Genomic DNA, 56,518 nt, shown 5'->3' with positions numbered 1-56,518 from the left:
ATCTTTTCTCCGCAAACCATTGGGCAATCCAAAATGCGACCATGCAATAAAAGGCTGGTCCAATCATCGCATGACCGCTCGGAAACGAAAAGGACTCCGGCAGCTCAATCAGATTGACGCCACTCGGTCTAGGTCTGGCAAAGAACAGCTTTAAGATCTCATTTGCAACTTCACTGACACCGAGGGAAATGAAAACAAACAATGCCTCCACACGATATTTCTTTATGTATAGGACAGCGATTATCATCACCGCTACTGGTACAAGGAACATGCCTCCGCCCAGATTGGTTACCCATCGAAAAAAAGCAGTCCCCATATCCGAGCGAATCGACTCCGCAAATGCAATGGCAGCTTGATCCATACCGGCCACTTTCCCCGCTGCATAGAGGGCAAACATGATCGTAGCAAGTACCGCAAATATAAGTGCTCCGCCTACATATCTATTTTTTCTCGTTGTCGGATTCATTTTTGATCTCCTCTTTCCATCAAAAAGCGCAAGGACTCCGCAAATCGCTGATCGTCTTCACGCGTGCGAGCGGCAGGCCCCTTCGTACGACCTCCTCCGCGCCGATATCTCGCTTTTTCATTTCGTTCTTCCAAATGAAACGCAATCCTTTCTGGGTCAAAAACCATCCCGTGTGGTGTCAGGGCATGGGCCCTCTTCCCGAGAATGAGCGCTGCTAGACCAATATCTTGTGTCACCACGACATCCCCTGAACTCGTTTCATTCGCGAGCTTCATATCTACCGCTTGTGGGCCGGCATCTACCGTCACATGATTTGCGTTGCCAATTTGATGATTATAACTGGCAAAGGTCAGACAGATCCAGTCGAGCTCCTTGCACAATGCTTGGGCAGTTAAGAGTGCCTGGCGCGGACAAGCATCCGCATCGATAAGAACACGTCCTTTTGACATGGTTGCTCCTTTCGTGTGTATTTCTCTCCCCGTACGGATTCATTTTTGGTATGATGGAGGTGGAGAGGAGTGAGTTCACCTTTGCGCTATCAATTTATCCATGATGAACGGCTAGGTATACGGCTTCCCGTGCTACATCTGGAATGGGAAGATTATTCGACTGTAGAAAGAGCGGACATGTTGCTAGAATGGGAAGAAATCCGCGCGTCCATTCCAGATCAAATACACCGGGTAGAGAAGGTTATCGTTGAGAAAACCAACCAAATGTCCGAAGAAGAAAATTTCGTCAGATCTTGCGAATTAAACAGCGAGATCCACGAATTGGCCAGTGTTATTAACGATCTTAATATATGGTTCCGTGTCCAGCAAGACCATGACACCAAAATCCATCAATAATTCGTTTGTAAAAAGCAACAGCTCCTTGGCTTCATTTCTAGCCTCGGAGCTGTTTTTTTCGTAGGATCGCTATGCTTTTTTTCGCTTGCGACCAATTTCTAGCGCCTTCAGCCCTGCTACATGTGGCGCAGCCATCGAAGTACCATTTAGCTTTTTAAACTGATTTCCCGGCCACGTAGACAGAATATCAACTCCAGGTGCCTTCATATTTACGCCCTTGCCTCTCGCACTGAACGATGCCAATTTTCCCGTTTGATCAATCGCACTAACCCCTAAGACACCATCGTACCGGGCGGGATACTCCGCTTCTCCCCCTCCGTTGCCTGCAGAAGCTACCAGTACGATTCCTTGTTGATGGGCCCGACCAACTGCTCTTGCCATTGCTTCGCTATATTGGGGCATACCAAAGCTCATGTTGATCACATCCATCTTATTGGCAATCGACCATTGCAGGGCCTGCAAAATGGTCGACAAGGATGATTGGCCATCATAATCAAAAGCACGAACGTCATACAAATGGGCCTCTGGAGACACTCCGACAATTCCTCTTTGGTTCATCTCAGCTACGATGATCCCTGCGACATGCGTACCATGTCCATTTTGTTTGCCGCGGACAAGCTGGATGCCGCCCTTTATTTGATCCTTCAAATCAAAATGATCGCGGGAGATTCCCGTATCGATGACAGCGACCTTGACGCCTGCTCCACGCCCCTTTCGCCACAATCTCTGTGCCCCCACATATCTTACGCCCCACGGGATTTCATCCTCCCCTTCTGCATGGACGCTTACGGTAATGTTCTCCTCCACCATCGCTTTATACCTTCGAAAAAGCTCCTCATGCTGCTCAAAAATCTTTTGTTTGACACACAAGCAAGAAAGGTCATCATAGCATCGCCATGGAAGTCTCTCGGTTTTCGTCAGAACCTTGGTTTTCAAATCTGACAGTATCTCGGTAAACGGCGTATCCCGATGAAAGCTGACAATTTTCAACCCACTAGCCTCCTGTCATGCATCGTTCTGACTCATCCTATGTCACGGCTCCCCCTATGGGTTTGGGCCATTGCACAACGTTAAGCAAAATAGGCGAATAACGACGTGAATCTGTCCAAGCGAACCCCCTTGCTTTTCCATATAACTGCATAGGGCAGACGTATTCTTGTGAAAGGAGCGTTGCATCATGGCAAAAGCAAAAGGAAAAGCAAGGGCAAAAGTCAAGCTCAAAGCGAAGGGCAATCCACGTGATTTATTGAAATCCATCAACAAGAAAAGCAAGAAAAAGTGGACGATGGGCGATGTCCGATCGCTGGCAAAAGACTTCTCCATGAAAGACTTGAGGGACGACAAGAAATTAAGCGAGCTGATTAAAAAAGTCAGCAAGGCGGTCGGTGTCAAATTATCCGACCAGCAAATGTCCAGTGTAAAAAAACAAGTTCACGATCGCCTCGGATAAGATAGGTCTCCCCTTTGCTTCGCCTCTATGGCGAAGCTTTTTTTTGCAAAACAAAAGAGAGAGCGAAAAATCGCTCTCCCTCTTGGCGAAGCTACCTAGTGTTTTCGTTAGTCGCAAGAGCAAGCAACGATAACCAGCAAAACGAACAACACCAGTATTAAAGCAAAGTCGTCAAATCCTCCGTTGAACAGACTCATTCGCTTTCCCTCCTTTGCCAGCAACTAGTCATACTGTATGTGCGAATGCTCAAAGATGATTGGACCTTCGCCTATACAAGACCGTTTTTCCCGTATTTTTACACAGGTACTGGCAAGTGGAGTGGAGATTAGCTCGCTTGTCTTTCAACTGGCTCTGGCAGACCGTACGGCTTTTTCATCATTTGACGCCAAAACGGAATCGTCCGTTGAATCATGGGTCCCGTTAACAGCGCTATTAGGATTGTGCCGATTGACACAGGTCCGCCCAAAGCAGCGCCTGCAAGCAGGACGGTTACTTCTATGATGAGGCGGACTCGCTGAATACTCCAGCCAAGACGCTCGTTCATCGCCAGCATGAAGCTGTCGCGCGGACCCGCTCCTAGAGAAGGAGACAAATACATCCCGATTCCGACAGCCAAAACAACAACACCCGCGAGAAACATCAAGACTCTCGCCCAGATTGATTGCACCTCAGGAATAAAATCCGACCATAAGATAAGATCGAGAAAAACGCCAAAGCAAGCCATATTTAAGAACATTCCAAAATTGGGTTTGATTTTTGCCACCAAATACGTGGCGAAAATGACAACGACTCCTACGATCTGAGACCATAGACCAATCGTTAATCCAAATGTCTTTTGCAGGCCGATGTGAAAGGTTTCCCAAGGGGCTACGCCTAGATTTGCTTTAATGGCCAGTACTGTACCGAATGCACCAACAAACAAGCCAAGAACAAACATCATGTAGCGAACTGCGATCGACCAGTTAAACCCTCTGCCAGACACGACTACTCATCTCCTGACGATGTGTGTGTTTTACTTCCAGCCTGCAATGACTTCGTAAAAAAGTCCGTCCTTCCGGTAATACGCTTCGGATTTGGAGAAGTTCAGGTAGGTCTGTGCCTCTGCAAGCTGCTCTCCCGTCAAAATGACCTGGCGCTGCTTGTTCACATCGTCTCGATATTCGACGACGAGGCTGACTTCTTCCGACTGACAATGTTGAATGAGTTCTTCTGGTGTAGTAAAAGTAATCCGCTTCATGCTCCCCCACCTCCTCCATCGTGATCATTCATTATAGCAGGGATTATTGCTTTCTCCCATCGTTCCTCTCTCGCTTTACAGAAATGCTTCCAAGATCATCAGCCAATTGGGTAGCTGGGAAAATTTGCCGTGCCTCTGCCAACAGATCCTCCATCGAAAAATCTCCGTCTTCATCTTCATAACGTGGGCTAAAGTGAGTCAGACACAGTTCTTTCACGCCCGCCTCTTTGGCAATTTGAGCCGCCTCGCGTGCTGTGGAATGTCCGCTTCTGGTCGCCAGCTCCTTGTCGTGATGGGCGTAGGTCGCTTCATGGACGAGCAAATCCGCCCCTTTCGCCAGCTCCAAAACCGCTTGGCTCGGCTCTGTATCTCCACTGAAGACGATTTTGCGTCCTGGCTGCGGCTCTCCAACGAAGTCCTTTCCGTCCAGAACACGACCATCCTCGAGTGTGACCTGTTCTCCTCTCTTCAAGGCTCCAAATAACGGCCCTGACGGCACACCAGCCTGCTTTGCCCGCTCTACTTGAAATGCTCCTGTCTTTTCCTTTTCCATCACGGCATAAGCAAACGAAGGCACACGATGTTTCGCCATTCGGCAGCTTACCACGATCTCTTCGTCCTCGTAGATTACGCCCTCACTGACGATCTTTATTTCTAATGGATATTGCAAATGAACCGGACTTGCCTCCATGATACCTCGAAAATATCGGTCGAGCCCCGGTGGTCCGTACAGCTCTAACGGAGTCGGTTCGGTATTGCGCAAAGATCGACTTGCAAGCAGTCCGATCAGTCCGTACAGATGGTCCCCATGCAGATGAGTGATAAAGATTTTATCCAATTGACTAATTTTCATCGGGGCACGCAGTAGCTGGTGCTGAGTCCCCTCTCCGCAGTCAAACAACCACCACTTTCCTGCCTGTAAAAATCGCAAGCCGATCCCACTCACGTTTCTTCGCGTAGTGGGTGCACCTGATCCGGTGCCTAAAAATGTAACGATCATGCTATATCCATCTCCTTTGTGGCCTTCCCTCATTATGTGCCTGTCTCTATCTCTAGGCATTCACCCTTTTTTGTCTGGGCGCATAGCCTACAACATACAAAGCCTAGCAAGGAGGGACTCCTAATCATGAAACGATTTTTGGCGCTGGGGCTGGCCGCTTTTTTCACAATGATGGCCGTCTTGACTGGCTGCTCCAGCACTCCCGAAAAAATAAGAATTGGTGAAGTGACTCGTTCTTTGTTTTACGCCCCGCAATATGTCGCACTTGAAAAAGGATTTTTCAAGGAAGAAGGGCTTGAAGTGGAGCTCTCCACCATACCCGGCGGAGATAAAGTAATGTCAGCTCTGTTATCTGGCGGCATCGAGGTCGCGCTTGTCGGCTCCGAGACCAGCATCTACGTCTCTCAGCAAGGAGCTGCCGATCCCGTTGTCAATTTTGCGCAGCTTACTCAGACAGACGGTACCTTCCTCGTCTCCCGCACCAAAATGGATGATTTTACTTTCGACAAGCTAAAGGGCAATGTCTTCTTGGGGCAACGGAAAGGCGGCATGCCGCAAATGGTTGGAGAGTATGTACTCAAAAAGCACAATATCAATCCGCAAGGCGACCTGGAACTCATTCAGAATATCGAATTCAAAAATATCGCGTCTTCCTTCGCATCTGGTACCGGAGCGTATGTACAGCTGTTTGAGCCGGAAGCCTCCCGCTTTGAACAGGAAGGAATCGGCCATGTCGTCGCCTCTTTTGGCAAAGAGAGCGGAACGGTTCCTTACACGGTCTTCATGACAAAACAAAGCTATATCGACAGCAACGCAGCAGCTATCCAAAAGTTTACCAATGCGGTCTACAAAGGGCAACAGTGGGTTGCCAGCCACAGTGCAAAAGAAACGGCTGATGTGATTGGCAAGTACTTCGAGCAAATCGATCCAAAGATTCTGGAAACCGCTGTACAGCGTTACTTGGAACAGGGCTCCTACGCCACAGATCCCATTTTGGACGAAAAGGAATGGAACCAGCTACAGGATATCATGGATTCCGCTGGTGAATTAAAGCAACGCGCTGAATACAACAAGCTGGTAAACACCACTTTTGCTATCCAATCCAAAGAAGGGAAATAGGCCCTCATGAAGCAGATTTCTTCTACGCCAGCAAAAATAGAACTCGGCCACGTGACCCATCTTTATTTATCCACGACCAGGGCGTTCATGGCGGTCCAAGACATTAACCTGCGCGTGGAGGAAGGCGAATTCATTTGTCTGGTTGGTCCCAGCGGTTGCGGAAAGACGACGCTGCTCTCCCTCATTGCAGGGCTTGAGAAGCCGACAGCAGGCAAGGTGTGGATCGACGGAAGAAAAGTCAACGGAACATCCAGGCAAGTTGGCTACATGCTACAGCAAGATTATTTGTTCAACTGGCGCTCCATCGAAGACAACGTGTTTCTCGGACTCGATATCCAAGGCATCCGTACCAAGGAAACAGAAGAGTACGCCCTGCATCTGCTGGATGAAATGGAGCTGTCCGATGTGCGCAAATCCTCTCCCTTGCAGCTGTCAGGTGGCATGCGGCAACGGGTTGCCCTGGTCCGAACACTCGCCTGTCAACCTGATGTGCTGTTGCTTGACGAACCATTTTCGGCATTGGACTACCAGACGAAACTCAAGCTCGAAGACTTGATCTTTTCAACACTGCGTCGACATAAAAAAACGGCAGTCCTGGTGACACATGATCTCTCCGAATCGATCGCGATGGGCGATCGCGTCTATATCTTTTCACGCAACCCAGGACGCATCAACAGCGAAATTGTCGTACCCAGTCCCATCCGGGATGCTCTGCCATTCGACGCCAGAAATCATGATGGATTCCAAGACTTGTTCCATCGCGTGTGGAAAGAGATGGAGGTAGTGTCTGATGCAGCCAAAGGAAATTGAATCCGTCCACCGCCGCTACTTGCAGCTAGAAAAGCGAATGAGCTTTTCCGTCTTTGCCACACAACTGTTCCTCTTTCTCGTTTTTCTCGGCTTATGGGAGCTATTGGCTCGAACCAATACCATTAATGCGCTCATCTTCAGCTATCCCACCAAAATTTGGGCTCAATTTTGGTTGCAGCTGCAAGATGGCAGTCTTCTCCCGCATGTCGGCTTGACCGTATGGGAAACGATTATCGGCTTTCTCTTAGGAACCATTCTAGGAACCGTCATGGCTACGATCATATGGTGGTCCCCTTTTCTCTCCCGCGTACTAGAGCCTTACCTGGTCATAGCCAATAGTATGCCAAAGGTAGCGCTCGGTCCGGTTTTCATCGTCGGCTTTGGTCCAGGTTTGCTCTCCGTCATAGCCATGGGATGCGCGATCTCGGTTATCATCACCACGATCAACGTTTACACCAGCTTCAAGGAAGTCAATCAAAATTACGTCAAAGTCGTGCAAACACTCGGAGGGAGCAAACGGCAAATCTTCACGCTCGTCATTTTGCCCGCTACTATCCCAACCCTCCTCGCAACACTGAAGGTGAATGTCGGACTTTCGTGGGTAGGTGTTATCGTCGGAGAGTTTCTCGTATCCCAGCAAGGCTTGGGGTATTTGATCATATACGGCTTCCAAGTGTTTAATTTCACTCTGGTCATGATGAGTTTAGCCATTATCGCGGTCATCGCTACCCTGATGTATCAAGGTGTAGCCTATATAGAGCGGCGGCTCACCAGCCAGTTCAAATAGATGGCTTCTAAAAAAACGGTGCCAACCATCTACCGGGGATGATTGCACCGTTTTTTCATGGATCAGTATGTTTTGACAAGTTTAGGGAGCCACGATCTCGACCTTTATTCTATCTGGGTCCTCGAAAAACAATGCATAATGTCCCCCTCCTCCAGCATAGGGATGCCGCTCCTGATAAAGTAAGGAGATTCCACGACGAGCAGCTTCCTCCCGCAGCTTTTCCACATGTTCCCGATCCCGTGCGTAAAATGCCAGATGATTCAAGCCGACTCGACAACGATGATACGGAATGTCGAGGAATCGCTCTTCTGCCTGGACAAAAACCAGATAGGTACCATTCTGCTTCCAGCTTACTCCACTGGCCCATTCCTGATACCGCGTATAACCCAGCTCACCCTCCAGCAACCAACCCCAAAAATCCTTGGAGCGTGCCAGATCGGAGACATACACTTCCACATGATGAAGCATCGCACAGTCCCCCTTCTTACAGAAAAACGCCCGACAGCGAAATGCCGGGCGCTCTAGCTATTCATTTATTTCCAAAACTTCCACTTGCTCTTTTTCGTCATCGGATCGTCCATTTGGCTCTCGACGACTTTCTGTTTGGTGGCTGCTTCCACTTCGAGTGCTCCAGGTACCCGATTCAGGAAGTGGTCGATCATTGGCTTGTAGTTATCTGGCAAATGCTCTTGCATGTTTCGAAGGATGTCAATTGCCTTTTCCATTTGATCGGTCGCCAACAGAGCGTTGGCATAGTTGAAGCCTGCATACGGATACGGGAAGTGCGGCGTCCAGAACTTTTCACAAATCTGAATCAATTGATAGACATATCCTGCTTGTCCCAATTCTCCAGTCACAGTCATCACGACCTCAAAGCGGTCCTTCGCTCCTTCAATCGCTACCGTGTACCACTTCATCGCATTCAGGAGGTCCTCCTCCGTCAAGGCAATACGAGCAAGTTGAAGCTGTGGTCTCCAAGCGCCTTCTTTACTTGCCAGCGCCTCCAGTTGCCCTTTCAGCTCATCCTTTTTCCCTCTTTGCATGAAGCTCTCGACAAACATGTTCAAGCCATTTTCTTGATTCGGGTCTTTGTGCAAACCTGTATGTAGGGTCTCGAACGCTTTTGGCTCATCTCCCTCAAACGCGAAGATTTTTGCCAAATTGGTGCAAGCCGTACCCGATGACGGGAATCGTTCCAGACAATCTGTCAGAATTTTTTTAGCGCTTTCAAACTCTCTCGCCTGCATATGAACGACTGCACGGAAAATGAGAGCAGACTCAATTGGCCCGTATAATTCGAGAAGCCTGTCGGCAGCAACAGCCGCTTGCTCGTGAAATTGACCCTTCACCAACTCCATCGCAAAATCGCGAAGCTTATCTTTTTCATCCCAGTACTTATCCAGATTTTGCGGAATTATTTTTTTCTGGTAATCCTCTCGGGACATATCGATGGTTTGACCAAACTCATTGGTAAACGTCACAAATTCAGACATGAAACAGCCTCGCTTTCATTTCCTCACAAAAGTTTCAAATGCTTGTATCGCCAATTAGATCCATGCTTTGATATTTACTTTACGGATAAATTCCTCCATTGATTCCTTCGCGGGTTCGTCATTTGCCTCTTCTGCATCTTCCATGCCCATCAGTTGTCGAAACAGTGCTTCGTTCCTTGTCGCCAATGCAAAGTCAAGTAATGCCTCATGCGAGATGCGATTAGCTTCTTCTTCCAGCAATTGCTCCTCCAAGGCGATATCCTCTTCTACAACGGCGATATGCTTATCAATTTTTGGAATGCGTAAAACCCAAGAAAATGCGCTGTCCGGATTGCGGTCACGAGCAATCAGGTAACCGTATTCACCCAAAGGCAAACCTTGCTCGAAGGAGTCGGCAACAATGACGACGCGTTGTCCAAGCTTGAACATGAGCGTCAACTCCCAATAAAGATTAATTCTAATCATACTAAATTGTATGTGTTCTTGGGAAGAGCAAACCCCCAAGGATAGGAAAACGCACAAAAAGTTTGTTGCCCGAACCAAAATAAGGTACAATTTTTACTAATGATGGATATTGGTAATGAGGTGTACAAGGTATGGGTGAAATGTCTACAGGGTTTTCCCTGTTTATCGTTGGCTGGACCATTGTTCTCGTAAGTCTGATGGCGATTGGCGGGTATTTCATGTTCCGCAAATTTCTCAAGTCCATGCCCAAGCAAGACGGAAAATCTGACTTGGATTGGCAGGACCATTACATTGATCAGACACGTGCCCTCTGGACAGATGAGGGTCTGACCTTGCTCAATGAACTGGTTGATCCTGTGCCACAGTTGTTTCGTGATGTTGCAAGACGTTCCATCGCAGCGAAAATCGGCCAGATTGCGCTGGAAGAGAAAGCAACCACCATTACAACAGATTTGATTGTAAAGGGGTACATCGTAGCAACCCCCAAGCGTGACCACAAATGGCTCATCGCCCACCTGAAATCCAAAGAAATCGATTATACGCCCTATGAGAAATATTTGAATGCCGAGGGATAATTGAAACTCCCTGTGGAGTCGTCCGTAGAAAATGGTAAGACCTTTTTGACAAGGAGAAGATGTGGATGTCAGTCCTACTCACGATTTTGGGAATCGGTTTCGTTATTTTGATCGTTGCGATTGTCATCGTGGCGGTCCTCTTTAAGAAAGGCGCCCGGTTCTTATGGAAAATGACCGGACGTGGCTATCACAAATATAGCAGCAGCAGTGATTACCGATATCGGCCCTCATGGAAGACTGGGCATCGAACATACGGGCATCGTCACTATCGTCGCAAATATTCCAGCCATAGTTCATTTTTTAGTAGCTAACGTTAATAGAATGAGAAGGCACTCCAATTCGTTTGGGTGTCTTGCAACAAACCTCCAAAACCACAAGCTTAGTGGGGTTGGAGGTTTGTATATTTTAAGCATCGCTGCCTTTTTTAGTTACGTTTTTCTGCCCTCCGGATACCCCACCTGATACCAGGAATGCCATGACTTCTGAGCTTTCCGTATCGAGAAACTGTACCTGATCGCTCGGAAACAACAGGAGATTTCCTGCAAAATTGTACGACTGCGGCAGATAAACCGCTACGTGGTCTGTGAGACCGAAAGAATCGAGGCTTTCCTTTGTAATAAACCCAATGGCCTTTGCATTTCCATCCTTGGATAGCGTCACAAGCACTGGCTTGTCAAAGCTCTTCTTCTCCCCTACAAACGCTCCGATCAAATCTTTGATGGACGTATAAATGAGTTTGATAAACGGCACTTTCTCGAAGATGGTGGACACCAGCGAAAGAACTCCGCGTGTCAGTACATTAGATGCAAGGAAGCCTACAATTGTAATGCCGAGTATGGTTAAGAGGACACCAAGTCCTGGAATTTGGAGATTAAACCACCTATGGACCAGCAGATAGAACCAATTATCCACGGTCGTGAAAATCCAATACAAAATATAAAGCGTCACTGCCAACGGAATGACAAACAATAACCCTTCAAAAAAATAGCGAATGAAACGCTTCATCTCTCTCCTCCTCTCTCCTAACCACAATACCGTAATTATTGTACCTGATTGGATTGCCATCTGCTATGATGAAGGAAAAAAGAGAAAGTAGGGAGATTCATGCAAGCACTTGTCACACCTCAATGGCTTAAGGATCATCTGAATGATGAAAATTTGGTGATCGTCGATTGTCGTTTTGCTTTAAGTGCTTCTGAAGCAGGTGCAGAGGAATACGAGAACGATCACATCCCGGGAGCCCTCTACTTTCATCTGAACCGTGACCTTTCTGGCTCCAAAAGTGAGCATGGTGGACGTCATCCTCTACCAGATACGGATCTGCTGGCTGCCCATTTTTCAAATGCGGGAATCGATGCCAACACCACAGTCATCGCCTACGATGATCAGGAAATGGCAATGGCAGGACGGCTATGGTGGCTGCTGCGGTATCTTGGTCATGATCGGGTAGCTGTACTTGACGGCGGATACGCTGCTTGGAAAAAGGCTGGCTATGAGGTAACAGCAGAAGTCCCTACTGTACAAGCTCGTCAGTTCGTCCCCCATGTCCGTCACGACATGCTGGTTGACATGGAAGGTGTCAAAAAGCGCAGCGAGCACACTATATTGCTTGATTCTCGTGCGCCAGAACGCTACCGCGGCGAGAACGAACCGATCGACGCAAAAGCAGGTCACATCCCCGGGGCGCACAATTTCTTTTACAAGGACAACCTCGGCGCTGATCAGACGATGCTTCCGGCAGACGAGCTGCAAAAGCGTCTCGCTCCTTACGCTGATAAAGAATTGATCGTCTATTGCGGCTCAGGCGTGACGGCTTGCTCCAATTTGCTCGCTTTCCACGCTGCTGGTCGAACCGATGTGAAATTGTATTTGGGCAGTTGGAGTGACTGGAGCTCGTATCCGGATAATCCGGTAGCTACCGGCGAAGAGTAATTCCATAATTGGAATGGCGGCGATCGCTTCCCAACGATACTGGGGAGCGGTCGCCTTATTTTTTTCTTCCCCTATCATTTTCGTCACCACTCATAGATAATAATTATCATTATCATAAACTTGTGCACGTGCCTGAAAAGGTGGATGGATTCATGAAGCATAACGAAGAATACGAGCCTAGTCGCCAAATGTCACTCAGCGAGGTTCGCTCCTATATGATCTGTAACTTCGATCGCCCGTTAAACGTAACTACGTTGGCAGCGATGGCGAACTTGAGTCCGAGCTATTTTGGCGATTCGTTCAAGAAGGCTTACGGACAAAGTGTCATGGACTACGTGACGAGTCTACGTATCAATCACGCCAAGCGATTGTTACGCGAGACGGATATGAAGCTGCGGGATATTGCGAAAACAATCGGGTATAGCGATGAGTTTTACTTTAGTCGGAAGTTCAAGAAGGAAGTGGGTGTATCCCCTTCCGCGTATGAAAGAGCATCCCAGCGCAAAGTTGCCGTCTACTCCCCTTCCCTGCTGGGACATCTAGTCGTACTGGGGATAATACCAGTCGCTGCTCCCCTGGATGCGAAGTGGACCCCCTATTACTATCAGCAGTATCAGCAACAGATCGCGGTTCATTTAAAAGCAGTCGAAACACCGTGGAACGATGACAATCAGGAAAACACGCTTCTTTCTGCCAAGCCGGATGTTGTCATTAGCCACATAGAGCTTCCCGAGACTACCAGGCAACGCTTGTCCGCACATGGCATTGACGTCTTCACTCTCCAATCTTCTGGCTGGAGAGAGCAATTACGTGAAGTTGCCAGCTACACGGGCAAAGAAGCAGCTTGTGACTCCTGGATTGCTTTTTATGAAGCAAAAGCGGCTGCCGTTCGCGCAGATCTGCAATCCGTGCTCAAGCAAGATAAATTTGCGATCATTCGACTCTATCGGGATGGCATCCATCTCTACAACAACAAGGGAATGAAGGAGCTTCTATGCGATGATTTGCAGCTTTCCCTTGTGGAAGAGGAAACGGAACCTTGCAATCGGCCAATCACGCTCGAGCAGCTCGCGAGCTATGACCCGGAGCGAATCCTGTTGTTCGTTTGTCTGGATGAGTCGACACGCCTAAGCTGGCTGACTCTCCAGCATCATCCGCTTTGGAGAGGACTTCGCGCTGTTCAACATGGATATCTCTACTCCTTGCCCTCTAACCCGTGGTACGAATATTCACCGGTTGCCATGAACCGAATGCTGGATGAGATCATGCTGATGATAACGGGGAAAAGTCCAAATGCCATTCAAGGTGATGTCCATGGAGCCCCTTTCTTGGGTGAATTATAATGTTTTCCAGTGAGAAACATTATCATCGAGAGGGGATTCCACTTTTATGACAAAGAAAACTAACCTTGCGCTGATGCTGACCACGGCGATGCTCGTTGCGGGACTGGCAGCAGGCTGCGGGAACCATGCAAACAGTGAGGCAGTAGCGCAGAAGGTCGATTCGCCCGCGACTGGGAATGTCGCAGGATCGGCAAAGAGCTCTTCTGATCAGCCTGCCTACCCGCGGGTACTAAAAGATGAAATGGGTAACGAGGTGACATTACCTGCCGCACCTGCCAAAATATTCGCTCCCAATCTGGAAGATACTTTGGTCGCACTGGGCGTTGCTCCGGTCGTGCAGTGGTCATCTGGCTCAAGACCGAAAATGTATTTGCAAGATCAACTAAAAGATGTGCCGTCCATTGCCTTCACAGGCGGATTGCCTCCAGAGCCGGAAGCGGTTATGGCCCATGAACCAGACCTCATCCTCTTGCACAATTCCAACCATATCGAGAGCGGCGTGTACGATAAATATAAGATGATTGCGCCGACGTATGTATTCAAGCAAGCAAATGCTGATCTTGATTCTTCCGTACGAGTGATTGGCGATCTGTTAGGCAAGTCGGCGGAAGCTGAAAAAGCTTTGCAGACATATAAGGAGCATGTCGAGGCAGCCAAAAAGGAGCTGGCCCCTCATATCCAAGGCAAAAAAGCAGCGATCATTCGCTTCAATGGCAGAGGCATGTTCTTCATCAAGTACGACTTCTTCAGTGGATATGTACTTACCAATGAGCTAGGCTTTTTGCCAAGCCAGGTTGTATCGGGCGGTGACATCCATTTATCACTAGAGAGCTTACCTGATCTGGATGCGGACTATATTTTTCTGATCAATGACGCTGGTACGGGGGATGCGTTCGAGAAAGAATTAACAGAGAGTCCTGTTTGGAAAAGCATGCAGGCAGTGAAGAACGGTCGTACATTTAAAGTAGAGGGAGATCACTGGTTAAGTGGCGGCCTAATCGCACATAGGAAAGTCATTGACGATGTGAAAGGATTGATTGCAAAATGAGAATGATAGAGAAAAACAGCTACTCCCCTCATAATTGCGTGGAGTGGACACTGCAATCAAGCCATGGTCGTGACTATCGGATTATGATTGCGATTCCGGAAGCTGAGGCCCCTCCTGAGGGGTATGCGGTTATTTATGCCGTGGATGGCGATGCGATGTTCGGAACAATTGCGGAGACAGTAAAGCTGCAAACCCGCAAGCCCAAGGGCTTCAACCCAGCCATTGTTGTAGGAATCGGCTATCCCTCACGACTACCATTTGACATGGATCGCCGTTGTTATGATCTGACCATGCCTGTGGACGCAGCTACACTTCCTGATCGACCGAATGGGCAGCCTTGGCCCGAGCATGGTGGAGCTGATTTGTTCCTCGATTTCCTTGAACAGCAGCTGATGCCAGCTATTACTTCCGAATGGCAGGTAAATCCGAATAAACAGGCGATTTTCGGCCACTCCTTGGGCGGTCATTTCACCCTGTATACGATGTTCTCGCGCCCGAAGCTTTTCTCAGACTTCGTATCAGGTAGCCCTTCCGTCTGGTGGGGCAATGACGAGGTATTGAGAGAGCAGGAACGCTTCATCGCCGAATGGAAAGGCGATCATGAAATAAGGCTGCTTGTCATTGTTGGCGGCGATGAGCTCACCTTCATGGTCGAGGGTGCACAACGGGTCGTCGAGCGTATGGAACCACTCGCTACCAAAGGTGTTCAAGTTAGCTACATCAAATTCGAAGATGAGGGCCACGTAAGCGTGCTGCCTTCCGCTATTAATAGACTTGTGCGGTTTGTGCTTGCGGATTAGCCCTCTGAAACTACTTTCGTAAACGTAAAGGACAGACAAATGATACGATATATGCGTCTATTGCTTCATTTCGGCTATCAAGAAGCCATGTCTTGCTTGTTTCCGGTCTTTATTTTTGGTTCGCTCGCCTTATCTAAATTCGTCACCATTCCTGGTTTGCCAAGGTATGACCTCCTGCTGTTGCTCTGCCTGCTCTTCCAGATTTTCATGGTGAAAAGCGGCTTGGAGTCTCGGGACGAATTGAAGGTCATCACGGTCTTTCACGTGATCGGGCTGTGCTTGGAAATATTCAAGGTACATATGGGATCTTGGAGCTATCCAGAGGATGCGTACAGCAAGGTGTTTGGCGTTCCTCTGTACAGTGGGTTTATGTACGCTAGTGTCGCGAGCTACTTATGTCAAGCGTGGCGTCGCCTAGAGGTTTCTCTCTCTGGCTGGCCGAATCAGATGATCGCCACCATTTTGGGTGCAATGATCTATCTGAACTTTTTCACCCATCATTATATTTGGGATTTGCGTTGGGTGCTGATGGCAGCTATTTTCATTGTCTTCTGGAAAACACGTGTTTATTTTACCGTCGCGAACGAGCGGCTTTTCATGCCCATCCCTCTTGGTTACTTTTTGATCGGTTTTTTCATTTGGATTGCGGAAAATATAGCGACGTTTCTTGGCGCTTGGAATTATCCGAATCAAAGAGCAGGCTGGGAGCTCGTGCATCTCAGTAAAATCAGCTCGTGGTTTTTGCTCGTCATCGTGAGCTTCATTATCGTGGCGGAGTTAAAGCATGTAAAATCCAGAAGATCCCAATCCCAAGATAGCAAGAAACACATGTAAAAAGCCTATCCACTCTTTCGTACCGAACGTCAAGGAGTGGATAGGCTTTCTCTTTATTTAATAACGTTGCTGAGTACATTCTCAATCATTTGACGATTGGCAATGACGCCTGTGTATAGCCAGCTGGAATCTTTCGCAAACGTATACGCATTGCCATTCTTCACAGCAGGGATATTCGTCCATACTGGATCCTTTTGAAGCTGTTCCACAGCAGTCGGATTACTGTTTACGATAAACAAATACTCGGCATCGAGTTCAGCCAATTTCTCCATGGAAATCGCGTTCCAGTTTGCATCTCCTGACTTAGAGATTTCCTGAACGATGGCAGGAGCCTTAAACCCAAGGTCCTTGTAAAGCACATCGCCGCTAGACAAGTCCTGACGTGCTACGTACACATTTTTCCCCGTCATCCACAGTGCTGCCGCTGATTTTTCCCCAAGCGCTTTCTGCAGCTTTTGCTTGGACTCGGCTGCAAATGTCTCGTAATCCGCCAGCACTTTCTTCGCTTCTTCCCCCTTGTTGAGGACTTCTCCTACAGTCAGGAGCTCTTTACGCCAATCGCTGTTCTCTTCTTTTCCAATGGTGTAAGTAGGAGCGATTTTCGAATACTGGCTGTACTTGTCCCCTTGGACTAGGGATGCGCTATCCAAAATAATCAGGTCAGGGCTGTGGCTCATCACGACCTCTGGCGGCAGATCATAAGGAATCGCTGGAATACCCGCCAGCTCTTTTTGCAGGTAGCCTTGTACCTGGCTGTTCCCTACTGACCATTGAGCAACTGGCTTCACTCCCAACGCTACTAAATGATCCTCCAGATAAGAAGCGATCACGCGCTGCGGTTGAGCTGGGACTGTTACTTCATTTCCCATCGCATCCTTCAGTACCCGTGGGGCTTCAGCCGCTGGTGTCGCGGTCTGGCTGTTGCTCGCTTGTGTTTCTGGACTCGCAGCGTTCGGCTGGCCAGAGCAAGCACTCACGATTGTAACGAGGCTTGCCAATACGACACTGGCTATCGAAAGTTTGGCTGTTTTCTTCATCGGTTCGTTCCTCCATCTGCGTCATGCCTTCAAGCAGCGAAAAATTGCCAACTCGACTGCACTTTTAATTGAGAATAATTATCATAATCACAATCGGTATTATAGCGGATTATGGCAAGATACTCAACTTTTTGTTTTATGAAAACAAAAAAGACCCCCTGCTCACTAAGCAGAAAGTCCTTATCCTCTTAACGTGGAACCCCGCTTAACAAGAATCGATGCAGTCCCCCGATCAGGCAAACACCCGCGGTTACAAAAAACGCAATGAAGTAGGAATGGTGCCAATTCCCCAGCAAGCCTGCCAATACTGGGCTCAATACCGCTCCGATCGACAATATCGCTGAGTAAATACTAAACACGCTACCGTATTGCTCTCTCGGTGTATGTACCGTCAAAATGGTCGCGAAAGCTGGGAACAGCATCCCAAAGCACGCACCGAAGAAAAACATCATGACGTGAATCGGAATCGCCAGCCCGATTGCCAGAGCGTACAGAAGAAGGCTGAGCACACCCAATCCAGCAAACGTTCTCGTCTCAACGGGGACCCGATGCAGCCAAAACTGGCACAAAATCGCAAGCGCCCCCAACCCTTTCAAGCTGAACAATATGCCAGTAACGGCGGGGGACATCCCTTGTTTTTGAATGAGCAAAGGCACTTCATAGATGATCGTTCCTTGAGCGTAAATAATCGCAAATCCCCCAAGAAACGCAGGATACAGCATTCGATTTTCCAGGATGGCAGTTAGGCTCTGCTTGCCCTCACCTTTGCTTCGTGGCGTAGACGATGTGCTTCCCTCTACTCTTTCGGGCAACATCATCCAAGCGAAGACGCCAGCAATCATCATCATGTAGCCGAGAATCACAAATGATTGGCCATAGCCAAACTGCACCGCCAAAAAGCTACCGACTGCCGGGGATACGATACCTGCCGCGGTAAGGACTAATCCCTTTTTCCCCATGATCTCGCCCTGCTCAAGTGCCGTCTTCCCTGTTTCTCCGAGCAAGGCAGAACAAGCAGGAGATACAAACGCCATCAAAAACCCGAGCATCAGCCGAAAGGTAAAGAAGCCCGCCGTATTTTGCACGATGCCTTGACCAATCAGCATCACGCCAGCCAAAATCAATCCACCTGCGATAAACCATTTTTTCGGATAGCGATCAAGAAAAGGGCCAGCGAGCAGGTTTCCTGTCAAATTGCTGATCGCATAACCGCCGAGCACAAAGCCGATCATAGCAGCGGATACACCCAATACGTTTAAATACGGCGCAAGAAGAGGCGTCTGCGCGTGCATGTCAAAGGCAACAAGAAACAAAACCACTAACAAGAGAGCCCTCAAAGCATTCCCTTCCTCTCAAACGGCCTGTCTTTGTCCCAGTATATGAAGGGAATGGTACAAGTAGGATACAAAAAGAAGAAGGAAGATTCGGAATAAATGTAGCATTTATTTTTGTATTACCGTAATATTTACTGTAATACCGTAATTACTTTTTGAGCAGGAGGTGACTTTTTGGAGCAAGTTTTCAAAAAAATACGAGCACTTCGTATCCAGCAGGAGCTTACTTTAAAGGATTTAAGTGAGAAATCAGGGTTCTCCGTCAGCTTTTTATCACAAGTAGAGCGCGGCAACAGCTCGCTCGCGATTACTTCCCTGCAAAAAATTGCGGAATGCCTGGGTGTCCCCATTACGTACTTCTTTGAAGTAGACAAAGATGTCACGTACCACACGCCCATTGCAAAGCGTAAAACGTTGCAGATTGAAGGGTCACCGGTAAAGTACATTCGAATCGGTGGGAATTTCCCCGACAGGGCACTCGAGCCCCTCCTCAACGTATTGCCACCCGGACAGACGAAGCATGTCGCCTTTCAGCATCCCGGTGAAGAGTTTTACTACGTCGTAAAAGGATGTGTCACCATCGTCGTCGACGAAACCGAATACCATCTCGAGCAAGGAGACACGATCCACTTCCCTTCCTCTCTCCTACATACGTGGTACAATCCTTCCACTGTTGAAGAAGCCGAGATCCTGTCCGTTTTGACGCCTGTTATTTTTAGAACCTAACGCAATGTGTCTCATCCGCATGTCTACCAATAAAAAAGGGTGATCTGGATGCAAGAAAGACTGGAAAAGCTGCACGCGTATATGGAAAGCAGGAAACTGGACGCATTGCTGATTACGCATCCCAAAAATGTGTACTATTTTACCGGATTTTTGACTGAGCCACATGAACGTTTTATGGGCCTCGTCTTAGTGAGAGGCGAGTCCCCCTTCCTCTTCGTTCCACTGCTGGACGCTGAAAAAGCACGGGAGGCTTGTCCCGCCATTATGATTTACACGCATGACGATTCACAGGATGCGCTAACCGTGCTGAAGCATTTGCTGCCAGCTTCCCTCTCTCACATTGGTGTAGAGAAGAACCATTTGACAGCGAAAACATACGAGGCACTCGTATCGATCGTGAACGCTACAGAAGCAGTGGATGTCGGTGACTTGCTATGCAGTATACGCGTGGCCAAGGATGCATCTGAAATCGCTACGATCAAGCGGGCTATTTGGGTGATGGAGGAATCTCTACGCCGGACGCTCCCGCTGATATCCATAGGGATGACGGAACTGGACGTCGTCGCAGAGCTGGAATACCAGATGAAGAAGCTAAAAGCACAAGGCCCTTCCTTTTCAACGATTGTGCTGGCTGGAGAAAAAGCAGCACTGCCCCATGGTGACCCAGGAGAACGTGTGATTCAAGCAGGAGAAGTTTTGTTGATTGACGCAGGCGTGTATGTCGATGGGTATGTATCGGACCTGACTCGGACTTTTGCTGTCGGTCAACTGGGTGCAGAATTGCTGGACATGTACGATACGGTCTTGCAAGCGAATCGGGCCGGGATACAGGCCGTTCGACCTGGGGCTCCAATCGCAGATGTTGACCTAGCTGCACGAGCTGTCATTGCGGACCGGGGCTATGGAGAATTTTTTATCAATCGTGTCGGGCACGGAATCGGACTGGAGCTCCATGAAGCGCCTTACGTTCACAGCCAAGCAGCAGGAGAGCTCATCCCAGGCATGGTTTTCACGATTGAACCGGGCATTTATAACACGCAGATCGGTGGCATCCGCATTGAAGACAATGTACTCGTCACGAAGGAAGGCGTAGAAGTATTGACGTCCTTTCCCAAAGAGCTGCAAATTATCGGATAAATGATAAAAGCAAAGGCTGGTGTCGTTTCTTTGAAAGTGCTGGAAACAGATCGTCTCATCCTCCGCTGGCAAACTGCCGAAGACGCTGATTTTGTCTTGAAACTGATGAATGAGCCTTCTTGGATTCGTTTTATTGGCGATCGTGGTCTTCGTACAACGGAAGACGCCCGCAACTTTATTTTGAATGGCGCTGTCGCGATGTATGAAAAGCATGGCTTTGGCCTGTATTTGACAGAGCTGAAGGAAGGAAATGTTCCGATCGGTTTATGTGGACTGATCAAGAGAGATTCGTTGGAGGATGTCGATATCGGCTTTGCCTTACTACCCGCATACTGGGGCAAAGGCTACGCCTATGAGGCAGCCTCTGCCGTTCTTGCCCACGGAAAAGAAGTTTTCGGCTTAAAGCGCATCGTGGCAATCACCAACCCCGATAATGCATCTTCTGCCAATCTTCTAAAGAAAATCGGTCTGCAAGAAAAAGGGATGATCACCCTTCCAAATGCTACGGAAGCGGTCAGGTTTTTTGAAATTGAGTTCTAACTGCGCCTCCTGAGCCAAACTACTACATTTGCCTCCTCAGGAGGGACAAAAAGGGCCTCAACCGTGATCGGGAGGCCCTGTCATTCCATTTTTAATTAAGAATGTACGGATTTCAAACCAAGTGAACTGTCGTGGAACTTGATATTCGAGTACTTATCCATCGCGACACGCAGCTGGTACTCGCTCTCAAACAGCATAACCGGACGGCCATAACGGTCGGAAACGGTTCGGTTCTTCACAGCATCGAGGTCTGCTTTCTCCCCTTCGAGCCAGCGAGCGATTTGATACGGCATACGAGTCAGCATGATGTCTACCCCGTACTCGGCTTTCAAACGGTATTCCAGTACCTCGAACTGCAGCACACCTACGACACCAAGAATCAGCTCTTCCATCGGATGGGTACGGAATAACTGCACCGTCCCTTCCTCCGTCAACTGCATGATCCCTTTTTGGAATTGCTTGTGCTTCATCGCGTCCTTCACCATCACCTTGGAGAAAAACTCCGGCGAGAAGTGCGGCATTTCTTCGTACTCAAACGATTTTCCGACGCAAAGTGTATCGCCGATCTGGAAAATGCCCGGGTCGAAAAGACCGATGACATCTCCCGCGAACGATTCATCGACTATTTCGCGGTCCTGTGCCATAAACTGTACCGGCTGCGCCAATTTGATGTCTTTGCCAAGACGGACGTGCTTGACTGCCATCCCCCGCTCAAACTTGCCGGAGCAAATACGCAAGAAAGCGATCCGATCTCGGTGAGCTGGGTTCATATTGGCTTGGATTTTAAAGATGAAGCCGGAAAACGCATTCGTATACGGATCAATCAAGCCTTCTGTACTCTTCTTCGCAGAAGGTGCTGGCGCCATTTGCAGGAAGTTATCTAGGAATGTTTGTACACCGAAGTTATTGATGGCACTTCCGAAGAAAACAGGCGTCAGTTGCCCTTTGTTGATCAGTTCCGGATCGTACTCATCTCCCGCAACATCCAGCAGCGAGATTTCGTCCTGCAATTGCTGCCACAGTTCTTGACCGACACGATCACCGATCAATGGATCTTCTGCTCCCTCTACAGGGAAAAAGGAAATCTCTTCGTGCTGTGTATTGCTTTGGTATAGCTCGACACGGGACTTCATACGGTCAAATACGCCGCTGAAATAGCTTCCCATCCCAATCGGCCAGTTCATCGGATAAGAACGAATACCCAATACGCGCTCAATTTCTTCCAAGAGCTCGAATGGATCTTTACCGTGGCGGTCCAGCTTGTTCACGAACGTAAAAATCGGAATACCCCGCATCCGACAGACCTTGAACAGCTTGATCGTCTGTGCCTCTACCCCTTTTGCTACGTCGATAATCATCACAGCAGCGTCAGCAGCCGTCAGCGTACGGTACGTATCTTCACTGAAGTCTTGGTGACCAGGTGTATCCAAAATGTTGATGTGGTGTCCGTTGTATTCGAAATCCATCGCACTGGACGTAACGGAGATTCCACGCTTTTTCTCGATCTCCATCCAGTCGGAGGTGGCATGCTTGGAATTTTTGCGCCCTTTAACCACCCCTGCTTCACGGATGGCTCCGCCGTAGTAGAGCAGCTTTTCCGTCATTGTCGTTTTACCCGCATCCGGGTGGGAGATGATGGCGAAGGTACGGCGTTTTGCTATCTCATTTTCCCATTGGGGATTGGATTGACTCATCTTCATTCTCCTGTCATCGCAAATAAGTAACACATTCGTTTCCTCTACGATTATACCGACAAATGCTTGCCGCATCCACCTAGTAATTTTTCGTTAAACCGATATAATATTCAGTAGTAAAATTTTTTTGACTGTATGACTTACATATCCATTACCAGAACATGAAAAATTTATGGGAGGAACCCTATGTCAACGACTGTAGAAACACGTGCGGCAGAATTCCGTGACTATGTGAAGAAAATAACCAGCTACACGCAAGCACTGAACGTTCTTTATTGGGACAAGGCTACACAAGCGCCTCGCAATGGAATGGATGCCCGCTCCGAAATCATCGGGACTTTGGCTGGCGAGCAATTCAAGCTGGCGACGTCTAAAGAAATGGAAGCGCTTTTGGCAGAGCTGAGTGAGCCATCTGTCCTCGAAACATTGGATGAAATTACCCGTCACAGTGTGCTGGAATGCAAAAAGGAATTTGACCGTAACAAGAAAATTCCTGCTGACAGACATCAGGAGTATGTTGTACTGACAGCCAAGGCAGAAACGGTATGGGAAGAAGCTCGTGCCAACAACGACTTTTCCATGTTCCAGCCATACCTGGAGAAAATCGTGAACTTCCAGCTCGAGTTCATCGAATATTGGGGGAATGACGGCAAAAACAAGTACAACACCCTCTTGGACATGTACGAGCCTGGCATGACTGTCGATCAGCTCGATCCGATCTTCGCCACCTTGCGTGAGAAAACCGTCAAGCTGGTAAAAGCGATCGCAGATTCTCCGAACAAGCCAGACACCTCCTTCTTGACGAAAAACTTCCCAGTGGCAGACCAGGAAGCATTCAGTCGTTATATCCTCGAGAAAATCGGATACGACTTCAAGTCTGGCCGCATGGATCGCAGTGCGCATCCGTTCTGCACCACCTTCAACCCTGGAGATGTCCGCATTACGACGCGCTACGCTGAAAATGATTTCAATTCTGCGCTCTTCAGTTGTATTCACGAGGCTGGCCACGCGATGTACGAGCAGAACATCAATCCAGACCTGCTATTCACGCCTCTGTGCGATGGTACCTCCATGGGGATTCACGAATCTCAATCCCGCTACTGGGAAAACATGGTCGGACGCAGTCTGCCATTCTGGAATCACTTTTTCGCAGACTTGCAAAAAGCGTTCCCTACCCAGTTCGAAGGCGTATCTGTAGAAGACCTGCATCGTGCAGTTAACGCTGTTACTCCTTCCTTTATCCGGACAGAGGCAGATGAGTTGACGTACAACCTGCATGTCATGATCCGCTACGAAATCGAGAAGGGCTTGATCAACCAAACCATTCAAGTGGCTGATCTGCCAAAAATCTGGAACGAAAAAATGAAAGAATACTTGGGTGTTGAGCCACCGACAGATGCATTGGGTGTGCTTCAGGATGTACACTGGTCAGGCGGAATGATCGGTTACTTCCCGACTTACTCGCTGGGTAATGTGTATGCGGCACAATTCGTCCACGTTATGGAGAATGAGATTAACGGTTACGAAGACCTGATCGCAAAAGGCGATTTCGCGCCGATCCGTGAATGGCTCAAGGAAAAAATCCATCAGTACGGTAAAATGAAGAGCCCTCGTGAACTCGTTCAAGCGATTACAGGCGAAGGTACAAATGCAACTTACTTGATGAATTACTTGGAGAAAAAATACACAGACGTATACAAGCTGTAAGCAGTTCCACCCTTACTATCCAATGTTCTCCCTACCCAGGGAGGACATTTTCCTTTATATAGTTACCTTTCGTAACCTACGTACATAAAAGTGCATCCTTCCCTCCGGGGATAAATGCTAGTACACTGCACAATATACATGAGATTCCTATTGTCTTGAAAAAGGAGTGTTTTTCGTTTGGCTATCGAACTAAAAGGTAAAACCGCATTCATTACGGGTGCAGGTAAAGGTATTGGCCGCGCAATTGCAATCGCCCTGGCAAAGGAAGGCGTGCATCTCGGTCTCTTGGCTCGCTCTGAAGAAAATCTGAAGCAAGTCGCGAAGGAAGTAGAAGCATATGGCGTCAAGGTAGCAATTGCGACCGCAGACGTATCCAATTACGAAGCTGTCACAACAGCTGTTGCTTCTATCAAAAATGAACTGGGTCAGATTGATATTCTGATCAATAATGCGGGCGTTGCCAAATTCGGCAAGTTCATGGACCTGGAAACAAGCGAATGGGAGCAAATCATCCAAGTTAACCTGATGGGTGTTTATTACGTGACTCGCGCGGTGCTTCCAGGCATGATGGAGCAAAACGCCGGTGACATTATCAACATTTCTTCCACGGCAGGACAAAAAGGTGCTCCTCTTACCAGTGCATACAGCGCATCCAAGTTCGGCGTTCTTGGTCTGACAGAGTCTTTGGCTCTTGAGGTACGCAAACACAACATTCGAGTCACGGCGCTGACGCCGAGTACGGTAGCTACCGATTTGGCTTTGGACTTGGGTCTGACAGACGGAAATCCTGAGAAGACGATGCAGCCTGAGGATATTGCTGAGTTCGTGGTTAGCCAGCTGAAGCTGAACAAACGCATTTTTGTGAAATCTGCTGGACTGTGGTCCACCAATCCATAGAAATGACATGGCAAAAAAGCGAAAAGAGTCCGCTCGTACAGGCGGATTTCTTTTCGCTTTTTTGCGAAGTCCTGTGAAATCGCTTCATTTTTGTTCACTTTCTATCCACCATTTCTTCACGCCTTATTCACACCTGCCCAACCAAAACTGCCCTCAACTGGAGTATGATGAACATGTAAAACATTTCCACAAAGTGGAGGGTATCCTTATGATACAAATGCTGTCGAATTGGTTGTGGGGGAATGAAGAACAAGAAGTCGTTCCATTCGAGACGAAAAGATACGTCCGGAATGAAATGGAGCAATTCACGTTCAATGAGCCACAGCAAGTGCTGCCGTATCCGCTTCCCCAGTTATAAGATCCAATACTTGAGCCTATATAGCTTGAAGCTGCCGAGTCCGGCAGCTTTTTTTGCTTCTTTCTGAAAGCGCTCACTGATGTGCTACAATGTGGTAAACAGGAGGGGTTCGCTTTGGTCGAGTTCACAGAAAAATGGTTGCCCACGTACATTCGCCGTGATTTGGCGGTTTTATTTTGCGGTATCAATCCAGGACGTATATCGGCTACAACGGGTTTCCACTACGCCAATCCAGCCAACCTGTTTTGGCGCGGATTGTACGAAGGCGGCCTGACACCTCACAAGCTCTTGCCAGAGGAAACCGCCACCCTCTTAGACTACAACTATGGCATTACCGATCTAGTCTCACGTCCTACCCGCTCCGCAACAGACCTACGCAACGAGGATTACGCCGCAGGTGCAGAGCTGTTCGTCCAAATGATCCAGACTTACCGGCCTCGTGTCATTTGTTTTAACGGTATTACTGCTTTTCGTCACGCGACTGGCCAAAAGAAAGAGGCAATTTCACTGGGACTGCAACTAATCAGGTACTTTGGCACAGAAGATTGGTCTGGCAGCTATGTGTTTGTCGTCCCGTCTACCAGTGGGGCTAACGCATCTTTTACACGTGAGGAACGCATCGCCAAGTTTACAGAGCTGAGTCATTTTTTACGCAAGATGAATTGGCACCCTCTACCCTCGCCTGCTAAGTAGGGCCTTTCGTGTCAACCACATCTCTTCTTCCGTACAATACTTGTAGCTCTATACGCAGGGAGGGGCATCAGCAGTGGACGACCTCATCAAAAAAATCCAGAACAAATACGACATGACTGTTTTGCAACACAAAACCATTCGAGATACACCCAAGTCACTCGTCATTTACTTGGAAACAACCAATGGCAAATTCATCGGAAAAGCTTTCCCTCTGCAAAAGGAACGTTTACATTTCATCCTGAATGCAGAAGCGCATTTGCGTAAAAACGGCGTACACATCCCCGACATTCAACGCACCAAAAATAATAAGCGCTACATCACTCATAAAGAAAAGCTTTTCGTTCTCCACCAACGGCTCTCCTGGCCAAATATTGCGTATACTTCCCCTTTTCGAATGGAACGCATCGGCACGGTTTTAGGCAAAATTCATGTGAGATCGCTCGGTTTTTCCTCCAAGTACGGCAAACTTTACAATGGAGCAGAGAAATGGTCTGTGGAGTACAAAGCAGATTTAGCTGCCCTTGAAAAGTGGGAGCTTCAACACACCGGGAAAAATGATCGAAAATACGCTACTGTCGCGGAATACCTCCCTTTTTTTAAACAAGCAGGGGTGACAGCCAAGGAACATTTACTATCCTCTCCATACTTCTCGACATGGAAAAGGGAGTCATTGACCAAGCACTTCCTCTGTCACGGAGATTTTAACAATGGGAATCTGCTCGTCAGTAATCAAAGAATTGCGATCATTGACTGGGAGGACGTTCGCTACGATTTCCCGTCCAAAGACATTGCGCGTGTTCTCTCGCTTGCTATGCGAAAAAATGACCAGTGGAACGAGGAATTGTTCTCTCATTTATTGCGTGGCTATCTCCAAGAAAATCCTCTATCGATTAGGCAACTGCATTTACTCTTTGTCGATCTCGCTTTCCCGCATATCATTGAACGTTTTTTACGCAAAAAGCAGTATGATCAGATGAACCTTGCTGAGATTCAACAGTTTTGCAATCGAGAAGCTCTCAAAACAGCGTTTATGCTAGACGAAATGAAGGCCCATGTATATTAGACGCAAGGCCATAGCCTGTCTATACACATAGGCCTTCCCTATTTAACTGGCGCAAACCGTTACGTCTGAGCCATCCTCACCAAAGAGCTTTGTTGGCGGGTATATTGAATGAGCTCTGCTGCCATCTCGTAATAATTAAAAGGTGTAATCAAATAGATGCCATTGAAGTAACGAACGGCCGTATCGACCAATTCCTTCGCGATTGCGATTCCTTCCTGTCTGGCGGCTTCTCCCTGTACCTTTTTCATCCGTTCCAGAGCTTCTGTCGATAGCTTGATTCCCGGCACTTCATTATGCAGGAACTCCGCATTGCGCGAGCTGGTCAGCGGCATGATCCCGATAAAGACAGGAATGCCGATATGCTTCGTAGCCTCGTATACATTCCGAATCGACTCCGCATCGTACACAGGCTGCGTCATAATGTAATCCGCGCCTGCCTCGACCTTCTTTTCCAAGCGGGCAACGGCAGCATCCATATTTCGGACATTCGGATTAAAGGCAGCGCCCACGATAAACTGGGCTTTTTGCTTTAACGGACGTCCTGAGAACGAAACACCTTCGTTCAACTGCTTCACCATGCGAATCAGATCAAACGAGGTCACATCAAATACCGAGCTGGCCCCTGGCAAGTCACCAAAGCGTGATGGATCGCCAGTAATCACCAATATTTGGTCAATCCCCAAGGCGTTGAGGCCCATTAAGTGCGATTGCTGTCCAATCAGATTGCGATCCCGGCAAGCAAGGTGCAAGAGCGGATCGATTCCATGTCTGCTCTTCATGAGGGCCCCGAGAGCCATGTTGCTCATGCGTACTGTCGCCAACGAGTTATCCGCCAACGTAATCGCGTCTGCTCCTGCTTTGTGCAGCTCACAGCATCCGTGGAGAAATTGGTCTGCATCCAGATCACGTGGCGGATCAAACTCGACAATGATTGTCGTTGCTGCTTTTACACGCTCGACAATGCTTGGTTTCTCCCTCTCCCTCGTGTTCTGCACAGAAATCGTAGGACGATCTCCAGCAACGATGGTCGGGTTCACACGCGCTTGCGGCTCAAGAGACTCAAGTGCATCCGCAATCGCCTTCACATGTGCAGGTGTGGTTCCGCAGCATCCACCAATCAACCGAACTCCCTGCTCACGCAAGCGAAGCGCACTTTGTCCAAAGTATTCAGGTGATGATTTAAACGCGTATTCTCCATCAGTCATCCCCAGACGCCCCGCATTCGGGAATACGGATAAGAGTGCATCTTCTGGAATCACTGTATTTTCAAACGAGCGCAAGAGTTCAGCGGGACCAAGTCGACAGTTTAGTCCGACCACGTCAGCGCCCGCTGCTTTCAGCTCGGAAAAGGCATCTGTCAAAGCGTAACCATCACGTGTGCGCCCTACTTCCAAAGTGGCTAACTGCGCGATTACAGGGACATCTGTGAGCGGGCGGATTACCTCGATCGCCAGAAGCAGCTCCTCCAAGTCCAAGAACGTCTCCAGAATCAGTCCGTCTACCCCCGCATGTAACAGGGCAATGGCCTGTTCCTCATACTGGTCACGGTATTCATCCAAAACCTTTTTCTTCACCCGTCCAGCCAAAATCGATCCAATGCTCCCAGCTACATAAGCATCATCCTGTGCGGCTTCCCTAGCAATGGCGACTGCGAGCCGGTTAATCCTGGCTACCTTATGCTCCAGACCGTAACGGCTCAATGCATCTCGATTGGCAGAATACGTATTTGTCTCTAGGAAACGCGCACCGGCCTGGTAATAAGACGTATGAACTTCATGCACCAAACGAGGGTTGGACAAACACAGCTCCTCAAAGCTGACGCCAACCGGGACGCCCAGCCCGTGCAGCTGGGTCGCCATTGCACCATCTCCTACTAGGAGATGGTCTTTCAAGTAGGCTCGTAAATCTTTCTTTCTCGTCGTCAACTCAATCCCTTCTCTCCCATTTTCATTTATTTTTAAACTTCAAAAATAGATGGACCTGCGTTGAAATAACGCGCTTCTGGGTGAGCAAATACCATCGCCGATACGGAAGCCTCTGGCTCCATCATGAAGCCCTCTGTCAGCTGAACGCCGATATCCTCTGGACGCAATAAACGGAATAACTGCGCCTGATCTTCCAGGTTCGGACACGCAGGGTAACCGAAGGAGACTCGAATGCCTTGATATCTAGCTCCGAAGCGTTCTAGCATCGTCATCTCAACCGGGTCCGGTATGCCCCACACGTCGCGCATGACGTGGTGAATTCGCTCAGCAAATGCCTCTGCAAGCTCCAATGCCAAGGCTTGGAGGACATGAGAGCGCAAGTAGTCACCACGCTCTTTGAGCTCTGTTGATTTTTCGCGAATCCCGCCCCCAGCCGTTACGGTCAGGAATCCGACATAATCCATTTCCTTGCTCTCCACCGGTCGCAAGAAGTCGGACAGGCAGAGATGAGGTTCTTCCAGCTGACGCGGGAACGAAAAGCGCTCCAGCAGCTTGCTGTGGTCTTTTGGATCATAGACCAAAATATCGTTGCCATCTGACTGAGCCGGAAAGAACTGATACACACCGTGTGTCGTAATGGTTCCTTTTTGCTTCGCTTCCTTTAAGAGCTCTTCCACAATGCCATACAGTTCCAGTACCTTCTCGTCGCCTTCCTCTATCAATCTATCTACATTTCCGCGAACACCGAGGTGTTTTCCGAGGAGCATCCGCAGGTTCAAATACGGCTGCAAATGGCTAAGCGGATATTGTCGCAAAACATGTCGTTCACAATCGGGCGGCAGATGGATCGGAACGGTTCTGCTGATGGCTGAGCGAGTTGGCAATGGTGCTTTTTTCTCCTCAACAACAGGCTGAGCGGTTGCAACTGCTTCCAGCAGATGCTGCTGTTCTTCTACCAAGCGATCACGTTCTTCCGGATTTTGTAGACGATTTACGAGGTCCAGACCATCCATGGCATCTTTTGCGTATAAAACAATTCCACGGTATTCCGGTGCGATCCGATTCGATGTGAACTTGCGCGTTAACGCCGCACCGCCAACCATCATCGGGATATCAATGCCTGCATCACGCAGGTCTTGGGCTGTAATGACCATTTGCTGCGCGGATTTTACCAAGAGTCCAGACAGACCGATGGCATCCGGCTTTTCTTCTCTGCATGCAGCAATCAGTTGCTCTGGTGGTACCTTGATTCCTAGGTTCACGACATTGTAGCCGTTGTTTGACAAAATAATTTCCACGAGGTTTTTCCCGATGTCGTGTACATCGCCCTTGACTGTCGCTAACAAGATTTTCCCCTTGGCAGCAGCATCGCTTTTTTCCATGAATGGCTCTAAAAACGATACGGATGCCTTCATGACTTCCGCGCTCTGCAATACTTCTGCCACGATCAGCTGGTTGCCGTTGAACAGGCGACCGACCTCCTCCATCCCCGTCATCAACGGACCGTTGATGATCTCGAGCGGTGCGTATTTATCCAGAGCCAGCTTCAGGTCTTCCACCAGACCATCCTTGGAGCCTTCGACTACATAACGGGCCAGGCGTTCTTCGAGCGTTAACGAGGAGACTTCCACACTGACTTCCTTTTTCTTTTGGCGATAAAATTCTGTGAAAGCCGCCAATGTTTCATCATTTGTCTCGAATAGAAGGGCTTCTGCCAGCTTTCTCTCGTCTTCTGGTATCGAAGCGTAGCGCTCCAGCTTTTCCGTATTGACGATGGCGTAATCAAGCCCTGCCAGAGTGGTATGGTACAAGAAGACCGCATTCAGCACTTCCCGCCCCGCAGGAGGCAAGCCGAAGGAAACGTTACTGACACCCAGGATCGTCTTGCAAGCAGGCATTGCTTGTTTGATCAAACGAATGCCTTCTACGGTTTCCTTTGCAGAGCCGATGTATTGTTCATCCCCTGTCCCTACTGGAAAGACGAGTGGATCGAAAATAATATCCTGTGGCTTTATTCCGTACTGGTTGACAAGAATGTCGTACGAGCGTTGCGCGACCTCCAGCTTCTTTTCGCGAGTGATCGCCATACCCGCTTCCTCAATCGTTCCAACGACAACGGAGGCACCGAACTTGTGAATAAGTGGGACGACTTCCTCGAATCGCTCCAACCCGTCTTCCAAGTTGATCGAGTTGAGAATCGCCTTTCCTTGCGAATAGCGAAGTCCCAGCTCCATGACCTTTGCATCTGTCGAGTCGATCATGAGGGGCGCTTTTACTTTTTTCACGATGAACTGTAGGAATTTTTCCATATCTTCATATTCATCACGGTCGGGGTCAGCCAAGCATATATCGATGACGTGTGCGCCGCGTTTCACTTGGGCCCGGGCAATATCAGATGCTTCTTCATAGTGACCGGCTGCAATCATTTCACGGAATTTTTTGGAACCGATGACATTGGTTCTCTCTCCTACTAGCAAGGGACGATTGTCATCTTCGACGTAAACGACCTCGATCCCGGAGACCGCGCTCAGCGGTTCTACAGCTGTACTCCGTGGCTTGCAGTCTTTCAAGGTCTCTGCCATCGCTTGAATATGGTCAGGCGTTGTTCCACAGCAGCCGCCAGCGACGTTTATCCAGCCCTGTTCAGCGAATGCTCGCATTTTCGAAGCAAGTCCCTGTGGCGTTTCATGGTAATGACCGTTCTCGTCTGGCAAGCCTGCGTTCGGATAACAGCTGACCGCACATTGGGCAATTCCTGATAGTGTGCGCAGATGATCGCGCATGAACTCGGGTCCTGTCGCACAGTTCAGACCGATTGAGACAGGCTTTATGTGCTCCAAGGAGATGTAAAACGCCTCGATGTTTTGGCCCGCAAGCGTCGTGCCCATCGGCTCAATCGTACCTGACAGCATCACCGGAAGCTCTTGTCCAAGCTCTTCAAAAGCTTTGCGAATCCCAATTCCGCCAGCCTTGACGTTCAACGTATCTTGCGAGGTTTCCAGAAGAAGAACATCGGAGCCGCCGAGAATCAGGCCTTTTGCCTGACGATAATACGCCTCGACCAGCTCTTCGAAAGTGACACCACCTGTCAACGAAAGGGTTTTGGTCGTAGGTCCCATAGCGCCTGCTACAAAACGCGGCCACTCCTCCGTGGAATAGGCATCCACCGCTTCTCTGGCCAAGCGCGCTGCCGCTATATTGATCTCAAGGTCTTTCTCTGCCACATCGTACTCAGCCAAAACAATAGAAGCAGCACCAAACGTATTTGTCTCGACAATGTCTGCGCCCGCCTCTAAATATTTCTCGTGAATGGAACGGATCACATCTGGTCTGGTCAGATTCAAGAGTTCATTACAGCCATCATAGGCTTCACCGCCAAAATCATCAGCAGTCAGGTTCGCCTGTTGAAGCATGGTGCCCATTGCACCGTCCAGAATCAGAATTTTCCGGGAAAGCTGTTCGCGAAAAGTTGGTTTCATTGACGTGCCCCTTTTCTACCTTGCATCGGCTTATTCTCCGTAATTGGGTAAACAAAAAAATCCTCTTCTTTGAAAGAAGAGGATTTGTCAGCAGATACGAATACGCCTGAGACATCCTCTTATCTTTCAAAGCACGTAGCTTTGCTGGAATTGGCACCGGATTTTTACCGGTTGCCGAGGCTTCATCAGGCCAGTCCCTCTGCCTCTCTGGATAAGAGTCGTACACTTGTCATTTAGTTAGTTTGCGAAATGTCTTGAATGTTTGCAAGTATCTTAACACCCCCTTTGTCTCCCCGTCAATTGTGAATTGTCTATTTTTTACGGAGCCTCTCCTCTTACGCGCCCAATTTTGCCTAAGCTGGGCATCCGCCCAGTCCAATATCGGCATTCGTGTATAGACTGGAGTATAACGGAAAGGAGGGGAAACAAAGATGAGTACATCTTTCTGCGGTAACGGATTCTTCGGTGACTGCTTCGCAATCGTGCTCGTGCTGTTTATCCTGTTGGTTATTATCGGGTGCTCGTGTGACGACTGTTAGATACGTGTAAAAAAGGCTATCCCAAAAGCCATCAGGAATGGCTGCGGGATAGCCTTTTTTTCGTTTTAGTCGGCGATAAATTTGCCTGTCACGGCATCAAGTGTCATAAATTTAATCGCCAGCTCTTCGTCACTCCACGGCACATACGCCAGCTTTGGTTGAGCTAATTTTTGCCCATCCACATCTTTCATCAAATAGACCAGCTTTAGAGGCATGACGCGTAAATACTCTTCAACAGCCTTGTCTTTCGAAACGATCCTGTCGGATGCTGGAAGCTCCACCAACTCGTTTGTCATTCTGAAGTTATGAAACTTTGTCACTTTGCCAGAAGACGGATCGACTGTTACCGAATAAGCCGCTTTTTGCTCGCGATCCTGTACAGGAATGCCATCCTTGCTCATAAAATATCTGAATTCCCATTCGCCCGATGACACAGGATTCGCTTCGGCTGGCTGTATGACTTGTGCTAATTGCACCTCTTTTACGCCTGGATCGACGTATTTATACAGAAAGGCGAGTGCAGCCTCTTCCGCTTGCTCGCGTTTGACTGTCACCGCTGTGTCAGAACGCAGTGATCCCAGCCCGACGACACTGCCTGTTTCTGCGATGACTTCTACGCCGATATACTTGTCATTTTTATCATTCCAGACGTATTCCTTGCGCCCCTCTCGGATACTCTCGCTCTCTCTATAGGTCGATTCATCTACCTGTATGCCAAATTCCGCTTGCAGCAGTGCTTTTGCCTCATCCTTGGAGCGAACCTTGACGTATTCCTTTGGAGATTCGATCGGATGTACTTCTGTCGTATTCAACTGATCATAGGCAAGCCCATTATCTCCCGTTCCATACACAATCTTGCCATTGGTCGCGTCGATATGCCACTCCGTACCATCTTCACGTCCTCTTTGCATGAAGGAAACAGCTGGCGTGTATTCCAGAATAGGTTGCCACTTCTTCCCTTGCTTTGATTCTGGCCGTATTCTCGGATTCTGCACGTATCGAAGCTTCATATGCTCACTTAGCTCTTTGATGGCTACCTCTTCTGACACAGCACTCGATACATCCGGGTACTGCGACGGCTCGAATGTTTCGGGCTCCTTGCTGAAATATCGGACGTGACCAGAGTCCGTTGTTGTTATGCTAATTTCATCAGACAACACTGGCAGTCCGTTATAATATCGCAGGTACACTCCTGGATCGTTGGCATCCACTAACCGATAGTTTTCACTATCCGCCCCGAGTAGTTTGTTCAGGAACTGTCGCTCTTGCTGCAAGGCTTTTGCTCCCTCTGCCTCTTTCCCGCTCGCTGCTTCCTTTTCATCCCTATACAAAAGCCTGTACGATTCCAGTGCTTGACCATTTCCATAGATCACAAGAGAAACCTTATGCCCCTCGTTGTTCGTTTTCCCCAAGATGAATGACATGCCATCGTGTTTCTTTTCTTTATCCAAAAGAAGAAGGGACGGGTTCAAATCAGGCATGGCATCTGTAAGCTTGGTGAAAAAGGCTTGTTCATTCTTGTTCAATCGCCCGAAAAACACGACTTGCTCCTGTTGGTCAATTCCAACTGACAATACGTCGAACGGAACGGGCTGGCCGTTTTCGATCCGTTGATAATTCACGCTCATCCATGGGCCTTTTACCCTATACTCATCGGTATAGATCTGAGTCTCGACGAGCTGATAGGACTTACTTTCCTCCCCCCAAAAAGCTTGAAGAAATGCGCTTGCTGCTTTCTCCGCAGTCTTGGCTGATGGCAATTTCTCTTCCTTCTGTTCTCCTCGCTCACCATCAATTGTAAAGCTCTCAATTTGTCCTGTCTGTATATCATAGACAACATTGGCACGCGCAGTATCCCCTTCTAGTAAAGTTAGTGCACTGAATCCATAGCTTGTACGATCCACTCTTATTGTCATCTTGCTCAAGGCGGGGATCGCCTTTTTCAATGGTAAAATTGCCTCTTCCGGCGGCACCTTTACACTGTTCGGATTTGTCTCTTTATTGTTTGTTTTCGTAGCAGTTGTAGCAATCGCATTCGTTACATTTTTACCACTTGGCATCTGTGGAAACCAGCCTTGCTGATGAATTCCCACAGCAGTAACCGCCAAGCAAGCTGCCAGCGAACCAGCCACGAAAATTCTGTTTCGATTCTTGTGTTTATTTTTTGCAATCGCACCTCTGATCCGTAATTCCATCTCTTTTGTAAACCTCACTTCCTCCACTGATTCCTCACTTGCGCTCCGTACTGCTTCACGCATTTCCTTATCTAGGTCCATTCCAATCCCTCCTTTTCACACAATGCCTTAAAATGTTTTCGGGCCCGTGACAATTGGGTTCGTACGGCATCTTCTGAAATATCCAGCACTTGCGCCATCTCTCTTATCGACAAATCTTCATAGTAATGTAGTACCATGACTTTTCGGTACAGCGGCGAGAGCTTCATCACCTGCTCCGCTACCTGTATCTTGCTCATTTGTCCGATGACGGCCGATTCAACATTTGCCATGTCAGCCTTTTCGGGGGGTGCTTCCTCTTTGGAGAGGTAGGTAGAAAAAATCTGGCGAAAGGACCACGAACGCAAATATTTGCGGGACTCGTTGATCGCGATTCGGTAAAGCCACGTTTTCACGCTACTCTGATGGCGGAACTGATCCAGACCCCGATACGCCTTCAGGAACACTTCCTGGGTAATGTCTTCCGCGATTCCCCGATCCTTGACGATCAGATAGGCGAGCTGCACGATGTTGTCTCCGTAGTCGCTCATGAGTCTCGTCAGCTTCTCCTCGTTGGTCAATTGCAGCGTCCAGTCCGCTTCGCTACTTTTGGCACTTGCATTCACGTACTGTTCACCTCCTTGTTACCTTTTGATATGTATTTGATCCAGCTGGCTTATTTTTGTGACAAGATTATCCAACTATTTTATCTATAATCCTTTTCCTTTCTTCCACTGCTACACTCCGTTGCGTTGCTTTCATTGTCAGCGCACATTGCTTTTGCTATCATGAGGCTTATTGTAGAGCGAAAGGAACGAGATGACATGGATGACATGCAAGCACGTGAAAAAGACAAATTTCTCTCCTGTTTGGAGACCATAAAAGAGCTATCCAAATCCGAATTTGAAACCTATTCCATCGTTAAGAATACCGAAACGGGAGAACATTATCTCCACTATTTTTTGTCCCACATTAACTTGTCCGAGGGAGGCAGAAGAGACGATTACGATCACTTCCTGCCGATTGAATCCGACGATATTTTAGCGATTATGTTTGGCGAACAGCCTTACCAGTTTCCGGAGAACTGGCGCTCCGCTTATTTGCGCAGTGGAAATGACAATCGATTGATCCCGTTCGATCCATCGGAAAATTACGATCTGGACGATGCGGCAGCTGCCGAGCTGGCCATGCTCGAAAAGCTGGAACAGTACAAAGAGCAAATGATGAACGCAGATAACCTCAGCCCGGAAGAAAGGGAAGAGCTGACCAAGCAATATTTCGCGGAATTAGATAAGATTTTAAAAAAACCTTGATCGAGGCACCTTGCATCATGACGGTATAAACAGCTATAATTCTAGAGAAACAAACGAATCGTTGATGAGGATAGTACTCCTTGTGTGTGGACGAAAGCGAGTCGGGGACGGTGTGAGCCCGATGCCAAACCATGTGAGGAAACGCCCCTCGGAGATGCGGCCTGAACATCCAAAGCCAGCCATTATGGGCAACGGATCCTGTAGGGCTATGCCGGGACTGCCCGTTACAGCAGGTCAAGCGGTTTTTGCCTTCCTATGCGATGGAAGGGAAAAACAACAAGAGTGGCACCGCGGGAGTATAACCTCTCGTCTCTTTTTCACAGGAGACGTAGAGGTTTTTTTATTTGAAAGGGGAATTTAGATGAGCTACAAACACCAAGTCGCTGAAAAGATTGCCGCTGCGCTCTCCTCGATGGGCGTAGACACACTGACCAAAGAAGCCGTATATGGCATGCTGGAAACACCACCAAACCCTGCAATGGGCGATGTGGCCTTCCCTTGCTTTCAATTGGCAAAAGCATTGCGCAAAGCTCCACCGATGATCGCAGCAGAGCTGGCTGGACAGCTCTCCGGTGCACCATTGCGCGAATCGAACGCAGTTGGTCCGTACGTGAACCTGTTCCTGGATCAAGAAAATGTGGCCGAGCAAGTTATCGGAACCATCCTTACCCAAGGCAGCACATACGGAAGCAGCCATATCGGTGAAGGACGCAAAGTACCAATTGACCTCTCCTCCCCGAATATTGCGAAGCCGTTTTCCATGGGTCACCTGCGCTCTACTGTAATCGGGAACGCGATTGCCAACATCATGGAAAAGCAAGGCTATGAGCCAGTACGTATCAATCACTTGGGTGACTGGGGTACGCAGTTTGGTAAACTGATCGTTGCGTATCGCCTCTGGGGTGATGAAGCAAAGGTAAAAGCAGAACCGATCAAGGAGCTGCTCAGCCTCTACGTTCGTTTCCACGAAGAAGTCGAGAACGATTCTACCTTGGAGGACCAAGGCCGTGAATGGTTCAAAAAGCTCGAGGATGGCGATGAAGAAGCTCAGCATCTGTGGAAATGGTTCCGTGATGAGTCCCTCAAGGAATTCATGAAGATTTACGACCTGATGAACGTAGCCTTCGACTCCACACACGGTGAAGCATTCTACAACGACAAAATGGATCGCGTTGTTACCTTGCTCGAGGAAAAAGGTCTCTTGACTGAATCCGATGGTGCAATGGTCGTGAACCTCGACGAATACAACATGCCGCCATGCCTGATCAAAAAATCTGACGGCGCTACCCTGTACGCAACGCGTGATTTGGCTGCAGCCCTCTTCCGCCACGAATCGTACGATTTTGCTAAAGCACTTTATGTCGTAGGAAACGAGCAACGCCTCCACTTCCAGCAGCTCTATAAAGTGTTGGAAAAAATGGGCTATGCGTGGTCCGCAAATATGCACCACATCCCATTTGGCATGATGCTCAAGGACGGCAAGAAAATGTCCACGCGTAAAGGGAAAGTTGTTCTCTTGGAAGAAGTATTGGCACAAGCCATTTCTGATGTCCAAAAAGTCATCGAAGAGAAAAACCCTACGCTGTCCAATAAAGAAGAAGTGGCTCGTCAAGTCGGGGTAGGCGCAGTTATTTTCCATGACTTGAAAAACTTCCGCCTGAATGATGTCAACTTCTCCTGGGAAGAGATGCTGACCTTCGAAGGGGAAACAGGACCATACGTGCAATACGCACACGCTCGTGCATGCTCGCTGCTGCGCAGAGGTGGCTACCAGCCAGCAACGACTGTGAACCTGGCTTCCGGTGCACTCGACAGCAAAGAGGCTTGGGCAGTGATTACCCTCTTGAACGCGTTCCCAGAGGTAATCGAACGTGCTGCCGATAACTTCGATCCGTCGCAAATCGGCAAGTATGTGATCGACCTGGCGCAAACATTCAACAAATTCTATGCGAATGTACGCATCCTGGCTGAGGAAGAAGATGTGACAGCATCCCGTCTCCAGCTCGTAGCAGCAGTCGTTGCTGTGCTGAAGGAAGGTCTGCGTCTGCTCGGTCTGGCGGCTCCAGAAGAAATGTAAAAAAGTATACGAAAAGTCGGTTGCTTCCTCTTGTGGGGAAACGCCGGCTTTTTTGATTGTCCCGTGTCATCATCATTCTTCTGTGAGATAATGGAACGATGGCCGATGAAAGAGGTGAGCAACAATGGGAAGAAGTGTACATTTCGGCAAAACGGATTTTACCTTGCGTCTCACTGGCTTGCATACGATCTTAGCCTTGAAGAACACGATCACGCTCCCTTATCAATCGATCAAGCATGTCGAGGTCGGTTCTTTTGTTCCGCCAAAATGGATGTTGCGCATGCCAGGGACGTCTTTTGGACCTTTAAACATTTATGAGGGAAGCTTTCAGCATCGAAATGAATGGTACTTCCTTTCTTTTGCCCAGACGGATTCGTTGTTGATCCTAGAAGTAGAGGGCCATGCCAAATATCAGCACGTCATTGTACAGCTGGAAAACCCAACAGAAGTGGCGGCTACCTTGCGAAAATACTTACGCGACCAAAAGGCCCCCTAATAGCGCTCAAGCTCCATGGCAAAAAGCCCCGAAATTTCAACGTTCGGGGCTTTTTCATTTGCACATGTGAAGTTTACATTGTCAAATTTTCATAGATCACTGACATTCCCATGCCACCTGCCATGCACAGCGTCACCATGCCATACTTCTCGCGTCTGCGCATCATTTCGTTCATCAACGTCACTGTCAGTTTGGCTCCAGTTGCTCCCACAGGGTGACCCAAGGCAATCGCGCCTCCATTGACATTCACCTTACTCGAGTCCAGCTCCAAGCATTTGATCACAGACAAAGCCTGGGCGGCAAATGCCTCATTCAATTCGATGAGCCCAATGTCTTCGAGATTCAATCCCGCTTTCTCCAGTACCTTTTTCGTAGCAGGGACTGGTCCAATCCCCATCACGTCAGGTTCGACTCCTGCGCTGGCAAAAGCCTTTATTTTCACGAGTGGAGTCAAACCCGCTTCCTCCGCCTTTTCACGGGACATCATCAATACAGCGGCTGCGCCGTCATTCATCGGACACGCATTTCCGGCAGTGATGGTCCCCTCCTTTTGAAAAACACTTTTCAGCTTGGCGAGTTCTTCTAGCTTGATATCATGGCGCACCGATTCATCCTGCGCAAAAACACGTGTGCCTTTGCGATCCTTGATTTCAATCGGTACGATTTCACTCGCGAATAGGCCTGCTTCGATTGCTGCCGCTGCTCTTACGTGGCTCTCGTAGGCAAAACGATCCTGCTCTTCACGGGAAATACCGTACTGGACAGCCAGCCGTTCTGCGGTCATACCCATATGTTCGCCAGTCAACGAGCAGATCAAACCATCGGACAAAAGAGCATCCTCCATGGACAAATGGCCGAATTTGCTGCCCCAGCGATTCTTCACGAGGTAAGGAACGTTACTCATGGACTCCACTCCGCCCGCAATCACCACATCCTCTTGACCTGCTGCAATGGCTAGCGCACCGTTGCCAATTGCTTTCAAACCTGAACCACAGGCTTTGATCACGATGTGACCATAGACATTGCGTGGAAATCCCGCCAGCTGCGAGCTGATACGTGCAGCATTGAGTCCTCCCCCATGTACGTACCCATTGCCAAAAATCACTTCATTGACTTGTTCCTTCGGCAAATCAACCTTATTCATCAAGCCTTCCAATACTTGCCGCCCCAGCTCTGTTGCTGGTACGTCACGCAGGCTTTTTCCGAATGCACCCACAGCACTCCGCACACCCGCGACAATGACTACGCCTCTCATACTCCAGCTCCCCTTCGTTTTTACGCTATTACAGTACACGGTTCAAAAATTCTCTCGTGCGCTCTTCTTTCGGGTTATTAAAAATTTCTTGGGGTCTAGCCATCTCGATGATCTTGCCTTGATTCATAAACGCCACCCAATCGGCCACTTCCTTGGCAAACCCCATTTCGTGCGTCACAATAATCATCGTCATTCCTTCTTGTGCGAGCTGCTTCATGGTCTCTAGCACTTCCCCTACCAGCTCTGGGTCAAGCGCTGAGGTTGGCTCGTCGAAGAGCATGATCTCAGGCTTCATCGCCAGCGAACGAGCAATGGCCACGCGTTGCTTTTGTCCACCGGAGAGGCTGGATGGGTAGGCATCCGCTTTTTCAGAAAGACCTACCTTTTGCAGTAGCCGGAGCGCTTCCTGCTTCGTTTCTTCCTTGTCCGCTTTCTTCGCAATCAGCGGTGCCTCCATGATGTTTTCCAGAACGGTTTTATGCGGAAACAGATTGAAGTGCTGAAACACCATGCCTACCTTTTGCCGTACTTTGGTCAAGTCATCCTTCTTCGGATCGATGCTTTTTCCTTCGATATAAATCTCTCCGTCGTCCTTGATCTCCAGAAAATTAATGCATCGAATCAATGTGCTTTTCCCTGATCCACTGGCACCGATCAAGACGACGACCTCGCCCTTTCCTACTTGCAGGGTAACATCCTTCAGAACTTCCACTTTTCCAAAGCTTTTCTTCAAATTTTGCACGCGAATCATTTCTCTTTGCTTTTCCATCGTTTTTCCCCTCCGCTTTACGCCTCTCCTTTTGCCAAACGCTTCTCCATGATGTGGACCACAAACGTAAACGCCATGACAATAACCAGGTAATAGAGCGCCACAATCAAAAAGTACGTCATTTCATCAAAGGTTTCCGCAGACAAGCGGCGGGCCAGCGAGAACAACTCATCCATGGCAATGAAAGCGGCCAGAGACGATTCCTTCAAAGACAAAATAAATTGGTTACCAAGCGGTGGGATCGATCGTTTCAACGCTTGCGGCAAAATGATCCGACGCATCGTCTGACGAGCAGACATGCCCAAAGACAGCCCTGCTTCCATTTGTCCTTTATCAATCGACTGGATAGAGCCCCGGAAAATCTCTGCGATATAGGCTCCGCTGTGAATCGCCAAAGCGAGCGCTGCCGACCAAAATTGACCGAGGTCAATGATTTTGTAAAAGCCGAAATACAAGACGAAAATTTGCACGACCAACGGTGTACCGCGAATGATCATGATGTACGCATTGGCTATGAAACGTGCAACTGGAAGCTTGGATACCTTTAACAAGGCGACAAACAATCCGATAATCGAGCCTACGATAACAGAAGCAATCGTCAGCTGAAAGGTCAGCAGCAACGGCTTCCAAAAAAACGGCAATGTCCGGAAAAACTCTTCTGTCAGATGGGCAAAACTGGGCACTAGATGCCACCCCTCACTCGTAATGGAATTTACTTTTTATATCAGATCACTATTCTGCTTTACTGATGTCGCGGTTAAAGTACTTTTCGCTCAATTTGACGTAGGTTCCATCCTCCATCATTTGCTTGAGCACTTCGTTGATCTTGTTCAGCAATTCCGTATTTCCTTTGCGCACTGCGATTCCATGCTTGACTTCCGAGAGTGGCGACCCGCTTTTCTTGAGCTTCAAGCCTTGGGCAATGGCAATTTCCCCTACGACGCTATCTGTAATCACGACATCGTGTTTTCCTTGCTCCAAGGCACGCAGAGCAGTTACATCGCTGTCATATGTTTTGATGTTATCCGTATACTCCCTCGCCATCTTTTCGTGTGTAGTGCCGAGTGCGACTGCCACTTCTTTGCCTTTTAAGCCTTCCAGCGTGCTAATCGTCCCATCCGGGCGAACGAACAGTTGACCACCGGACAAGTAGTACGGATCTACGAAATCAACCTGCTGCTTCCGCTCTTCTGTAATCGCATGGCTGGCAATCGCTGCATCGTAGCGTCCTTCCTTTACCCCTGCGATAATACCGGAAAAAGGCGACGTGACTGGCTTTGGCTCAAGCCCCAAACGCTTGGCGATCTCATTGCCGATCTCGACATCAAATCCGGTCAATTGACCATCCTTGAAGTAGCTGAATGGCTGATATTCACCGGAAGCCGCGTATACAAATACGCCTGCCTCTTTTGTCATCGATGATGCATTTCCAGCAATAGCCCCACCCGCTTGACCTCCCGCACTGTTAGTAGATGCGCCTTGGCTACATCCGCTTACGAGTAGTGACAACGAAAATACGACCCCTGCGATTGCTTTCCATGTTTTTTTCATCTGTTCCATCCCCCAATTCTTTCTGTTCGCGCTTACATTTTTCATTACTCTACCATTTGTAAATTTTCTGAAATCATTAAAGGTGCTCCTGTATTCGTGATAACATTTTCCAAGGTGAACGGGTACATTACCTCTGTCAAAAGCAAGCCTCTTTGCGTGATCTCGATTACCGCCCGCTCCGTGATAATAAGATCGACGCAGCCCTTGGCCGTCAGCGGCAATGTGCACTCCCTGCGAATTTTTGGCTCTCCTGCCTGATTCACATGGCTCATGAGCACGATCACTTTCTTGGCGTAATAGGCCAGCTCCGCTCCTCCACCAATGCCATGAACACGTGAGCCCGGAACAATCCAGTTTGCCAAATCTCCTCGGCGATTCACCTGCAAAGCCCCGATAAACGCGGCATCCAGCTTCCTTCTTCGGATCATGCCATACGCGATGGTACTGTCGAAATACGATGCCCCCGGGACAACGGTAACAGGTGCTCCACCAGCGTTGGAAATATGCTGGTCCTCTTCTCCCTTTAACGGTGTAGGTCCGACACCCAAGATTCCATTCACCGAGTGAAACATGACTTGCCATTCATTCGGGATAAAATCAGCGACGAGCTCAGGTATCCCGATCCCCAAGTTCACAGCCATTCCGGGAGCGACCTCTTTGGCCGCGCGCCACGCAACCATATTTCGCTGATCCATTTCCAACCCCATTAGCTGTTCCCTCCACCACGAACCACGATATAATCCACAAAAATGCCAGGCGTCACGATTTTATCCGGGTCCAGCTCTCCTGCCGGAACAATCTCCTCAACCTCAACGATCGTGATATCTGCGGCCATCGCTACTAGCGGATTCAGATTTCTTGCCGCCTTGTCATAAATAAGATTTCCGTAAGTATCTGCCTGTTTCGCATAGACGATCCCTACTTCCGCGGTCAGGGCGGCTTCAATCTGACAAGTTCTTCCGGCAAAAGCAAACGGCTCTGCTCCTTCCATTCGCTCTCCTCTCACATGCGCATCCACAACGATTCCCGGAATGCCAACACCTCCTGCCCGAATCTTTTCTGCGAAAATTCCTTGTGGACAAAATGTCACTTCCAGCATCCCGTCCATCATTTGTTGACCTGCCTCGGGATTGGAGCCAATATGTGTGGTTATTAGCCGCCTCACCCGTCCATGACTGATCAGCTTTCCGATTCCGATTTCCGGATACCCCGCATCAATTCCAATGAGTGTCAAGCTTTGCACGCCTTTGTGCAAGATCGCATCAATCATGTGTGCGGGGGAGCCTATCGTGCCGAATCCGCCATACATCAGCCGGGTGCCATCCTGAACATGCTCCACTGCCTGTTCGTGCGTCACCAGTTTTGATAACATCGCATGCATTTCCTTATCTCTTATTCTTGGATAAATCGCTTACGTCCCACTATGTAATAGCAACTCTTGTGCCAAGCCTCAAAACGGCAAGAAAACGCGATCAAGCTAACAGCCATTCCGATTGACGAGTCGAAATAGACTCACTTTTGAATCGAAAAGGTAGGAAAAGTCTAACTTTTCACTCGAATCGATTTCGACTCAACTAATTTTAAATTCGACTCACTATACACGATCAATATCATCTTGTACAATCAGTTGAAAAACCAGGGAGCTACTCAACATGGAAAAAGCTGCGGAGATACTAGCACTGTCTTCTGTTGATCGTTTAATTGACATCCTGAACTCACTGGCAGATGGCATATTCATCGCTGATGCACAGGGAACTACTTTATGGTTAAACAACGCGAGTGAAAACCTGTGTGGTCTACCAAAAGCCGAACTCATCGGGCAAAACGTATCCGATCTCGAAGAAATGGGGATTTTCAGCCCTTCTGTCACCCGCTTGGTTTTGGAAACGGGAAAACCGACCACAACCATTCAGCTCGTCAATAATAAGGGAAAATTCCTAGTAACTGGACATATCATCCCGGATGAGGAGGGGAGACCAGAGCTGATCGTTTCCCACTCACGCGATATCACTGAGGCAGCCCGTGCCAGTTCACAGCTGGAAGAGACGGTCGCTTTGCTTAAGCGGTACAGCGAAGAGATTCAGCACATGAAGTGGGAAGCAAGCCAGAGCTCCTCCCAAACCTTGATTGGCAACAGCCGTTCCTATCTCGCTCTGCTGGAATTAATGAAAAAAGCAGCCCCTGTCGACACGACCGTGTTTATTACAGGAGAAACAGGTGTAGGAAAAAGCTATCTAGCGGAGCAAATCCATCAGTTAAGTGAGCGAAGAAGCGGGCCGTTTGTCCACGTCAACTGTAGCGCCATTCCCGAAACCTTGATCGAATCAGAGCTGTTCGGCTACCACAAAGGGGCCTTTACGGGGGCGAGTCACTCGGGGAAAATCGGATTAGTGAAAATGGCGGACAAAGGGACGCTTTTCTTGGATGAAATCAGTGAGCTTCCCTACCACTTGCAATCGAAATTATTGCTGCTTTTGCAAAACAAAACATTTATGCCGATCGGCGGCACGAAAACATACACGGCTGACATCCGCATCATAACAGCAACCAATGCCAACCTTCAGGAACTTGTGCGATTGGGCAAATTCAGACACGATCTGTACTATCGTCTTAATATTTTGCCAATCAATGTTCCGCCATTACGGGAGAGAAAGGACGATATTTTCCCGTTACTCCATCACAACTTACAGCGATTCAATAGCAAGCATAACCAGAAACGGCGTTTTTCCCCGGAAGTGCTGGATGTCTTGCATCAATACGAGTGGCCTGGAAATGTGCGGGAGCTGGAAAATTTGGTAGAGCGGATCGTTATTACGTCCAAGCTGGATGAAATCCAAGTCAGTGATTTGCCGGAAGAACTGCGGAGTATTCGTGAGCTGGAGGAAGGGATTCTTTCACTCGGTTCTCTTTCTCTTACAGAGCGGATGGAGAAAATTGAGATGGAATTTATTCTGCAAGCATTGCGTACACACAAAACGACTCGCAAAACAGCAGCGGGCCTCGGTATAACCCAGTCGCTGCTTATGCGGCGGATTAGAAAGTATGGGATTCAACTGGATTCTGAGGAGGAATGATTGGAAAGCTGAGTCAACATTGTGGAGGAGAAGAAAAAGCGCAGTTCTCTTCGACTCTGACACGCCCGCAAGGGGAATTGACTGTCCGTCTCCACTTCAAAAAGGGGACCGTCGAGCCAAAGCCACCCTACGGGCGGACGTTTCTCAGGGAAGAAGTGTTCGACAACCTGGTCCCCTTTTTGCAGTTCCGACTGGGTAGGCGTTGTCAAGGTCTGCGAGTCCTGCGCTTTTTCTTCTCACTAGCTTTATTGGTTCATCGGTTCCTTTTTAACTGAGGGTGCTTCAGGCATTCTTGACATAAAAAAGGAGCGCTATCTCGCAGCGCTCCTTTTCTTTCTTGGATTACTCCTCAATCTTCTTTGCTTTTTTGCCAAACCATGTATTTGCTACCAGCTCGACTACTTGCTTCGGCAAAGATTGTGGTGCTTGTATTTCTGTTCCAGCCTTGTCCACTGTGCGGTACAGCAAAGCTTTGTCATCTGCTGGGTCAGACATGGTTTGCAGTGTCCATTCGCCGATTTGTCCGGCGTTTGTCCACTCCTCGATCATCAGCTGATATTCCCCTGGTGCCAGCTCGATGTAATCCTCGTCTGTTACATCCACAATCGCATATCCATCATGCTCGATTTCAGCATCGTATGTATTTCCGTTCGCCGCTTCGTACAGAGCGAGCTCCTCTGGGTTATTCAAGTTTTCTGTCAGATGAGTAAAATCCGCAATCGTCACCTTAATACGCTTTTTCATTGGTACCCCTCCCGTGTTGAACACATCATTTCACACTCTACCATAACATGGTCAGCCCTGCCAATTGTCTATGAGCAGACGAACATGTTTGATTTCTTCACCATGGCCCCCTTCTGAGCCTCTCGCCGTTTCCAAAACGATGGGAAGACCTTGCAATTCGGGTGTTTGCAAAAAAGCGGCAATGGCTGCATCACCGATCATCCCTTTTCCGATGGAGGCATGCCGGTCTCGAAAGGAACCACTCGGATAAACAGAATCGTTTAGATGAACGGCCCGCAAGCTCGTAAAATAATCAAGCTCTCGCATCCGATCGGCTACTTCTTCCCAATCATTCCCTTTCCACAATCCGCTGGCAAATGCATGACACGTATCCAAACAAAAGCCTACCTTCTGTGGGTCAGCAAACAATTGTCGAACCTGCGTAAGCTCTTCGAGTGTCGTGCCCATGCGGTTGCCTTGTCCGGCATTGTTTTCGATTAACAGCTGGGCTTTTCCATTCCAGCCATCCAGTATTTGATTGACCATCTGGATCATGATTTTGTAACCGGCAAGGACATCAGCGCCTTTATACTGGCCAAAGTGAACGACCACGCCCAACGCTCCACAAGCTTCGGCAATTTCAAGGTCATTTCGCACGGAGCCCACTGTGACGGCGAATAGTTCTTGCTCCTCGACGCAAAGATTCACCGGGTATGGCGTATGAGCAATCGACAGCATGCCGTTTTGCTGACAAAAAACACGACACCGCTCAGCATCCCGGGCATCGAATGGCTTGACGCCTAAGCTACGCGGGTTTTTCGGAAAAAATTGAAAGGATGACGCGCCTTCTTTGTATGCCGTTCTCGCCGCCTCCTCGTACCCATGACGAATACTGACATGACAACCGACTTGCAAGATAATCCCTCCTCTTACTCGCTTCTTCTCATTTTTCCCTCTGTCCTTTTTCTCAATCGAGCACTTGCACTTCCCTTTCAGATCGAATAAACTAAAATTAAACCGAACGTTCAGTCTAGATTAAGGAGCATTTCAATCATGTCAAAGCGCCGTCTCGATGGGGAGAAAACCAAACAACATATCGTAGAGAAAGCCACCGAGTTATTTTCTCAGAAAGGCTATTCAGCCACTTCCATTGAGGACATTTGCCAAGCAACTGGAGCGAGTAAGGGCAGCCTCTATTACCACTTCAAAAACAAGGAGCAGTTGTTCCTGCATTTGCTTGAAAAGCAGTACAACGAATGGGTAGATCTATGGCAGGAAAAAGAAAAAGAATTCGAGACATCCATCGATAAACTGTACGGCTTAGCTGCTTTTTTCTTGGAGGACTTTTTGTCCCACCCTCTAAAAAAAGCAGGCGAAGAGTTCTCCGGCAGCCAGCTCGCCGATCCAGCCATTTTGGAACAAGTGCTGGAAATGCTCAGCTCCTCGTATACCCTCTATACCTCAATCTTCCAAGAAGGAATCAATCGAGGCGATTTTGCCCCATGCGATCCTGAAGAAATGGCGATGATACTGGAAGGGCTTATGAACGGAATCATTAATGTAGGTTATCAGATGGATGACGAGCGTCTTCATGCTCTGCTTAAGAGGAGCATTGACGTTTTGCTGCATGGCATTGTTGCCAAGTAGCATTTTTTTCAACTTTAATTAGACCGGACGTTCGGTATAACTTTTCGGGAGTGATATGACCTATGAAAGGTCTTTGGGGAAACAAAGTTTTTCTGACCGTCTTTATCACGGATACATTAGAAAATATCGGTATATGGATCCGTAACATGGCCTTGCTCTACTATGTAATGGAAACGAGCGGCAACAATCCGACCGCGGTATCGCTTTTGACCGCTATCGAACTCGCGCCGATCTTGGTTTTTTCGATTATTGGCGGAGCATTGGCTGATCGCTGGAATCCAAAGAGAACGATGATAGCCGGGAACCTGTTAAGCGCCCTCTCTGTTTTGGTCATCGTGTATTTGCTCTGGCAAGGGATGTGGATCGCTGTATTCTTTGCGACATTTATCTCAGCTGTCGTGTCGCAGTTTTCCCAGCCTTCTTCTGCCAAGATGTTGAAGCGCCATATTCCTGATGAGCAAATGGCAGCAGCTGTGTCTATTTCCCAAAGTACGGGTTCTATTTTTCTACTGGTTGGCCCGATTGTCGGTACCTTCTTCTTTGAACATTGGGGCATCTACCCTTCCCTGTTAACAATGGCTGGCCTATTCCTCGTCGCTGCATTGATTCTCTTGACGCTCCCTACCTCATCTGCCACTGCAACAGAGGAAGACGGAACTCTCCTTTCTGAGATTAAAGCAGGTTTTGCCTATGTAAAAAAGCGACCAGCCTTGCTCGGGATTGCCATTACCTTTTCGTGTCTGGGGCTATCCTCGGGTTTTATTAATTCGCTGGAGGTATTCGTCGTCACGGATCGTCTTTTACTCTCCAAAGAAGCCATCCAATGGTTTACCGCGTTAGACGGATTGGGTATGTTGTTGGGCGGCATTTTGGCTTCTGTTTATCTGGAGCGCATGAATAGTCGCTGGGTTATTACAGGTGGATTGATATTCTTCGCTCTCTCCGTCGCCGTGGAAGTTCTCTCTGTCTGGGTATACGTAACCGCAGCAATGCGCTTTTTCACCGGAATTGGGATGGCATTTTTACAGATTGCGATCAGTATGTTCATGATCAAGCTCGTGGATGAGGCGTATATCGGACGGGTGAGTGGAACGATTTCCCCCCTCATGGTCGGACTCATGATGGTCGGCTCCTTTGTTGCAGGTCCGCTCATGCAGATGACCTCGTTGATTACCGTATTTCTGATCGCATCTGTCATCCTTCTGATCGCTGCATGGGGATGTACGCGAATCAAGTGGGATTCGGCAGAGGTTACACCTGATGAGGCGAATCATCCTTTCGAACAAAAACAAGCGCAAACGCTATCGTAAGAGAATGCGCCCAAGCAAAAAAGCTGTCCACGAATCGGACAGCTTTTTCTAGCGAAATGCTATGTTTTCACAATGAGGAGTGGTGTTTTCGTACGATGGATCGTCTTAAACGTAACACTTCCAAGCAATGTCCCCGCAACCGCACCTTGGCCATGATGACCGAGCACAACCAGTCCAGCGTCGATTTCTTCAGCGGTCTGGCGAATCACAGTAGCTGGATCTCCAACTATGACCATGCTTTCAAAAGGAATCGATGCAGCCTCAAGCATCTCTTCGCAAGGTTTTAACGATTCACGTCCCCAGCCTTCGAGTGTATTCATGTTATCCCAGCCTACGCCATATACACCTGCGTATGTGACTGGCGGTATGACAACGGACAGAAGTGTATAGGATACATTCGGGAGGTGCTGACCCATCTCGATGGCTTTCTTCGCAGCTTCCATCGAATGATCGGAACCATCTACTGCAATGAGCACTTTATTCCAAGGGAAGCGTTTCTCATCTGTCTCCTCTGCAATGAGGAAGACCGGAACTTTGACATCGTGGAGTGTCGGATAGCTGACACTCTGCAACAGGAAGCCTGTGATTCGGCCGTAGCCATGTGTTCCCATTACGATGGCAGCATAGTCATTCGCAGCGTGCTTCGCAATGACTTCATGCGGCTCTCCGAACTCAATCTCCAATTCATACGTGATACCTGCTTCTTCTATGATCGACAGGAATTTTTTCAGATCATCTCTTGCCTCATCCAATTGATAATCTTCAACGACTTCTCGTCCCAACCTTCTGACAACATTGCGTGAAGGGAATGGCGAGATGGCATGAAGCAATGTGATATCATGCTTATTTTTGGCGTAGGCCAGCGCGAAGCGGACCGCCTGAATGGACTGCGCTGAGAAATCAACAGGAACTAGAATACGGGACATAATGACACGTCCTTCCTCTTTTTCATCTGGCAAATGTGTTGGTGTAGCTCTATGTATCCATCTGCCTTGAGTTCATTGTAGCCCCGTTGGCCCTACGTGTATGTAGGGGTATTCCCTGATCTTGATAGGGATATTCCCTGATAGGGAGTCCTATTCTTTCTATGGCCTAGTCCATGACAGCTGAGATAAAAATAGTAGGCTTTTCACTCAAATCAATGTCCGTAATCTCATGATCATCGACGATCCGCCGATTCGTCTGTTGCTCTCTTCGAATGACCCGAACGACTGGGCGCGAAGGCAAGCCTCTATTTTGGTCAATGATCACACCGATCTCTCCTGTCGACAGCTTCAGCGAGGTTCCTGTCGGATACATGGCAATCGAGCGCAAAAAGTGAATGACCATTTTATGATCAAAGCGTTTCTCTGCGAGCCCCATGACTTTTTCGCAAGCTTCATACGCAGGCAACGTCTCCTCTTCCGCTGAAAAAGGCGAGATGAGATTATCATAGTAGTTACAAATCGCAACAATCTTGGCGAAATCATGAATCTCATCGCCAGTCAGTCCTCGTGGCTGCCCACTCCCATCCACCCATTCATGATGCTGCAAAGGAACGTGGGCGGACACAATGCTCATCTCGTGTTTTTTTCGCAACAGATCAAAGCCGAGCCAGGTATGATGATTGGTTTTGCTGTTCTTTTTGTAGGCTGGTGCTTCCTTGTCGACTGACAGCTTTCCAATGTCATGCAAGAGGGCTCCGATGGCGAGCTCTTTTAATTGAGCCGTATTATAACCTAATCCTACTCCCATTACTGTCGCCATCATGCACACATTCAAGGAATGAATGTACATCGCGTTGTCGGTCGTGCGAATTTCTCCCAGATTCAAGAGCACGCGACGATTTTTCAAGGTCTCGTCGATGATACTTCCCACTGATTTTTGAATGCCCCGGACATCAAAATTTTTGCCAGTCTGCACACATGAAATCGCTTGAGATAGATTGCGGATTGCGTCCTTTCGAGTCGTTTCCGTGACGACCTCCTGCTCTTTCACTTCATCGAGCAGCGGGTCTTTGATGCTTAACATCGTGACGCCAAACCGACGCAATTTATTTATCATTCCGACAGTCAGCTGGACACCTGCATGCAAGAGCGTCAAGCCTTCGCTTGTATAAATACTTCGAGCCAAAACGTCTCCTGGCTCTACTAGGTCTACATTCACATATTTCATGGGGCCTTTCCTCCTGATTCCATCCTCCCCTGATGCTTCTTCCCTATCTTTGCTTTGGAAAAACCTGTTTCACATGATTTTGCCGAAAAAACATCCGCGGGATAAGATGCCTCACTCATTTTTCACCTGTTCCCGCCAAGACCAAGCCATGTACAAAGCCCAGAAAATTGGGTACGAGCGTCCTGATAGCCTTGTTTGTAATAATGCTCCAGCTTCTCCTCTTGACGTTCAAACCCTCGTAGAAAGGTACCCTCTGGAGGTGCGATAACAAACGCTTTGCCTTTCTTCTGCATCTCTTTGATCTGCTCTATTGCCTCATAATAGATGCGAAAATGACGAATGAATGCTTGACACAAGCGCGTACTTCTGGAAAAAAGACGCTCGACACGCGAAAGCTTTCGCATCCACTCACTTGGCGGACAAGAAGAAGTAAGCACAATAATATGCTTTTGATTGCCATCAAGCATGGACTTCATGAGAGGTACCGGATGAACGATGCCTCCATCCCATAACTTACGTCCGTTGAAGGCAACTTTTGGGGATAGAAACGGGAGACTGCATGAAGCCCGAATCACACGGAAAATATCCTCACAGTCGTCTTTCGTAAAGTAAACGGCTTCCCCAGTCGCGCAATCCGTCGTGACGACGACAAACTGTTCCTTCGCTTCGCGAAACCGATCAAAGGCGAACGGCTCCAGCTTGTTAGGCATCTCACTGAAAATAAAATCCATGCCAAACAGCGAGCGTTTCTTGATCAAATTTTTATAGTGAAAGTATCGGGGATCGCGAATGTATTTCATATGATAAATCTTGCCCAATCCGTGCTGTCTCGCCAAGTATGCCGCCCCATTGCACGCACCTGCTGATACGGCAATCACGTACGGGATGTATAGCTCCTGCTCCATGAAGTAATCCAAAACGCCAGCAGTATAAATCCCACGGCTACCTCCTCCCTGCAAAACGAGCCCGACCTTTTCCATACCTATCACCCATTTTGATGTCGTTTTATCCGTAGTATGAATGATTGCCCGATGAAACATGCAAGACCGGATCGTGCCAATCAAAAAACGACCCTCAAAAAGGGTCGCCACTCTATCGTCTTTTTTCATCATGCTGTGCTCGTCACGAATCATCGTTACGTTTTCCCAGATGGAACTCGGATTCCCGTCAACGCCTGAAACAGTACGCGCTCATACTTCCTCTCGGCATCCGGATCAGGCCGATCCAGTAGTGTTCCGAGCACCGCCCCTAGAAAGCCGAGTGGTATCGAGACCAATCCGGGATTCGTCAGTGGAAATAATGGCTCCGCACGAATAAGTCCAGCTACGGGATGCATAACAGTCGGTCCCAAAATGACAAGGACTACGGATGCCGTTAACCCTGTCAGGACGCCACAAATAGCTCCTCGCACGGTAAACCGCTTCCAATATAACGTAAACAACAGTAATGGCAAATTGGATGATGCTGCTACTGCAAACGTCAGCGCAACGAGAATCGCCACGTTCATTTTTTCTGCACCGATCGCCAGCCAAATGGAGATCACGCCCACCGCAATTGACGAAAGCTTTGCCATGGTGACCTGTTCTTTTTCCGATGCCATCCCTCGCCTGATCAGATGACTGTAGACATCATGCGCGAACGCTGAAGACGCGGAGAGCACGAGTCCTGTCACGACAGCCAATATCGTCGCAAAGGCAACGGCAGCGATATATGCCATCAAAAACTCTCCACCGAGAGCATTCGCCAAGAGCGTGACAGTCAGATTTCCCCCGAAGCCCACATTTTTCAATGCCTCGTAGCCTACAAACGTGCTCGCTCCGAAGCCGAGGAAGATCGTCATCAAATAAAAGGCGCCGATAACCCAAGTAGCGGTGTAAATCGAATTACGAGTCGTCTTTGCGTCTTTGACTGTGAACAACCGGGAGATAATATGGGGGAGTCCAGCGGTACCGAGAATCAAAGCCAAATGCAGGGAGATCGTTTCCAGCGGATCATGAAGTTGATTACCTGGCTGTAAGAACTGTTCCTGAAGAGGTGTAATCGTACTCACATGGGAAAACATTTCGGATAAGCTCCAATCAAAACGGGCAAATACGATCAGACTTAGGATCAATGTCCCTGTCAGGAGCAAGATCGCTTTAATAATCTGAACCCACGAGGTCGCCACCATCCCGCCGAACACAACGTAAAATGTCATCAGGCTCCCGACGATCAGGACCGCCGTATCGTAACGGATTCCTAATAAATAATGAATGAGGGCACCTGCCCCAACTAATTGCGCCAACATGTAAAAAATCGTAATTAATAGAGTCGTACAGGCAACAACGCCACGCAGCCAAAGACTGTCAAACCTGACGGCAATCGCGTCTGCCAGCGTATAGCGCCCCAAATTATGCAACGGCTCCGCAACTAAAAATAAAATAATCAGATAAGAGACAAAAAAGCCTATCGCATACACGAACCCGTCAAAGCCGTACATCGCAATCGTTCCCGCAATCCCCAAAAACGAGGCAGCACTCATATAATCGCCCGCAATGGCAATGCCATTTTGTAACCCGTTCAAGCGATTTCCTGCTGCATAGAAGTCTCTCGTCGTTCCTGTCTGTTTGGCAGCCGAATAAGTGATAGCCATCGTTCCAATAATGACGGCAAGGAAAAAGATGATCGTCGTCACGGACAATACCTCTCCCTTCTTGCAAAAATGAAAAAAGACCAGGGGTTAACCCCAGCCTTCTCTTCGTGGCATGAGCTTCCTATGCTTACTGTTTCTACGCTGAATCTTTCATTCCTGTATTCGCTTTCACCAAAATTTCATCGTACTTCTTATCATCACGGGAGCTGGACAACAAGGTTCCGATCCATGCTGCCAAAAACCCTAACGGGATCGAGACAATCCCCGGATTCGGCAATGGGAACAGCGCTTCGCCGACCAAAATCGCCTTTCCAGCCACAGGATTCCAAACGTTCGGACTCAAGGCAACCAGAATGAGAGCGCTGAACAGTCCGACGAGCATCCCGCTAATTGCTCCAGCCGTATTGAATCTTTTCCAGAAGATCGTGAACAAAATCACGGGTAGATTTGCACTCGCCGCTACTGCGAAAGCCAGAGCAACAAGGAAAGCCACGTTCAGATTTTGCGCAAACAAGGCGAGCAGGATAGAGACAATCGAGACGCCGACAGACGCCCATTTGGCCATCTTCATTTGTTCCTTTTCTGTTGCTTTTCCTTGGCGTAATACGTGTCCGTAAAAGTCGTGCGCAAAGGCGGATGCCGCAGTCAGCACCAGCCCAGCCACTACTGCGAGAATGGTAGCGAAGGCAACCGCAGATACGAAGGCGAACAAGAAGTTACCGCCGAGTGCTTGCGCTAGTAATGGAGCGCCCATGTTACCTGCTGGGTCCATATTGCCCGCTCCGACAAACGCTGCCGCACCGAAGCCGAGGAAGATCGTCATGACATAGAAGACACCAATGATCCACGTTGCGTACACAACCGATTTGCGAGCTGTCGTGGCATCCTTTACAGTAAAGAAACGAATCAAAATATGCGGCAATCCAGCCGTTCCGAGCACAAGCGCGAGATTCAATGAAATCGTATCGAGCCCCACTTTAAACTTATTGCCAGGATTGAGGAATTGCTCTCCCAATGGTGTCGCCAGCTTCATTTGCTCGAACATTTTCAAAAGATTAAAATCGAATTTGGCGAAAACCATCATAGAGATAATGAATGTCCCAATCATTAACAAAACGGCTTTGACGATCTGCACCCATGAGGTTGCCGTCATCCCGCCGAAGACGACGTAGATGGTCATCAATGCCCCTACGATCAATACGGAGGTCGTGTAATCCAGACCCAACAGCAGCTTGATCAAGGCGCCTGCTCCGACTAATTGCGCGATCATATAAAAAATCGAGATGGCAATCGAATTGAGAGCAGCAACACCACGAACCTTTTTATTGTCAAAACGCGCGGCTATCATATCAGCCATCGTATATTTTCCTAAATTACGCAAAGGCTCTGCTACCAAGTAGAGCACCACGAGATATGCAACAAGAAAACCGATACTGTAGAAGAAACCATCAAACCCGCTCAACGCAATCATCCCGGCAATTCCAAGAAAGGAAGCAGCGGACATGTAATCTCCCGCAATCGCAAGGCCGTTTTGCCAACCCGTCAAGCCTCCTCCAGCGGTGTAAAACTCACTTGTCGTATTCGTCTTTTTCGACGCGTAAAAGGTGATGACAAGCGTCAAAAGAACAATGACGAGAAAGAGTAAAAATGCAGTAACGTTCATTAGCCCCTCCCACCTGCCTCTCGTTTGATTTTCTCTACGAGTTGATCAAACTGCTCTGCCCGCTTGGTGTACAGGATACAGAGACCCCATGTCATGACGAACTGAGCAAAGGCAAATACCCACGCCCACGAAATGGCCCCAAACGCTGGTTGATTCAGTACGGTGAAGTAGGAGGTTAAAATCGGAAGAGTAAAGTAGAATACAAAGAAAAAAATAGAAGATGGCAAAATAAACGCTTTTTTTCTTCTCAACAGCTCTTTGAAAGTGGCTGACTGAATCACTGCTGCATAATCAACAGCATCCTTCTT

At 48.5% G+C, this 56,518-nt stretch carries 60 protein-coding genes, 1 riboswitch and 1 other annotated feature (2 of these 62 cut by a window edge); of the genes, 28 read left to right on the top strand and 32 right to left on the bottom strand.

What is annotated here, in order from left to right; genetic code table 11:
• Both ODZ53_RS13435 and ODZ53_RS13430 read right to left on the bottom strand, forming a co-directional pair.
• On the bottom strand, window positions 1-466 hold the 5' portion of the coding sequence (locus ODZ53_RS13435) for a phosphatase PAP2 family protein (protein WP_372677653.1). It extends 203 nt beyond the left edge of the window; 466 of the gene's 669 nt are visible here — the first part of the coding sequence; the start codon lies at window positions 464-466; its stop codon lies off the left edge, out of view.
• Window positions 463-915: a YaiI/YqxD family protein gene (locus tag ODZ53_RS13430; protein WP_087343916.1), complete on the bottom strand. Its 453-nt coding sequence runs from the start codon at window positions 913-915 to the stop codon at window positions 463-465. The genes ODZ53_RS13435 and ODZ53_RS13430 overlap by 4 nt, the downstream gene beginning before the upstream one ends.
• A gap of 69 nt (window positions 916-984) precedes the next feature.
• On the opposite strand from ODZ53_RS13430, the gene ODZ53_RS13425 reads away from it, so the two are divergent.
• Complete coding sequence (locus ODZ53_RS13425) at window positions 985-1,311, top strand: hypothetical protein (RefSeq protein WP_012685942.1); 327 nt, start codon at window positions 985-987, stop codon at window positions 1,309-1,311.
• Window positions 1,312-1,380: 69 nt separating this feature from the next.
• On the opposite strand, the gene ODZ53_RS13420 is transcribed toward ODZ53_RS13425, so the two are convergent.
• Window positions 1,381-2,301: a S8 family peptidase gene (locus ODZ53_RS13420; protein ID WP_064199829.1), complete on the bottom strand. Its 921-nt coding sequence runs from the start codon at window positions 2,299-2,301 to the stop codon at window positions 1,381-1,383.
• A gap of 187 nt (window positions 2,302-2,488) precedes the next feature.
• On the opposite strand from ODZ53_RS13420, the gene ODZ53_RS13415 reads away from it, so the two are divergent.
• On the top strand, window positions 2,489-2,761 hold the full coding sequence (locus ODZ53_RS13415) for a stage VI sporulation protein F (RefSeq protein WP_064199828.1): 273 nt from the start codon (window positions 2,489-2,491) through the stop codon (window positions 2,759-2,761).
• Window positions 2,762-2,868: 107 nt separating this feature from the next.
• Here the strand turns inward: ODZ53_RS13415 and ODZ53_RS13410 are convergent, their stop codons facing one another.
• The 4 genes from ODZ53_RS13410 to rnz all read right to left on the bottom strand — a co-directional run bounded on the left by ODZ53_RS13410 (window position 2,869) and on the right by rnz (window position 4,998).
• Window positions 2,869-2,958: a YjcZ family sporulation protein gene (locus tag ODZ53_RS13410; RefSeq protein ID WP_100169674.1), complete on the bottom strand. Its 90-nt coding sequence runs from the start codon at window positions 2,956-2,958 to the stop codon at window positions 2,869-2,871.
• A 128-nt stretch (window positions 2,959-3,086) separates the two neighbouring features.
• Entirely contained in the window at window positions 3,087-3,743 is a 657-nt protein-coding gene (locus ODZ53_RS13405) for a YczE/YyaS/YitT family protein (RefSeq protein WP_372677650.1), read from the bottom strand.
• A 30-nt stretch (window positions 3,744-3,773) separates the two neighbouring features.
• Window positions 3,774-3,998 carry a hypothetical protein gene (locus ODZ53_RS13400; protein WP_064199827.1) on the bottom strand — a complete coding sequence of 75 codons (225 nt, stop codon included), beginning with the start codon at window positions 3,996-3,998 and terminating at the stop codon, window positions 3,774-3,776.
• Between the two features lie 43 nt (window positions 3,999-4,041).
• Window positions 4,042-4,998 (bottom strand): ribonuclease Z, encoded by a 957-nt coding sequence (gene rnz / locus ODZ53_RS13395; RefSeq protein WP_372677648.1) that lies wholly within the window; start codon window positions 4,996-4,998, stop codon window positions 4,042-4,044.
• Window positions 4,999-5,124: 126 nt separating this feature from the next.
• Here rnz and ODZ53_RS13390 point away from each other — a divergent pair, with 126 nt between their 5' ends.
• The 3 genes from ODZ53_RS13390 to ODZ53_RS13380 are packed head-to-tail and all read left to right on the top strand — an operon-like array spanning window position 5,125 to window position 7,714.
• Window positions 5,125-6,117, top strand: a complete 993-nt coding sequence (locus ODZ53_RS13390) for an ABC transporter substrate-binding protein (protein WP_234127780.1) — start codon at window positions 5,125-5,127, stop codon at window positions 6,115-6,117.
• Between the two features lie 6 nt (window positions 6,118-6,123).
• Window positions 6,124-6,927 carry an ABC transporter ATP-binding protein gene (locus tag ODZ53_RS13385; RefSeq protein WP_173626082.1) on the top strand — a complete coding sequence of 268 codons (804 nt, stop codon included), beginning with the start codon at window positions 6,124-6,126 and terminating at the stop codon, window positions 6,925-6,927.
• A complete protein-coding gene (locus ODZ53_RS13380; protein ID WP_012685931.1) occupies window positions 6,908-7,714 on the top strand; it encodes an ABC transporter permease in 807 nt (268 codons plus the stop codon). Before ODZ53_RS13385 ends, ODZ53_RS13380 begins: the two co-directional genes overlap by 20 nt.
• Before the next feature lie 81 nt (window positions 7,715-7,795).
• Here the strand turns inward: ODZ53_RS13380 and ODZ53_RS13375 are convergent, their stop codons facing one another.
• From ODZ53_RS13375 to ODZ53_RS13365, 3 genes are all read right to left on the bottom strand, one after another.
• Window positions 7,796-8,182: a VOC family protein gene (locus ODZ53_RS13375; protein WP_372677645.1), complete on the bottom strand. Its 387-nt coding sequence runs from the start codon at window positions 8,180-8,182 to the stop codon at window positions 7,796-7,798.
• A 65-nt stretch (window positions 8,183-8,247) separates the two neighbouring features.
• Window positions 8,248-9,207, bottom strand: a complete 960-nt coding sequence (locus ODZ53_RS13370) for a tetratricopeptide repeat protein (RefSeq protein WP_012685929.1) — start codon at window positions 9,205-9,207, stop codon at window positions 8,248-8,250.
• A gap of 54 nt (window positions 9,208-9,261) precedes the next feature.
• The gene (locus ODZ53_RS13365; protein ID WP_012685928.1) at window positions 9,262-9,636 is read right to left on the bottom strand and encodes a hypothetical protein; all 375 of its coding nucleotides are present in this window, start codon (window positions 9,634-9,636) and stop codon (window positions 9,262-9,264) included.
• A 167-nt stretch (window positions 9,637-9,803) separates the two neighbouring features.
• Here ODZ53_RS13365 and ODZ53_RS13360 point away from each other — a divergent pair, with 167 nt between their 5' ends.
• Both ODZ53_RS13360 and ODZ53_RS13355 read left to right on the top strand, forming a co-directional pair.
• A complete protein-coding gene (locus ODZ53_RS13360) occupies window positions 9,804-10,247 on the top strand; it encodes a DUF2621 domain-containing protein (RefSeq protein ID WP_012685927.1) in 444 nt (147 codons plus the stop codon).
• A 65-nt stretch (window positions 10,248-10,312) separates the two neighbouring features.
• A complete protein-coding gene (locus ODZ53_RS13355; RefSeq protein WP_172137692.1) occupies window positions 10,313-10,558 on the top strand; it encodes a hypothetical protein in 246 nt (81 codons plus the stop codon).
• Between the two features lie 94 nt (window positions 10,559-10,652).
• Here the strand turns inward: ODZ53_RS13355 and ODZ53_RS13350 are convergent, their stop codons facing one another.
• Entirely contained in the window at window positions 10,653-11,252 is a 600-nt protein-coding gene (locus tag ODZ53_RS13350; protein ID WP_372677643.1) for a DUF502 domain-containing protein, read from the bottom strand.
• A gap of 99 nt (window positions 11,253-11,351) precedes the next feature.
• Here ODZ53_RS13350 and ODZ53_RS13345 point away from each other — a divergent pair, with 99 nt between their 5' ends.
• The 5 genes from ODZ53_RS13345 to ODZ53_RS13325 all read left to right on the top strand — a co-directional run bounded on the left by ODZ53_RS13345 (window position 11,352) and on the right by ODZ53_RS13325 (window position 16,204).
• A complete protein-coding gene (locus ODZ53_RS13345; RefSeq protein ID WP_372677641.1) occupies window positions 11,352-12,179 on the top strand; it encodes a sulfurtransferase in 828 nt (275 codons plus the stop codon).
• Between the two features lie 152 nt (window positions 12,180-12,331).
• The gene (locus ODZ53_RS13340) at window positions 12,332-13,522 is read left to right on the top strand and encodes a helix-turn-helix domain-containing protein (RefSeq protein ID WP_372677639.1); all 1,191 of its coding nucleotides are present in this window, start codon (window positions 12,332-12,334) and stop codon (window positions 13,520-13,522) included.
• A 46-nt stretch (window positions 13,523-13,568) separates the two neighbouring features.
• Entirely contained in the window at window positions 13,569-14,570 is a 1,002-nt protein-coding gene (locus tag ODZ53_RS13335) for an ABC transporter substrate-binding protein (protein ID WP_372677637.1), read from the top strand.
• A complete protein-coding gene (locus ODZ53_RS13330; RefSeq protein WP_372677635.1) occupies window positions 14,567-15,370 on the top strand; it encodes an alpha/beta hydrolase in 804 nt (267 codons plus the stop codon). The genes ODZ53_RS13335 and ODZ53_RS13330 overlap by 4 nt, the downstream gene beginning before the upstream one ends.
• 39 nt (window positions 15,371-15,409) lie before the next feature.
• The gene (locus tag ODZ53_RS13325; protein WP_372677633.1) at window positions 15,410-16,204 is read left to right on the top strand and encodes a DUF817 domain-containing protein; all 795 of its coding nucleotides are present in this window, start codon (window positions 15,410-15,412) and stop codon (window positions 16,202-16,204) included.
• A gap of 53 nt (window positions 16,205-16,257) precedes the next feature.
• Here the strand turns inward: ODZ53_RS13325 and ODZ53_RS13320 are convergent, their stop codons facing one another.
• Together ODZ53_RS13320 and ODZ53_RS13315 are read right to left on the bottom strand one after the other, a co-directional pair.
• Entirely contained in the window at window positions 16,258-17,241 is a 984-nt protein-coding gene (locus ODZ53_RS13320) for an ABC transporter substrate-binding protein (RefSeq protein WP_372677631.1), read from the bottom strand.
• A gap of 188 nt (window positions 17,242-17,429) precedes the next feature.
• Window positions 17,430-18,578 carry an MFS transporter gene (locus tag ODZ53_RS13315; protein WP_199927194.1) on the bottom strand — a complete coding sequence of 383 codons (1,149 nt, stop codon included), beginning with the start codon at window positions 18,576-18,578 and terminating at the stop codon, window positions 17,430-17,432.
• Window positions 18,579-18,749: 171 nt separating this feature from the next.
• Between ODZ53_RS13315 and ODZ53_RS13310 the strand changes: the two genes are divergently transcribed.
• The 3 genes from ODZ53_RS13310 to ODZ53_RS13300 are packed head-to-tail and all read left to right on the top strand — an operon-like array spanning window position 18,750 to window position 20,978.
• On the top strand, window positions 18,750-19,301 hold the full coding sequence (locus ODZ53_RS13310; protein ID WP_372677629.1) for a helix-turn-helix domain-containing protein: 552 nt from the start codon (window positions 18,750-18,752) through the stop codon (window positions 19,299-19,301).
• 48 nt (window positions 19,302-19,349) lie between these two features.
• Entirely contained in the window at window positions 19,350-20,438 is a 1,089-nt protein-coding gene (locus tag ODZ53_RS13305) for a M24 family metallopeptidase (RefSeq protein WP_372677627.1), read from the top strand.
• Window positions 20,439-20,978: a GNAT family N-acetyltransferase gene (locus ODZ53_RS13300; protein ID WP_372677625.1), complete on the top strand. Its 540-nt coding sequence runs from the start codon at window positions 20,439-20,441 to the stop codon at window positions 20,976-20,978.
• Between the two features lie 95 nt (window positions 20,979-21,073).
• Here ODZ53_RS13300 and ODZ53_RS13295 read toward each other — a convergent pair whose 3' ends face one another.
• The gene (locus ODZ53_RS13295; protein WP_173604326.1) at window positions 21,074-22,672 is read right to left on the bottom strand and encodes a peptide chain release factor 3; all 1,599 of its coding nucleotides are present in this window, start codon (window positions 22,670-22,672) and stop codon (window positions 21,074-21,076) included.
• A gap of 186 nt (window positions 22,673-22,858) precedes the next feature.
• On the opposite strand from ODZ53_RS13295, the gene ODZ53_RS13290 reads away from it, so the two are divergent.
• The 5 genes from ODZ53_RS13290 to ODZ53_RS13270 all read left to right on the top strand — a co-directional run bounded on the left by ODZ53_RS13290 (window position 22,859) and on the right by ODZ53_RS13270 (window position 27,390).
• On the top strand, window positions 22,859-24,379 hold the full coding sequence (locus tag ODZ53_RS13290; RefSeq protein WP_173626096.1) for a carboxypeptidase M32: 1,521 nt from the start codon (window positions 22,859-22,861) through the stop codon (window positions 24,377-24,379).
• A gap of 177 nt (window positions 24,380-24,556) precedes the next feature.
• Entirely contained in the window at window positions 24,557-25,276 is a 720-nt protein-coding gene (locus ODZ53_RS13285; RefSeq protein ID WP_087343977.1) for a 3-ketoacyl-ACP reductase, read from the top strand.
• Window positions 25,277-25,484: 208 nt separating this feature from the next.
• Window positions 25,485-25,634, top strand: a complete 150-nt coding sequence (locus tag ODZ53_RS13280; RefSeq protein ID WP_016739809.1) for a hypothetical protein — start codon at window positions 25,485-25,487, stop codon at window positions 25,632-25,634.
• Window positions 25,635-25,748: 114 nt separating this feature from the next.
• Entirely contained in the window at window positions 25,749-26,327 is a 579-nt protein-coding gene (locus ODZ53_RS13275; RefSeq protein WP_372677622.1) for a mismatch-specific DNA-glycosylase, read from the top strand.
• Window positions 26,328-26,400: 73 nt separating this feature from the next.
• On the top strand, window positions 26,401-27,390 hold the full coding sequence (locus ODZ53_RS13270) for a phosphotransferase (RefSeq protein ID WP_372677620.1): 990 nt from the start codon (window positions 26,401-26,403) through the stop codon (window positions 27,388-27,390).
• A 59-nt stretch (window positions 27,391-27,449) separates the two neighbouring features.
• On the opposite strand, the gene ODZ53_RS13265 is transcribed toward ODZ53_RS13270, so the two are convergent.
• A complete protein-coding gene (locus tag ODZ53_RS13265) occupies window positions 27,450-29,315 on the bottom strand; it encodes a bifunctional homocysteine S-methyltransferase/methylenetetrahydrofolate reductase (RefSeq protein WP_372677618.1) in 1,866 nt (621 codons plus the stop codon).
• A gap of 32 nt (window positions 29,316-29,347) precedes the next feature.
• Window positions 29,348-32,794: a methionine synthase gene (metH, locus tag ODZ53_RS13260; protein WP_372677616.1), complete on the bottom strand. Its 3,447-nt coding sequence runs from the start codon at window positions 32,792-32,794 to the stop codon at window positions 29,348-29,350.
• Between the two features lie 116 nt (window positions 32,795-32,910).
• Window positions 32,911-33,012, bottom strand: a riboswitch (SAM riboswitch).
• Between the two features lie 213 nt (window positions 33,013-33,225).
• Here metH and ODZ53_RS13255 point away from each other — a divergent pair.
• Window positions 33,226-33,333, top strand: a complete 108-nt coding sequence (locus ODZ53_RS13255; protein ID WP_007724452.1) for a YjcZ family sporulation protein — start codon at window positions 33,226-33,228, stop codon at window positions 33,331-33,333.
• Between the two features lie 65 nt (window positions 33,334-33,398).
• Here ODZ53_RS13255 and ODZ53_RS13250 read toward each other — a convergent pair whose 3' ends face one another.
• Window positions 33,399-35,609, bottom strand: coding sequence for a YcdB/YcdC domain-containing protein (locus ODZ53_RS13250; RefSeq protein WP_372677614.1), 2,211 nt, complete (start codon window positions 35,607-35,609; stop codon window positions 33,399-33,401).
• A complete protein-coding gene (locus tag ODZ53_RS13245) occupies window positions 35,600-36,172 on the bottom strand; it encodes a sigma-70 family RNA polymerase sigma factor (RefSeq protein ID WP_372677612.1) in 573 nt (190 codons plus the stop codon). Before ODZ53_RS13245 ends, ODZ53_RS13250 begins: the two co-directional genes overlap by 10 nt.
• Before the next feature lie 198 nt (window positions 36,173-36,370).
• Between ODZ53_RS13245 and ODZ53_RS13240 the strand changes: the two genes are divergently transcribed.
• From ODZ53_RS13240 to ODZ53_RS13230, 3 genes are all read left to right on the top strand, one after another.
• Complete coding sequence (locus tag ODZ53_RS13240; protein ID WP_173626102.1) at window positions 36,371-36,859, top strand: hypothetical protein; 489 nt, start codon at window positions 36,371-36,373, stop codon at window positions 36,857-36,859.
• A gap of 52 nt (window positions 36,860-36,911) precedes the next feature.
• Window positions 36,912-37,176 (top strand) — a binding site (T-box leader).
• Between the two features lie 44 nt (window positions 37,177-37,220).
• Window positions 37,221-38,936: an arginine--tRNA ligase gene (gene argS, locus ODZ53_RS13235; protein ID WP_372677610.1), complete on the top strand. Its 1,716-nt coding sequence runs from the start codon at window positions 37,221-37,223 to the stop codon at window positions 38,934-38,936.
• 124 nt (window positions 38,937-39,060) lie between these two features.
• Window positions 39,061-39,432 carry a hypothetical protein gene (locus tag ODZ53_RS13230; protein ID WP_372677608.1) on the top strand — a complete coding sequence of 124 codons (372 nt, stop codon included), beginning with the start codon at window positions 39,061-39,063 and terminating at the stop codon, window positions 39,430-39,432.
• A 73-nt stretch (window positions 39,433-39,505) separates the two neighbouring features.
• Here ODZ53_RS13230 and ODZ53_RS13225 read toward each other — a convergent pair whose 3' ends face one another.
• From ODZ53_RS13225 to ODZ53_RS13200, 6 genes are read right to left on the bottom strand one after another with little or no spacing between them, the layout of a single operon-like run.
• The gene (locus tag ODZ53_RS13225) at window positions 39,506-40,687 is read right to left on the bottom strand and encodes a thiolase family protein (protein ID WP_372677606.1); all 1,182 of its coding nucleotides are present in this window, start codon (window positions 40,685-40,687) and stop codon (window positions 39,506-39,508) included.
• Window positions 40,688-40,715: 28 nt separating this feature from the next.
• Window positions 40,716-41,456, bottom strand: coding sequence for an amino acid ABC transporter ATP-binding protein (locus ODZ53_RS13220; protein WP_372677604.1), 741 nt, complete (start codon window positions 41,454-41,456; stop codon window positions 40,716-40,718).
• Window positions 41,457-41,473: 17 nt separating this feature from the next.
• Window positions 41,474-42,139, bottom strand: a complete 666-nt coding sequence (locus ODZ53_RS13215; protein ID WP_199927208.1) for an amino acid ABC transporter permease — start codon at window positions 42,137-42,139, stop codon at window positions 41,474-41,476.
• A 49-nt stretch (window positions 42,140-42,188) separates the two neighbouring features.
• On the bottom strand, window positions 42,189-43,007 hold the full coding sequence (locus ODZ53_RS13210; RefSeq protein ID WP_372677601.1) for an ABC transporter substrate-binding protein: 819 nt from the start codon (window positions 43,005-43,007) through the stop codon (window positions 42,189-42,191).
• A 44-nt stretch (window positions 43,008-43,051) separates the two neighbouring features.
• Window positions 43,052-43,714: a 3-oxoacid CoA-transferase subunit B gene (locus tag ODZ53_RS13205; protein WP_064199796.1), complete on the bottom strand. Its 663-nt coding sequence runs from the start codon at window positions 43,712-43,714 to the stop codon at window positions 43,052-43,054.
• Window positions 43,714-44,379, bottom strand: coding sequence for a CoA transferase subunit A (locus tag ODZ53_RS13200; protein WP_081437295.1), 666 nt, complete (start codon window positions 44,377-44,379; stop codon window positions 43,714-43,716). Before ODZ53_RS13200 ends, ODZ53_RS13205 begins: the two co-directional genes overlap by 1 nt.
• A gap of 280 nt (window positions 44,380-44,659) precedes the next feature.
• Here ODZ53_RS13200 and ODZ53_RS13195 point away from each other — a divergent pair, with 280 nt between their 5' ends.
• Window positions 44,660-46,081 (top strand): sigma-54 interaction domain-containing protein, encoded by a 1,422-nt coding sequence (locus tag ODZ53_RS13195; RefSeq protein WP_372677599.1) that lies wholly within the window; start codon window positions 44,660-44,662, stop codon window positions 46,079-46,081.
• A complete protein-coding gene (locus tag ODZ53_RS13190) occupies window positions 46,078-46,356 on the top strand; it encodes a hypothetical protein (protein ID WP_372677597.1) in 279 nt (92 codons plus the stop codon). Before ODZ53_RS13195 ends, ODZ53_RS13190 begins: the two co-directional genes overlap by 4 nt.
• Before the next feature lie 67 nt (window positions 46,357-46,423).
• Here ODZ53_RS13190 and ODZ53_RS13185 read toward each other — a convergent pair whose 3' ends face one another.
• Complete coding sequence (locus ODZ53_RS13185; protein WP_017247868.1) at window positions 46,424-46,825, bottom strand: hypothetical protein; 402 nt, start codon at window positions 46,823-46,825, stop codon at window positions 46,424-46,426.
• Window positions 46,826-46,876: 51 nt separating this feature from the next.
• Window positions 46,877-47,719, bottom strand: a complete 843-nt coding sequence (locus ODZ53_RS13180; RefSeq protein WP_372677595.1) for a deoxyribonuclease IV — start codon at window positions 47,717-47,719, stop codon at window positions 46,877-46,879.
• Window positions 47,720-47,857: 138 nt separating this feature from the next.
• Between ODZ53_RS13180 and ODZ53_RS13175 the strand changes: the two genes are divergently transcribed.
• Both ODZ53_RS13175 and ODZ53_RS13170 read left to right on the top strand, forming a co-directional pair.
• Window positions 47,858-48,451 (top strand): TetR/AcrR family transcriptional regulator, encoded by a 594-nt coding sequence (locus tag ODZ53_RS13175; RefSeq protein WP_064199792.1) that lies wholly within the window; start codon window positions 47,858-47,860, stop codon window positions 48,449-48,451.
• Window positions 48,452-48,513: 62 nt separating this feature from the next.
• The gene (locus tag ODZ53_RS13170) at window positions 48,514-49,761 is read left to right on the top strand and encodes an MFS transporter (RefSeq protein WP_372677593.1); all 1,248 of its coding nucleotides are present in this window, start codon (window positions 48,514-48,516) and stop codon (window positions 49,759-49,761) included.
• A 59-nt stretch (window positions 49,762-49,820) separates the two neighbouring features.
• Here ODZ53_RS13170 and ODZ53_RS13165 read toward each other — a convergent pair whose 3' ends face one another.
• From ODZ53_RS13165 to ODZ53_RS13140, 6 genes are all read right to left on the bottom strand, one after another.
• Window positions 49,821-50,687 (bottom strand): universal stress protein, encoded by an 867-nt coding sequence (locus ODZ53_RS13165; RefSeq protein WP_372677591.1) that lies wholly within the window; start codon window positions 50,685-50,687, stop codon window positions 49,821-49,823.
• A gap of 166 nt (window positions 50,688-50,853) precedes the next feature.
• Complete coding sequence (locus ODZ53_RS13160; protein WP_142496305.1) at window positions 50,854-51,915, bottom strand: HD-GYP domain-containing protein; 1,062 nt, start codon at window positions 51,913-51,915, stop codon at window positions 50,854-50,856.
• 122 nt (window positions 51,916-52,037) lie between these two features.
• On the bottom strand, window positions 52,038-53,048 hold the full coding sequence (locus tag ODZ53_RS13155) for a patatin-like phospholipase family protein (protein ID WP_372677589.1): 1,011 nt from the start codon (window positions 53,046-53,048) through the stop codon (window positions 52,038-52,040).
• Window positions 53,049-53,050: 2 nt separating this feature from the next.
• Window positions 53,051-54,595 (bottom strand): solute symporter family protein, encoded by a 1,545-nt coding sequence (locus tag ODZ53_RS13150; protein WP_372677587.1) that lies wholly within the window; start codon window positions 54,593-54,595, stop codon window positions 53,051-53,053.
• An 88-nt stretch (window positions 54,596-54,683) separates the two neighbouring features.
• The gene (locus ODZ53_RS13145) at window positions 54,684-56,210 is read right to left on the bottom strand and encodes a solute symporter family protein (protein ID WP_012685884.1); all 1,527 of its coding nucleotides are present in this window, start codon (window positions 56,208-56,210) and stop codon (window positions 54,684-54,686) included.
• Window positions 56,210-56,518, bottom strand: partial view of a DUF485 domain-containing protein gene (locus tag ODZ53_RS13140; protein WP_012685883.1) — the 3' portion only. It continues 39 nt past the right edge of the window; only the last 309 of its 348 coding nucleotides appear in the window; its start codon lies beyond the right edge, outside the window; its stop codon occupies window positions 56,210-56,212. Before ODZ53_RS13140 ends, ODZ53_RS13145 begins: the two co-directional genes overlap by 1 nt.

The organism is Brevibacillus sp. BD137 (genome assembly GCF_041644655.1).
GTDB lineage: Bacteria > Bacillota > Bacilli > Brevibacillales > Brevibacillaceae > Brevibacillus > Brevibacillus brevis_D.
Note: the sequence above shows the minus strand (reverse complement) of the source record. Positions and strands in the feature narration are given on the sequence as shown.

What these genes read in the sequence shown, in the direction of transcription:
- ODZ53_RS13430 (WP_087343916.1), bottom strand. Translation starts at nt 915, where the DNA reads ATGTCAAAAGGACGTGTTCTTATCGATGCGGATGCTTGTCCGCGCCAG.
- ODZ53_RS13415 (WP_064199828.1), top strand. Translation starts at nt 2,489, where the DNA reads ATGGCAAAAGCAAAAGGAAAAGCAAGGGCAAAAGTCAAGCTCAAAGCG.
- ODZ53_RS13410 (WP_100169674.1), bottom strand. Translation starts at nt 2,958, where the DNA reads ATGAGTCTGTTCAACGGAGGATTTGACGACTTTGCTTTAATACTGGTG.
- ODZ53_RS13400 (WP_064199827.1), bottom strand. Translation starts at nt 3,998, where the DNA reads ATGAAGCGGATTACTTTTACTACACCAGAAGAACTCATTCAACATTGT.
- rnz (WP_372677648.1), bottom strand. Translation starts at nt 4,998, where the DNA reads ATGATCGTTACATTTTTAGGCACCGGATCAGGTGCACCCACTACGCGA.
- ODZ53_RS13390 (WP_234127780.1), top strand. Translation starts at nt 5,125, where the DNA reads ATGAAACGATTTTTGGCGCTGGGGCTGGCCGCTTTTTTCACAATGATG.
- ODZ53_RS13385 (WP_173626082.1), top strand. Translation starts at nt 6,124, where the DNA reads ATGAAGCAGATTTCTTCTACGCCAGCAAAAATAGAACTCGGCCACGTG.
- ODZ53_RS13380 (WP_012685931.1), top strand. Translation starts at nt 6,908, where the DNA reads ATGCAGCCAAAGGAAATTGAATCCGTCCACCGCCGCTACTTGCAGCTA.
- ODZ53_RS13375 (WP_372677645.1), bottom strand. Translation starts at nt 8,182, where the DNA reads ATGCTTCATCATGTGGAAGTGTATGTCTCCGATCTGGCACGCTCCAAG.
- ODZ53_RS13370 (WP_012685929.1), bottom strand. Translation starts at nt 9,207, where the DNA reads ATGTCTGAATTTGTGACGTTTACCAATGAGTTTGGTCAAACCATCGAT.
- ODZ53_RS13365 (WP_012685928.1), bottom strand. Translation starts at nt 9,636, where the DNA reads ATGTTCAAGCTTGGACAACGCGTCGTCATTGTTGCCGACTCCTTCGAG.
- ODZ53_RS13360 (WP_012685927.1), top strand. Translation starts at nt 9,804, where the DNA reads ATGGGTGAAATGTCTACAGGGTTTTCCCTGTTTATCGTTGGCTGGACC.
- ODZ53_RS13355 (WP_172137692.1), top strand. Translation starts at nt 10,313, where the DNA reads ATGTCAGTCCTACTCACGATTTTGGGAATCGGTTTCGTTATTTTGATC.
- ODZ53_RS13350 (WP_372677643.1), bottom strand. Translation starts at nt 11,252, where the DNA reads ATGAAGCGTTTCATTCGCTATTTTTTTGAAGGGTTATTGTTTGTCATT.
- ODZ53_RS13345 (WP_372677641.1), top strand. Translation starts at nt 11,352, where the DNA reads ATGCAAGCACTTGTCACACCTCAATGGCTTAAGGATCATCTGAATGAT.
- ODZ53_RS13340 (WP_372677639.1), top strand. Translation starts at nt 12,332, where the DNA reads ATGAAGCATAACGAAGAATACGAGCCTAGTCGCCAAATGTCACTCAGC.
- ODZ53_RS13335 (WP_372677637.1), top strand. Translation starts at nt 13,569, where the DNA reads ATGACAAAGAAAACTAACCTTGCGCTGATGCTGACCACGGCGATGCTC.
- ODZ53_RS13330 (WP_372677635.1), top strand. Translation starts at nt 14,567, where the DNA reads ATGAGAATGATAGAGAAAAACAGCTACTCCCCTCATAATTGCGTGGAG.
- ODZ53_RS13325 (WP_372677633.1), top strand. Translation starts at nt 15,410, where the DNA reads ATGATACGATATATGCGTCTATTGCTTCATTTCGGCTATCAAGAAGCC.
- ODZ53_RS13320 (WP_372677631.1), bottom strand. Translation starts at nt 17,241, where the DNA reads ATGAAGAAAACAGCCAAACTTTCGATAGCCAGTGTCGTATTGGCAAGC.
- ODZ53_RS13305 (WP_372677627.1), top strand. Translation starts at nt 19,350, where the DNA reads ATGCAAGAAAGACTGGAAAAGCTGCACGCGTATATGGAAAGCAGGAAA.
- ODZ53_RS13300 (WP_372677625.1), top strand. Translation starts at nt 20,439, where the DNA reads ATGATAAAAGCAAAGGCTGGTGTCGTTTCTTTGAAAGTGCTGGAAACA.
- ODZ53_RS13295 (WP_173604326.1), bottom strand. Translation starts at nt 22,672, where the DNA reads ATGAGTCAATCCAATCCCCAATGGGAAAATGAGATAGCAAAACGCCGT.
- ODZ53_RS13290 (WP_173626096.1), top strand. Translation starts at nt 22,859, where the DNA reads ATGTCAACGACTGTAGAAACACGTGCGGCAGAATTCCGTGACTATGTG.
- ODZ53_RS13280 (WP_016739809.1), top strand. Translation starts at nt 25,485, where the DNA reads ATGATACAAATGCTGTCGAATTGGTTGTGGGGGAATGAAGAACAAGAA.
- metH (WP_372677616.1), bottom strand. Translation starts at nt 32,794, where the DNA reads ATGAAACCAACTTTTCGCGAACAGCTTTCCCGGAAAATTCTGATTCTG.
- ODZ53_RS13255 (WP_007724452.1), top strand. Translation starts at nt 33,226, where the DNA reads ATGAGTACATCTTTCTGCGGTAACGGATTCTTCGGTGACTGCTTCGCA.
- ODZ53_RS13250 (WP_372677614.1), bottom strand. Translation starts at nt 35,609, where the DNA reads ATGGACCTAGATAAGGAAATGCGTGAAGCAGTACGGAGCGCAAGTGAG.
- ODZ53_RS13240 (WP_173626102.1), top strand. Translation starts at nt 36,371, where the DNA reads ATGGATGACATGCAAGCACGTGAAAAAGACAAATTTCTCTCCTGTTTG.
- argS (WP_372677610.1), top strand. Translation starts at nt 37,221, where the DNA reads ATGAGCTACAAACACCAAGTCGCTGAAAAGATTGCCGCTGCGCTCTCC.
- ODZ53_RS13230 (WP_372677608.1), top strand. Translation starts at nt 39,061, where the DNA reads ATGGGAAGAAGTGTACATTTCGGCAAAACGGATTTTACCTTGCGTCTC.
- ODZ53_RS13225 (WP_372677606.1), bottom strand. Translation starts at nt 40,687, where the DNA reads ATGAGAGGCGTAGTCATTGTCGCGGGTGTGCGGAGTGCTGTGGGTGCA.
- ODZ53_RS13220 (WP_372677604.1), bottom strand. Translation starts at nt 41,456, where the DNA reads ATGGAAAAGCAAAGAGAAATGATTCGCGTGCAAAATTTGAAGAAAAGC.
- ODZ53_RS13210 (WP_372677601.1), bottom strand. Translation starts at nt 43,007, where the DNA reads ATGAAAAAAACATGGAAAGCAATCGCAGGGGTCGTATTTTCGTTGTCA.
- ODZ53_RS13205 (WP_064199796.1), bottom strand. Translation starts at nt 43,714, where the DNA reads ATGGGGTTGGAAATGGATCAGCGAAATATGGTTGCGTGGCGCGCGGCC.
- ODZ53_RS13200 (WP_081437295.1), bottom strand. Translation starts at nt 44,379, where the DNA reads ATGTTATCAAAACTGGTGACGCACGAACAGGCAGTGGAGCATGTTCAG.
- ODZ53_RS13195 (WP_372677599.1), top strand. Translation starts at nt 44,660, where the DNA reads ATGGAAAAAGCTGCGGAGATACTAGCACTGTCTTCTGTTGATCGTTTA.
- ODZ53_RS13190 (WP_372677597.1), top strand. Translation starts at nt 46,078, where the DNA reads ATGATTGGAAAGCTGAGTCAACATTGTGGAGGAGAAGAAAAAGCGCAG.
- ODZ53_RS13185 (WP_017247868.1), bottom strand. Translation starts at nt 46,825, where the DNA reads ATGAAAAAGCGTATTAAGGTGACGATTGCGGATTTTACTCATCTGACA.
- ODZ53_RS13175 (WP_064199792.1), top strand. Translation starts at nt 47,858, where the DNA reads ATGTCAAAGCGCCGTCTCGATGGGGAGAAAACCAAACAACATATCGTA.
- ODZ53_RS13170 (WP_372677593.1), top strand. Translation starts at nt 48,514, where the DNA reads ATGAAAGGTCTTTGGGGAAACAAAGTTTTTCTGACCGTCTTTATCACG.
- ODZ53_RS13165 (WP_372677591.1), bottom strand. Translation starts at nt 50,687, where the DNA reads ATGTCCCGTATTCTAGTTCCTGTTGATTTCTCAGCGCAGTCCATTCAG.
- ODZ53_RS13160 (WP_142496305.1), bottom strand. Translation starts at nt 51,915, where the DNA reads ATGAAATATGTGAATGTAGACCTAGTAGAGCCAGGAGACGTTTTGGCT.
- ODZ53_RS13155 (WP_372677589.1), bottom strand. Translation starts at nt 53,048, where the DNA reads ATGATTCGTGACGAGCACAGCATGATGAAAAAAGACGATAGAGTGGCG.
- ODZ53_RS13145 (WP_012685884.1), bottom strand. Translation starts at nt 56,210, where the DNA reads ATGAACGTTACTGCATTTTTACTCTTTCTCGTCATTGTTCTTTTGACG.